Source organism: Sphingobium phenoxybenzoativorans, assembly GCF_001757355.1.
GTDB lineage: Bacteria > Pseudomonadota > Alphaproteobacteria > Sphingomonadales > Sphingomonadaceae > Sphingobium > Sphingobium phenoxybenzoativorans.
In genome coordinates this window covers 56,231-111,483 of record NZ_MINO01000003.1, presented here as the reverse complement: position 1 = coordinate 111,483, position 55,253 = coordinate 56,231, and the positions used below count along the sequence as shown (strand labels likewise).

The following is a 55,253-nucleotide window of genomic DNA, read 5'->3' as shown; positions in this document are numbered from 1 at the left end:
CGTGCTTGGGCAAAGACCGGAATTGCCAATTTCCGATTGCGGCAATGCGCCCAGATAGCCGCATCTGCCGCGTCGAAAAAGGCACATGGGTGTTAGTCCCATGATCGAGAAAGCGAGACTGCCCTTCGTCACGGCGCTGAGTCCCACGGCCTGTAACGCTCGATCATTCCGTTCGAGCCATTAAAGGACGCGTGAACATGCAACAGCAAATCTCTGTCATCACCTTGGGTATCGACGATCTCGCACGATCGAAGCGCTTTTATTCAGAGGGATTTGGGTGGGCTCCTGTGTTCGAGAATGCGGAAATCGCATTCTATCAGATGAACGGTTTTGTGCTGGGGACGTGGCTTCGTCCGGAGCTGGAAAAGGACATGATGCCAAACAGTCTCATGCGGCCAGGCGCTTTTGCTCTGGCTCATAATGTTGGCGCGCGGGAGGATGTATTCGCTGTCATATCTGCCTTGGAAAGCGCCGGTGGCAGGGTCCTGCGTCCGGCCGATGCGCCCGATCATGGTGGTTTTCGCGGCTATGTCGCCGATCCTGACAACAATGCCTGGGAAATCGCATGGAACCCGGCCTGGTCGATCGATGCGCGGGGGCTCGTCACTTTTGGCCTCTAGCGGAATGTGCACAAAGCGGTCGCGCAGGCGAGGCCGCTCCGCCATCCTGCAGGCTCGAACACCGGCCGCTTGTGGGACAGATGACAGAATGAGCCCCGACGTCGCGGGTCTGTTCGGTTCACTTCGAGGATGAAGCGCCTCGACACGCGCGCGAGGCTTCAGGCTGAGCCGCAGGCCATGGCCGGGTAGCTCGGACTGGCGAATGTTTTTCGGCCGGAAAAGCACTGCCGCTGTTTTGGCCAAGAACCGGCCTATCGTATAAGCAACGGGTAGGGATTGACCGGCTCTCCCTCAAACCATCGCTGCCGTGGAAGCATGCGATTGACGGCGAAGTGCAGATGCGGAGCGCTTGCGAGCGCGTTGCCCGTCGCGCCGACCGTGCCGATGGGATCGCCGGAATGGATGCGCTGCCCTTCTTTCAGCGCCGGATCGTAGCGATCCAGATGGGCATAGTAATAGGTCCACCGCCGGTCCGGCGAGCGCACATAAACAGTGTTTCCGCCCTTGGCGCTGACAAACAGCTTCTCGACGACTCCATCGGCGGCTGCCACGACCGGCGTACCGCGCGCCGCCAAGATGTCGATCGCATCGTGAACCCGCTGCCCCACTTCGCGGCTCTGGCCAAACGTGTCGACCAACTGCGCGCGTTGAACGCCAGCGACCGGGATATGGAGGTTGGAAACAGAGTCTGCATGTTGTTCGCGGCTGCCGTCCGCAATCGTAGAGGGTGCTTCGGGCGCGTCGGCTGGACCGATCACCACGCAATAGCGCAGCATCAATACCCCGATCCCCAAGAGCAGCATGAGGAGGATCCAGCGACGCGCGCTCAATGGCTCATTTCTGGAACACCGCCGGCGTTCCGACCTTAACCATTTGCGCCAGGCGGGCTGCATCCCAATTGGTGAGGCGCACGCAGCCATGGCTTTCCGCCCTGCCGATGGTCTGCGGCTCACTGGTGCCATGGATGCCGTAATGCGGTTTCGAGAGGTCGATCCATGCGACACCCACTGGTCCATTTGGACCGGGTTTTAGCATGACATCGTCCTTTGCGTTGCTGACATCCCAGAAGAGTTTGGGATTATAATGAAAGTCGGGATTGCGGCTGACGCCCTGGATTTTCCATGTTCCGATCGGCAGTGGGTCGTGGCTGCTCCCCATGGTTGCGGGAAACTGGGCGATGAGTTTTCCCGTTTCGTCGAAGGCGCGCAGCACGCCATCCGATTTGTCGACGATCACTTTTGCCGCCTGCGGCTGGTCGGGAGCAACAGCCAATAATTGCAATGTGCGGTTCCATCCGCGCTCATCCTTGCCGAGTGTCTTGGGATCGACATCGCGTACATTGGGCACGGTAATCACCGTACCCGCGGCGAAGGTCACATTCGGGTTCAGTTTGGCAAGCAATTCGGGCGTTGTATGGAAGCGTTCGGCGAGCGCTTCGGTGAGATCGCGATATCCGAGAAATGCCAGCTTCGCCTGCTGCTCGGCATCGCCCGGAAAATTCGGGACGAACGGGCCTTTGGCGAATGCCGCAGGTATCGCCGTTCTGCGCAGTGCGGGAATATCGCGCCAGCGCGCGAGCGCTTTCTTTGTTGCATCGTCGAGCGCTCCGGTTTCTGGCAGCCCTAGGGCCTGCTGGAAGCCGCGAAGCGCAAGCTTGAGCGACTGCCCGTCCTGCCCATCGATGACGCCTGGCGAGAAGCGCAACTGGTCGAGCACCAACTGGACTTTGAGGAGCGGCATGTCCGCCGGTGTGGCTGCCGGCTGGGCGTCGGAAAAACTCAATGACTGATTGTTGTTGGCGGGGGCTGCCTTGGCTTCCTTGCCTTTGGCTTCATTGGTCGCCGCTTCGTCCGAGACAATATGGCAGCCGGCGAGCAGCACGACGCCGGCGAGGAAGGGATAGAATTTCAAAGACATGCTCCTCTCGACTTATCCGACAGGAAACGTGCTTAGAGCCAAAAGGCTGCGAGAAGGGTGAGGGCGGGTCGATCAGGCCTTAGCGGCAAAGAGAAGACGGCCCTTACCGAGATGATCGAAGAGCGGCGCTAGATCCTTTTCTCCAACCGCGAAGCATCCCTGACTGCGCCCGAGCTTACCGTGGGTCGCGATCATGTCCGCGTTTGCATACCAGGCGCCATGAATGACGATGGCCCGATCAAAGGCATTGCTATTGGTCGGATCAAGGCCGACCAGACGCTGCGACGCCCCATGTTTCCCAACATAATAGTCGGATGTCGCGAAAGCCCCGCGCGAAGAGGCGTTGGAATCAAACGCATTGGAGAAGCGCTTGAGCCATCCGGTATGATCAGGGTCCGAACCGCTGCCATGCGCGACAAACAGGTTTTGGACGCGGCCGTCGCTCAGATTAACGATGTGGAGCCGAGATTTGCTGGATGCGAGGCTGAAATCTGCGATCGCGATCCGATCATGCCTTTTGATCGCAGCGCCATGTTGGTCCAGCGCGATCATGGCTGCCGCAAACAATTCCGGCCGAACCCCGGCGGGGGCCGTGATCTTCGCTGAGCCCAACGTCGCGCGCAGGCGCGGCTTCACTCGCTGCGACATGGCAGGGAGCGAGGATGGAACCATTAAGGTTGCGGCTGTCGCGACCCCGAAACCGATCAGGCTTCGACGGCTGACAGAGGCGATCGCGCTATCGCGATCATCAGCTTTCTCTTGCATGTGCAGGGCTTTAGCAGATTATTCTAGACAGAGCATGAATAAATTTCTGGGCATCGCGATGGCTGCGCTTTTCGGCTTCGCAGCAGTTATTGCCTGCCCATGGTGCGGGTCAGCGCGCACGCTCAGAACGTCTTGGTCTCATGTCCTCCGGTGACTGCTTCATCCGCTATGTACCCTGTTGTCTGGGTGCGCAAGAAGGTCAAAGATCTCAGAGATGCTCTGAATTTCTATGACAAAAGTCACAACTGACTTGCATCCGGACCTTAATCTAGTTGTATCAGCCAAGCTTTGACTCAATTGCTTTTGAAAGTCATGATCCTGCCCATCGACCCGATACGCACGAGCAAAGAGTCGACCGACAGTAAATGGAATGCTGCCGCTTGATGAGGGAGCTTTGTCATGACTTCCAATGATCGCGAATATTATTCCAAGCGCCGCGCACAGTGTTTGGCTCGCGCAGAAAATTGTGTCGATCCTTATATCGCGAAAATCCACCGGGCATTGGCAGACCATTATGCGACTGTTTTGAAGACCGGAAACAATAGCGCTCGCGACCCTCGAAGTGTCCATTGATGGGCGACGTTGGCGCGGTGGAAATAGGGATCGCCGCAGCGGTGGTTGGCTCGGCTTACCCCGTGGCATGGCTTGGTACCAAGCTGCGACAACTCCGGGCGGCGCTTCGTTTTGAGGATCAGAGCACGAACTAAACCCAGCGGCGTCGGCAGTCATGCATATATTCGATGATGGAGGGTATTGTGACGATACCTTGGCGCGCGGCTGCGGCGTTGCAGTGGCGAATGGACCCACATGTTTATTTTGGTTCGCTGGATCAGTGCTGCGTGAAACTTGAAGCTGTCGGTAATCAGGAGCGCGATGGCGCCCGGATTATTTGCAATTCCGCCATTAAGATTGGTGGGGAGAGCTGGGCCTCTCATAATGTGTCGGGACCGAGGTTGCAGCTGCTCATAGACACACATCAGCGCCGTCTGCAACTGATCGAGATGGAAAAGGCCGTCGACCAGTGATGGAGGACATCGGCTTTCTCAAGGCGATCGTTCGCGAGATCATAAACGCAGCCCTGTCGCCTTCTGCCCAACTGTGCTGTCGTTTCAACAGGAGCATGGGCTAGTTGGCCAGCGATCAAAAAGCCCCGCACCATTCAAAACCGCAGAGCAGGGGGCGGCTGCGTGAAATCCGTAGAAATAGCGCCACCGGCAGCGATTGGCTCTTTTCGAGGTTCATATAGCCAGCCGGTTCAAATCCTCTCCCGGTGTGTTAAGGTGGGTCAGGGACAAGGGGCGGCAGAATATGATCAGCCGAGACTATAGCGATGAAGACGGGATCATACTGGTAACTGCCGCTGGCGCATGGAGCGAGCAGGACGTCGATCAACATTATGAGGCGTTACGACTGGAGATCGCCGCTCGCCGCGAAACAGGCCTTCCCATTTTGTTGCTGTCCGATGTGACGCAGGCTAAGCGGCAGGCGCCTGCGGTCGAGCGGCGAACGATGTGGCAAATTGAACAGACGTTCGCACCCGGAGATCGTTTAGCTGTGCTTGTTACAGACGCAGATGACAAGGCGCATGTCCGTGGATTGTTGGGAAAGGCGGACATGGCCGCTTTCAGCTCAAAAATCGCCGCGCAGATGTGGCTGCTATATGAAGGGTTGGAAGCGCCACGCTGAATTGCGATGCTGGGCGTCCAATGATGGCGATCAGGCCGAATTACGCTATTGTGAAGTTGGCTTGCAATTCGGGCCAAAAGTCGTTCGCTACCTCAAAGACAGCACCGATCCGTTGGGGCAGTTCCCCATCATCATTTGCAGGCCCGCTTCGGCTTCGATGAGTCGATAGGCATGCTTGGGTAATCGGAGGATTGCGGCATCCAACGGTCCGTCACCTTCACGGATTGCCTTGGACCATAGTCTGCGGGGAACGCGCAATTCGATGGGTACGCATCCCACAACCGCCGAAAATGTCACCTCGCAATCGGTGGCGGCTTGGCCGCGGAAGCGTTGGATGGTTACTATATTGTTAGCCATATGCGCACTACGCGCGAGCGGCGAAATCGTTCACATGCCCAAATAGCCCGGATCTGTGAGAAGCGGGCCAAGTGGAGGAAATGCGCGGATTTGACTGAGCCTATACAGCGTTGCTGCGCGAGGATTGACACCAAACCGGCTTATTTTCGCCATCGCAGTCGCGGCCACCCTCATCTTTTGGCGGGGATCCACAACGCCTGATCCGCGGCGGCTCCGATTTCGCAGTTAAATGGCCGTTAGGCTGCGCATTTGTTGGAATTACAAGCCGAATTGAAGGTGATTGCAGTCTTTGCAATCTGCAGGCGGCTTTAAAGCGATATTGTCGGCCAAGGGGGGGATCGCGGAGATATCTATGCATGAAGACAAGCTGAAACAGTGGCGCTACATCCAAGCACTGGAGCATATCCGCCGCCGAATGGTTCAGGAAAGGACTGAAAAAGTCGATGCTGCCTGGGACTATGGAGTCGCTGGGTCAAGTGCAGCGGCCGGAACTACCCTTTCAGCGAGGTCATCTAGGCTCGATGCTTGCTGAAGCCTCTGCCCTGAGTGCTTTGGCTGTGTAAAGTCGGACCGATTTATAGTGTATTTTCGCGACTTTTATCGTCGCGGCGCTTTTTGCCAATCTCACCTGCTCCCGTGCCCGAATAGAAAAGTAACGAAAATCGTCAACATTCATATCGGCATTCTCGTTGAATTGCGGCCGAAATTCACCATCGGCTGAGACCGGTCACATTCGTATATCTCTCCGTTCTCGCTGGCGATTATCTAACTGGAGGTGACCTCTCCAGATATTCTATCAGAGTACGGTAATTTGCTATGTGCCGTGCATCTCCAAAGCTATGGAGTGCTCAGCGGGAATATCCAACTGCCAACGGACATCAGTGGATATGAGTGAGCGGGGATGAAGCAAGGATGCTTGGCCCTGTTGCATGGATGTGCGGTCTCATGCAGTTAAAATATTCGGAAACGCGGCGAATTTTGCGCAAAAGAGCTGCGCTGCCTGTTTACCGCATCGGTAGTTGTGTGCGACGTCGATGCCACGCTGCCGTGCTGATCGAAACTGTATAGCGCATTATTCAAAATTTTCCCGGTTTGCAGAAATACTCGCCCAACATCGACGTTGGAACTCGAATTCTCTCATTTTGGCAAAAGGCACATAATTGGCCCGAAATGGTTGTAATACTGCCCCTATCTTATGGTCTTGCTATTTCTTTTATCCCTATTACTTTGGCTGGGCGTCGCAGCTTTGCGGCGTCGAGGGTTGAGCACCTCGTTTGAGAAAATTGGATCCGACAGATAGTGGCCGGGTGGCCGATGCGCATGTCCAGGCTGCTTGCAGCTAAAGGCATTGGCCATGTTCTCAAGCATGCTCAACACCCGGCTTGGGCCGGAAGCCTCGATATTTTGGCGAGGCAGGCATGTTCGATCCAATATTCAATTTTTGCACCTACCCATATGCCGATCAGCGATCGCACCGAGGCGTCGGATGCGCCTGAATTTCGGAGATTTGGGCAATTATTCGCCAGAGCCGCTTGCCGAGGATAGTCCTTTACCGCCCGAAGACCGAGTAGTGCTGGGTTCTTTGGCTGCCTTGGAAGGCCTCTATCATGAAAAGGGGCCGAAGCTCCGCCGCTTTTTCGGGCGCCGGGTTGATCGTCAGGATACAAATGATCTTGTCCAGGAAAGCTTCGCGAGGATGGCATCCGCGGTCCGCAGGTCGAGCGCCGTCATCGAAAATCCGGAGGCCTATCTCCAGCAAATCGCAACAAATATCCTGCGCGATCGCGCCAACTCAGCTCTGCAGCGCTCGCTTTCATTGCATGTGCCGATTGATGAGACGGAAGTTGCCGCTCCCGACCCTATCGCTGCGCTTGAAGCGCGCGACACGCTTAACCGCCTGCAATCCGCGCTATTGCGGCTCAAGCCAAAGACGCGCGAGGTGTTTCTTGCGCACAGGGTTGACGGCCAAAGCTATCGGGATATCGCGGATCGGCAAGGTTTGAGCATGAAGGGGGTCGAGTGGCATATGCGCAAGGCGATCGCCCATCTCGACCGCGTCTTGAGGTCGCGCTAATGTCCGACCCACAAGGGTCTCCCCGCACTGATGCGATGATACGGGAGGAGGCTGTAGCATGGCTGGCGCTGTTGCGAACAAGCCCCGCTGCGCAGGAACAGGAGAAATTTACGCGCTGGTATACGGCCGATAGCCGGCACGCGGATATCTATGACGCGCTTTTGGACGGATGGGACGTCATGGCGCGGATGAAGCGCCCTGAAATCAATCGATCCGAAGCTCATGTTGGAGGCAATCCATCCGGGAGAGGGGGGAGCAAACTGCTGGCCCTCGCGGCGACTATTTGTCTGCTTTTGGCAGCGTTTGGATTCTATCGTGCCGGTTTCCTTGGGTTGGGATCTCCGCGACCTGCGGAAATGGCAAGCCAGGTTGGAGAAATCCGGACGTTCACATTGCCCGATGGTTCGAAGGTCATTTTGGATACAAACAGCCTTGTCGCCATCCAATATAGCGGATCGGCGCGGCGTCTTATCCTTGAGCGGGGCCGGGCGCGGTTCGACGTCGCGCATGATGCCGACCGGCCGTTCATCGTCGGCACCCGTGCTGGCGAGGTCATTGCCCATGGCACGGTTTTCGATGTGACGGTTGAGGGCCTGCGCACCTCGGTTGCGCTCCTGCGGGGTTCTATCGAAGTGCGGCATATCGGACGAGAGGGGAAGGGCCGATTCCTCAAGCCTGGTCAATGGACCGCTATCGCGCCTTCGGAGCCGGCGAAGCCGCCATTGTCATCCTCCGGAGAAGAAAGCCGCTGGCCGTCGGGCATGCTATCCTATGAAAATGCAAGGCTTTCCGACGTGATCGCAGACGCCAATCGTTATGCGCTGCATCCCATCCGTCTTGCCGATGCCTCGACCGGCGCGCTGCGCTTTACCGGCACGTTTAAGGCGCAGGACACGGCGCGCTTGGCGCGCCTCTTGGCGGAAAGCCTGTCCCTCACCCTGACACAGGATCCGGACGGGGGATTTGTCCTCGGCATGCGCTGAGCGAAAGATGAGAAAAAAGCGCCAGGGTAAATCGCCCCTGGCCTGTCCAACCCCTCAAGCGATGCCGCGTCGGCAAATCGCCAAAAGGGGAAAATTTTGTGAGCATCATCCGTAGCGCCGTTTTTGCGGCTTCCGTGTCAGTCGTGGCGATTGCCAATGTCGCGCTTGCTCCCAGCGCCATGGCGCAAACATCTGCCGAGCAGGATTATCGTCTGCCGGCCCAGCCGCTCGATGCATCCTTGCGCGCTGTGGCGCTGGCGTCAGGACGCAATATCGGCGCGCCGGCGCCGCTTATCACCGGGAAAGTTGCGCCTGAGCTCATCGGGCGCTTCACTCCCGAGGAAGCCGTTGCGCACCTGCTCAGAGGATCCGGGCTTCGGTCGCGCGTGGTCGATGGCGACCTTATCATCGCGCGCGATGTTCAATCACTTGGTGACGAGAGTGTCGGCGACCAGAGCGAGGCCATCATTGTCACCGGCAGCCGCATTCGTGGCGCGCGAATTGCTTCTCCCGTCATTCGCTTCGACCGCGAGGATCTTTTGCGGAGCGGTCAGACAAGCATGGCGCAGGTGGTCCAGAATTTGCCGCAGGCCTTTGGCGGCGGGCAGAATCCGGGGGTGGGCGCTAATGTTCCAGCCGCCAGCGGCATCAATGTCGGCGGCGCCACGACCATCAATCTGCGCGGGCTTGGCAGTGACGCAACGCTCACGCTGCTGAACGGTCGTCGCCTTGCCTATAATGGCTCGCGTCAGGGTATTGATGTATCTGCCATCCCGCTTGGCGCTGTTGATCGCCTGGAGGTCGTCGCAGATGGCGCATCGGCGCTTTACGGGTCCGATGCTGTCGCTGGCGTCGCCAACATCATCCTGCGACCCGACTTCGACGGCCTGCGCCTCGACGCGGAAGGCGCACTGGCCACGCAGGGCGACTGGTCCAACCAGCGCTATGGTCTTACCACCGGCACGCGATGGGCTTCGGGCGGCATCATCGCCTCCTATGAATTTGCGCGCAGCCCAGCGCTTCGCTCCAATGACCGCAGTTTCACCAGCGCCAATCCAGGGCTGACCATCTTTCCGCCGCTCAAGCGCCATGCGCTCGTTGTTTCCGGACATCAGGCGCTAAGCGACAGCCTCAATTTTGCTGTCGATCTGCTCTATAATCATCGCCGGTCGCAGATCGACTATCCGCTGAATAGCGAAGGCGATCTGGCGCTCAGCCATATCGAACAGCCCTCAACCAGCCGTTCCATCGCGATTGCGCCGAGCCTTAGCCTGACCCTGCCTGGCGATTGGAATGCCAGTCTATCCGGCGTCTATGGCAATGAGCGCTCATTCCTGCGTTCACGGGTCTTTGAAGGCGCCGAGCAAATCGCCACCCAATTTGTCTGCTATTGCAACAGTGGGCAGTCGGTCGAGCTGGGCGCCGATGGCGGTCTGTTTCGCTTGCCAGCCGGCAGGGTGCGCATCGCTATTGGCGCCGGCTATCGGCGCAATCTTCTCAATGCCGATCGCGGCGCCGACAATGTCGCCAGCGTGCGCCGGGATCAGGACAGCTATTATGGCTATGGCGAACTCAGCGTGCCGCTCGTCTCGCCGGACATGGAGCTTGGCCTCATCCATCGCCTCGATCTGAGCGGTGCCGTGCGATATGAGCGCTATCCCGGCATTGATAGCGTGGCCACGCCCAAATTCGGGATCATCTATGCGCCGTCGCGCGACGTTGATCTCAAGGCGAGCTGGGGCCGGTCCTTCCGTGCGCCATCGCTCCTGCAACAAAATCAGGTGCCGTCCGTCTCGCTCTATCCCGTAGCGAGCCTGGGCGGCACGGGTTACGCACCTGACGCGAGTGCGCTGCTCATATCCGGCGGCAATCCCGGCCTTACGCCAGAGCGCGCAGAGACATGGACAGCCTCGATCGATATCCATCCCGCGGTGATCGAGGGCACCCGCTTGCAGCGAAGCTATTTCCACACCCGCTATACTGACCGCATCGTCTCGCCCATCTCCTTCTCCACCCAATCGCTGTCCAATCCGATCTATGCCGGATTGGTAACGCTCAATCCGTCCCAAGCTATGGCTGCCGGAATCATCAATTCAGCGCTGCAATTTACAGATCTCACCGATGATGGCGCCGATCCGTCCAATGTCGTGGCGATCGTCGACAACCGTAACCGGAACAGCAGCCGCCAGACGATCAAGGGTGTGGACATTCTGTTGGACTACCGTTTCCCATTTCAGCAAGGGGAACTGACCGCAAGCGCCAATGTCAGCTATCTCCATGTCGTCCAGCAACTGATTGCAGGGCAGGCGGAAGCGCCTCGCACGGGCGTGCTGTTCACGCCGCCGCATTGGCGGGGCAGGGGATCGCTCAATTGGCGGCGCGGCTCGCTCAACCTCAATGGCGCGCTCAACTATATTGGCGGCGTCGATGACGATCGGGTTGGCGACGATGTCCGAGTCCGCGGCATGACGACGGTCGATCTCACCGCGCAAGTCCATCTCGATCAGCTTTGGGGGGCTGTGAAGAATATCGATCTCAGCCTGTCAGCACTCAATGCCTTCGATGCGAAGCCGCGGCGGATCGCCAATTATGACATGTATGACAGCACCTATGACTCCACCAACTATTCTCCCATCGGGAGGGTGTTGAGCCTCGGCATCAGCACCACATGGTGACCCGACAGCGCCATGCCGCCGGCCGCGCTCATCCCTTGCGCGCGATCGTCCTCCTGATGGCGATGGCCGGCTCCCAGCCGGCCATCGCACATTGTTCCGACCTGCTTCCGTCTCAAATCGCGGCCGTGGAGCATAAACGCTTGATCACGGCTGATGATCTGATTGGACTGCGGGATATCGGCGAGCCGGACCCGGCGCAGGTCGATCAGCCCAGTCCCCTGGCGCTGTCTCCGGATGGAAGGAGGATCGCCTTTCTCATCCGCAGGGCCGAGCCTGCCACAAACAGCTATTGTATCGGGCTTGTCGTAATGGGCCTTGATCGACGTAGCGATCCACGGCTGATCGATAGTGGGGGCGAACTGATGATCGCCACCACTGTCATGCGAGGCATGCGGATGCCGGTCGGCGTCGCAGAGCCGTCAATCCCACAATGGTCGCCAGATGGGCAATCCATCGCCTATCTTCGTCGGGATAAGGGCCGCACCCAACTTTGGCGCGCCCGACTTGATGGCTCCGGCGCGAAGGCAGTCACCGATGCCCCGGTGGATGTCGAGGCTTTTCTCTGGAGCAGGAATGGCCACAACCTCCTTTTTGCAACGCGCCCAGCTACCCGCGCCCTGGAATCCGCGATCGATAAGGAGGGAGAAGGAGGCTGGCATTATGACGGGCGAACAGCGCCCCATCTTGGCTTAAGACCGCAAATCGCTGGCGCTGTGCCATTGCAGATAGAGAGCATCGATCCGGATAGGGGTGGGGTTGGGCGTGCCAGTGCGGAGGAGACATCTTTCTTTGGAGCCTTCGGGCAGAGTAGCGATTTTCCCCAAGCAAGAATGCCCAATGGCAGGCGCGCCTGGGTCGAGCCTGAAGGCGATACGCCCCTTTCTCCCCTCAACCTCCATGCTCAGGACAGCGAGGGCAGAGATATCGTCTGTCGTGACAGCGCGTGCCAAGGCGGCATGATCGGGCTGTGGTGGGAGAAGGTTGGCGGCACGATCTTGTTTCTGCGTCGTGAAGGCTGGGCGCGGGACACTGTTGCGCTGTATCGCTGGACACCGGGCGGGCAGCCGCGCCTGCTGTTTCGGACGTCGGACCTGCTGACCGGCTGCGCGCTACGTGGCGACGCTTTGCTCTGCCTTCGGGAAAATAGCGTGACGCCGCGCCATATCGTTTCGGTCGACGTGAAAAATGGGAAATCGCGTACGCTTTTTGATCCCAATCCTGAATTTCGGGCCATAAGGCTGGGGTCTGTCGAGCGGCTCCGGTGGAAAAATGATCGCGGACTGGCGGCGCGCGGCGACCTCGTCCTGCCGCCTGGCCACAAAAAAGGAGAGCGGCTGCCGCTCATCATCGTCCAATATAATAGCAATGGCTTTCTGCGCGGCGGCACCGGCGACGAATATCCTGTCCATCTTTTCGCTGCCCAAGGATTTGCCGTCCTGAGTTTCGAGCGCCCTGCAAGTGCTGCGATCCTGGCGCCTGGGATCAAGAGCTGGGCTGATTTTGCGACGGCCAATCAGAAGGACTGGGCTGATCGGCGCAGCCTGCTTTCCGCGCTGACCGTCGGCGCGGAAATGGTGATCGCGCGCGGCATCGCCGACCCAGAAAGGATCGGCCTTACCGGTCTCAGCGATGGGGCCTCCTCCACCCGTTTCGCGCTCATCAACAGCAGGCTGTTCGCTGCCGCCGCGGTCAGTAGCTGCTGTACCGATACCCATACGGCGATGACCTATGCAGGTCTTGCTTTTGCTGATGACCAGCATGAGGCCGGAGCGCCTTTTGCATCGGAAGGGCGGGACGATTATTGGCGGCCCTATTCGCTTGCCCTCAACGCAAAGACCATGAACCGTCCCTTGCTCATGCAGTTGGCGAACGAGGAGGCATTGCTGGGCCTTGAAAGCTTCACCGCCCTCCATGAGCAGCAGCAGCCGGTAGATCTTTATATCTTTCCCGACGAACATCATATGAAATGGCAGCCTGCCCATCGCAAAGCCATTTATGTGCGCAATCTCGACTGGTTTTCCTTCTGGTTTCAGAAGCGGATCGATCCGGATCCTGCCAAGGCAGAGCAATATCAGCGCTGGATTCAAATGCGCGAGAAGCGGGATGAAACTGCTCAGCCCTAGTGAGGTCGCGCATTTCCTCCAGCCAGATTCCGGCAGCTATTTACCATGGTTCAGCCCGGAATTAGGCGATTCTGCTCGACGTCGCGCTCTGGGCTTGCCATCTGCTCGCCATCGATTCTGACGATGGAGATACTGTATGAACCAGGCTGAACTTGTTGATGCTCTTGCGGCTGACCAAGGTATCGCGAAAAGCGATGCCAAGAAATTTCTCGATGCTGCATTCGGCGTGATTGCGTCCGCCGCCGCTAAGGGTGAGGAAATCTCGATCAACGGCTTTGGCAAGTTCAAGGTCAAGGACAGCCCCGCCCGTGACGGCCGCAATCCGGCCACTGGCGAGACGATCAGCATTGCAGCCTCGCGCAAGCTGGCCTTCTCTCCCGCAAAGGCTCTTAAGGATAAGCTGAACGGTTGAGCCTGTTCGGTCTCAAGCCGCCGGCACTCCCGGCGGCCTGAGAACCACTTAGGCTATGTCGCCTGGGGCATTGGCGCCATTGGGCCGCAGCGAGGCGGCAATCATGGCGGCGACCGCTTCTTCCGCGCGCAAGCGGACGAGATCATCCTTCACATTGAGATCATGTCGTATCCATTGCGGCAGGCGCGTGAGCACATGCGTGAACTGTTGAGCAAGCTGTGGCTGGGTCATGACACATCCTGTTCCGCCGCGGATTGTTAGGGCAACAGCCTCCTGCGGACTATGGATTGATGATAGCGCCCGGAGCTGCTGTCCGCCATGACAATCGCGGACCTCCGCGTCCCTTAAGTGGACAAGTCAACCATTCGTCGCAGTTATACCTGCGCCACCGCCGTGCCAGGCCCGCGCCCATGTCTCTACGTCGATGAGCCGAAGCAGGCGTCCTGTGTCGGGCGGCGCGACCGTGCCGGTTGAGCGAAAGCTGCCCTCGATCGCGTTCCGGTCGAGAATGCCCTGCGCAGCGAGCAGCCCGTCCATCAATATCTCCCGCAAGCGGGCATGGTGACGTTCGAAAATCTCGCCGGTAAAACTGTCCGTCGTGCCCTTGGATCTGCGTTCGGCGATTTGCGGCGGCAGTTCGCGCGCAAAAGCGCGCCTTGCAACCATGCGATTCTTGCCGTCTTCAAACCAGCGCCAGGTGGGTATGGAGAGACAAGCCTCGACCAAGGGCTGACCAAGAAGCGGCGCGATCATCGGCATCGGCATTTGCGGGTCCAGCCCATCGATATAGCTTTGCGCATAGGAGAGAAGCTTGATGTGCCGCATCTTGCCTGGAAGGCCTTGGCGAGGACGGACAAACCAGGGATGGGCTGGAGTGGCTGATGCCAAAGCGGCGGCATCACGAGAGAGATAGCTTAAATCTGGTTTGAAGGCGCCAGTCCTATTCCACGGCAGTGAAAGTTTGAGGGCCGAGCGGACGACGGCCGCAATGCTGACCCCTGCCATATCGCTAAGGTGTCGAGCGGCGCGGAACATCTCCCGTCCAACGCCGCCAGTCAGCAGCCTGTCGGCAACCGGCGCTGCAGAATGCAGGCCGCAATAGACATTGTCGCCGCCTCCGCCCGAAAAGATCGCCTGAGCGCCAACGCTGCGCGCCTGCTCGATCGCGATCCGGGCTGATTCCTGTTCGAACATCCGCTTGGCCGGCCTTGGCAGGCGCGCCGCATCCGTATGGTCTGGATCTATGCGGCGTACATCGCGCAGAGCTTCATGCAGCGGCTGGCCGACGGCCTGCGCCATCAGTCGCCCGAAATCCCGCTCATCCCCGTGGCGGTCGCGGGTGACCAGCGTTACAAGGCGATAGTCATTGCCTGAGGCGTGCAGGCCTGCAGCGACGATGGAGGAGTCTATGCCGCCGGACAGCATCAGCAGGACCCGATCATAGTGGCTGGCCCTGGCGCCGATGCAATGGCCCGTGCTTTGTCTTATGCGTTCGCTCTCCTCAGCTGCGCTGCCATGCCGATCCATCACATGGTCCCAGGGCGACCATAGCTGTTCCACCCGTCCAAGACCCTCGCCGATGGTCAGCCGGTGCCCCATTTGCAAAGCGCTGATGCCCTCAAGGCAGGTCTCATCTGTTCTTATGTCCTGCCAGGCGAGTTCGTGCGCGACGGCGCTCCAGGCGACCGGAGGCCGGGCAATGCCCGCCAGGACGAGCATATCCATGTCAGAAGCGAGCAACGTCGCCTGCCCATATCGCTTATGATAGCATGGTAGTTCGCCGAAGGGCGCGCGCACAATATCGACCGACTTGCCATCGGCGCTACCGATTATGGCGACATATCCGCCCCAATAAGAGGAGATGAGATGCAGGCCGCGCGATTGCCTTATGGCCTGCTTCTCCCTTTCTGGAAGGCTTGAAAGGGTCTGCGGATAGCGGCGATCGACAAGCGCGCCGATGATGATGCCCTGTTCCAGCGGGATGACAGGGCTGCCCGCGACCGCGACCATAGTCGATCCCCAGACATGGATCTGCATGCCCGGGTCAATGCTTCGCATGCGCGCTGCAATGTCAGGTCCGAGCGACGGAAAGACGTCCGTTCCGTTTGCCAGGACAAGAAAACGCGGCAGCATTAGATGACCAGGATAGGCGTGTAGCTGCGGATATTTTCATAGCGATCGTTGAGGAGCAGCGCATCCTGCTGGACCCAACTATGGGCGGCAAAGGGACGCATTTGCACCGCGAGAACCAAGTCAGCCGCGATGCCATGCCGCGCAAGACAGGAAGCCAGCGCCATGGAGCGAGAGAGGCATTGATCATGCGTGCGGATAAAGCGGGCGCTTTTGGCAAAGGCGGCGGCTATTGGCGGAAGCGCGGCATGATCGGCTATTGGTTCGATCATTCTCGCTTTGCGCGCCGCAATCGCTGCGATGCCTGCCGATAGCCCGCGGTAGCGGATCGTCATGCGCGCGCTGAGCAGCATCGCCAGCGCGGCAAGCAGTCGAAGCGGACTTGCCCGGCCGGGCTGACGGTCCAAAATGCTCCGCTGCGGAATGTGGGAGGGACAGGGTAAAGGATGTGTCGAGGCGTTGCTGTCGAGAAGGCTGATCGGCAGGGAAGGCGGAAGGTCCGCGTCAGGGTCATGGCGGGATTTTGCGTGCCACAGCATCCTGAAGGCTTCCTGCGCGGCAGGCGCTAGGGCGAAATAGCGATCGGCCTCCAGGTCAAGAAAGATCAGTTGATCGTCAATGTCGCAGAAGCTGACGCCAGGGCGCAAACCGAGGACCATGTGCAGTGCCTTTCAGCTACAGGCCATCACCGGAAACGCGCGGCCTTCTCGCCGCGCGTCCCTTGATTTTAGTCCTCGGAAAGACCCATGCGCTTTTGGCCGAGCACTTCGTCGCCAGTGCCATTGATGCCCTTGGTCTCAACGCTCGCGGCGCCCAAATCGATCAGAGCCTTCTCATGGTCAATGTCGCGTTCCATAACTTCACTCCTCATCATGTCGTCACATATCGTGACTGGAGAAGTGTAGAGCCGTGGCCTGACTATCCGAATTTTATACGGAATTTATAATGAGAATGTTTTCCTTAGCGCCGCTTGAAGCGGCGTTCGGCATCGCTGGCGCCGTTGAAGATGGGCCATTTGCTTGCCGATCTTGCGTTTGATATGATGCGTGATGTTTGATGCGTGGACGGATGGAAGATGAGAACGACGCTTGCAATCGACGATGACGTGCTGCTCGCTGCCAAGGCGATTGCGCACCAGCAAAACCGCACATTGGGGGAGGTGGTTTCCGAACTTGCCCGCAAGTCCCTGCGTCGCCCGGCCTCAGCAAAATCGCGTAATGGCATCCCGCTGCTCCGCGCGGATGCCGGGAAATTGGTGACGTTGGAGATGGTCAACGCATTGCGAGACGAGGCGCCGTGACATTTTTGCTGGACGTTAATGTCCTGATCGCGTTGATCGACCCCTCCCATGTTGGGCATGAAGCGGCCCATCATTGGTTCGAGGCTGAAGGTTCGGCGTCCTGGGCAAGCTGTCCGATCACCCAAAATGGCCTGATCCGCATTGTTGGGCATCCTAAATATCCCAACTCTCCCGGTTCGCCAGCAAGCATTGCGCCCATATTGCGCAGCCTGTGCGCTCTTCCCGGCCATATATTCTGGCCGGATGCCATCGATATCACTGCGAGCGGCACGATCGACATGGCGAAGATCCTGACCCATGCGCAGGTCACAGATACATATCTCCTGGCATTGGCCGCGCATCATGGCGGCCAACTCGCCACCTTTGACCGGAGGCTGGCGACCGCTGCTGTCAGTGGAGGAAGGAAAGCGTTGCGAATAATAGAGGGCCTGACGCCGGCTTGACCTTTGGAAGATGTGGCCAAGCTCCTGGTCGTCTTGGACTATCCGGTTGCGCCGGAAGGGACCGGCATAAATGGCATATCATAATCCGGACGGCATAGACTGAGATCATTCTTCCGTGCTTATCCGAACCGTCACCACCTTTTTATCGCAAAAAGTAAAACTGACGGCTGCGAAATGAGCCGCCAAATATGCGCTGTTTCTGCGGTTGCACAATGCGGATGGAAGCACACAAGAATGGTTATTTTCATAGGGTTGCACCCGTAATGAATTCGATAGTTTTTCCGTTCGCCGCATGCGGACTTTTTTCGCAATGCAGAAACATTAACCTCCGCTCAGGTCAGATGGGTCTATGGTCGGGGGCGAAATCCCAATGATGTGCTGGTGCGGCCGAAGCAAAGCTCCGGCTTGATCGCGTACGCGGATCGCGCCCGCGCAGCCCATTGCAGTTTACAAAGATGATCCCGCTCAACACCGGGCGATCGTCAACCCGGAGCTTACCGTGGATCTTCGGAAAATACCGCTCAAGCCGCGCCATCTGCTCATCCGTCAGTCAATATAGGTCGCTCAAATCCAGTCTCCTCACTGAGCCTGAATGACATCGCAACGCTCATTTCAATGGGTCCTGACCCTTAGGGCCGTTGGTTGACCGGGGCGCTGGGCCCAGAAACCTATAATGAGCGGTTGAGCCGGATGCGCGCGGAAAGCGTCGCCCGCCGCCTGCTCGCCATGGGCGTGCCCGTGTCGGATCTCCAGATTGCCGGCGTGGGCGAACGATCGGTGGCGCGCCAGACAAAAGATGGCGTGCGCGAACCCCAGAGCCGTCGGGTCGTGGTCCAACTCGCGCCCGGCAATTAGGCTCAGCCCATCGATGGGCGTGATGACGCAATAATGGCTCTCAGGCCTGCGCTCGCAGTCCAGCGGCGGCGATACCCGCCAGTGCGCAAGCTTCGTCATTATCCGACGTGTCGCCGGTAATCCCGACCGCGCCTATGGGCATGCCGGCATCGTCCACCACGATCACGCCGCCTGCCGCTGGCACCACGCCATGCGGCGCGATAGCGCCCAGCGATGCGACGAAGGTCGGACGCTCCGCCGCCATGTCGCCAATCCGCCGGGATGAAATACCCACACCCAGCGCGGCGCTCGCTTTCGCGCAGGCGATTTGCGGCCGCAGCAGCGAGGCGCCATCCTGACGCTGGAACGCAAGGAGATGGCCGCCGCCATCCAATACGGCGATGCTCAGTGGCTTCAGCTTCAATGCAACGCCCTGGGCAAAGGCGGCGGCGATAATGGCATTGGCCTGATCTAATGTGATGCGATTCAACTGACACTTCTTCCTTGGGCTATAGAGGCCTGAAGCCACCCGCGCGTGGCTACGAGCGACAGGTCGTCGGAATGAAGGGCGGCTTTGATCCGGCGTCCAATATAATTTGAGCCGGCATTGATAGGGATGCAGGACTAATCGTGCCCCTGTGCCGCCGTAATTCGTCGGACCACATGGCGGACGCGGCCTGGGCGAATATGAAATTCTGTCGCAAACAGCGCCACATTGTTCAGATTGCCAGAATAATCGTGCCCGAAAATGTATTGGAGCAGAATGAGCGTGACCGCCTAGGTTTCACCCTGACATGATGGACCGAACGATTGCTGGCCGACGCCGGCCTGCCAGTGCTAGAGCGGAGTGAGAGGGATGCCATTAGCTTCGATCAATGGCGCGGAGATTTATTATGAGGTCCGTGGTGACGGGCCACCGGTCGTGCTCGCCCATGGCGGTGGATCAAACCACCTGACCTGGTGGAAACAGGTCCATGCGCTCATGGACCGGTATCGGGTCATTACCTTCGACCATCGCGGTTTCGGCCTGTCGACCGGGCGCGAGGGTTCGCCCGCGATGTTCGTCGATGACCTGATCGGCCTGCTCGATCATCTCCAGATCAAAAAAACTGCTCTGCTCGGCCAGTCCATGGGCGGCTATACTGTGGCCGGATATGCATCCAGATTTCCTGAGCGCGTGTCCGCCCTGATCCTGACCTCCGGCTCCGCGGGATTGCTTCCCGCGCCGGAGGGTGGCCATTCGCGCAACGCCGCGAACCGGGCCGGAGCCGCAGCGGATTACATGACCTTTCTTGATTCCGACCGGACTGCCGACGGCTTCTATCAGCGCGACCCGAAGGACTATTTCCTATTCCACGCGATCGGATCGCTCAATTTCCGGATCGATCCGCGCTGGATGCTGGATGTCATTAACACGAAGACCGATGTGAAGGCCATCGCTGCCGCGCATATTCCCTGCCTGATGATCGCCGGGAGCGAGGACGGCACCAACCTGGCGATCATGCGCGAAGTGGCCGAACTGATCCCTGGCACCATTGTCGAAAGCATCCCGGACGCCGGTCATCACGTCATGTTCGAGCGCGCAAACGAGACCAATGCGATCCTCAGGGACTTCCTTTCCAAGCATCTGTGAGGCCGCCGCAAGCGGGCTTCCCTGAACATGACGGACCAAATTCATGAACGCTATGCCCTGGGCCTGTGAACCCGTACGCCCGATAGACGGGATCACCGCGCCCACCTTCCTTATTCCGGACAATATGTGCGACACCCACATGCATGTATTTGGGCCGATTTCCCAATATCCGCCAGTGACGGATGCGCGTTACGACTGGCCGGGCGGTACGCTGAACCAATATCTGGGCATTGCCGACAGGTTGTCGATCGCGCGCATGGTATTCGTTCAGCCCAGCTATTACGGCCTGGACAATAGTTGCATGTTCGATCTCATGCAGAAAGTGACACAGCCATATCGCGCCGTAGTCTTCATGCCCGATGCACTTGACGCCGGCGAGCTCGATGCCATGCACGAAATTGGCGTTAGGGGCCTGCGGCTGGATTTCTTCAAGGCCGTGGACGACGGCATGGACCAACAGGATATGGAGGACATGCTGGTTCGCGCGGCCAGAGCCGCCCAGCCGCTGGGCTGGCATGTCGAACTTTATTCGCCCGGTTACATCACCTATCGGCTGTTTGCCGCAATCAGCCGCGCGCCCGTGCCGGTCAGTATCAACCATTTCGGCTATATGTCGCAGATCGAAGGGATAGAGGATCGGCATTTCCAGGAATTCGTCGCCTTCGTCGGCACGTCGAATTGCTGGGTCAAGCTGACCGCGCCCTACAGGGTGAAACCCGTCTCGCCGGAACGCACGATCGACATGGCCCGACAGCTTGTCGACATCGCGCCCGACCGCATCCTGTGGGGAACAGACTGGCCCCATATCCCGCAGGGTAGCATCGATACCGGCACGCTTTTCAACAACCTGCTGGCATGGTGCCCCGATGAGAGCAGGCGCAACGCTATCCTCGTCGACAATCCCGCCCGCCTTTATCAGTTCGACTGAAATCATGGCGGACGAGAATAAATTGCGCCAGATGCTCGCCAGCGGCCGGACGGCGCTGGGGTGCATCCACCTCCTGCCATCGGCGGACGTCACAGAATTGCTCGCGCTGTCCGGCTTCGACTATATCTTCATCGACCATGAACATGGACCGGCGGGGCTTGGTGAATTGTCCGACCAGCTTCGCGCTGCGAAGGCGGGGGGGGCCGCCGCTCTTGTACGCATGCCCAGCCTGGACCCGCATCATGCGCGGCGCCTTCTGGATAGCGGCGTGGAGGTCATCTATTGCCCGATGATAGAGAGCGCGGATCAGGCCGAAGCTTTTGTGAAGGCGTGCCGCTATCCGCCGGATGGCGAGCGCGGGGCAGGGGGCGGAACTCGCGCAGCCCATCTGGGCCTGGGTCCGGACCAGGGCGACCGCATAGCGGACCGGGTCATGCTCATCATCGCCATCGAAACGCTGCAGGCCGTGCGCAATCTTCGCGAGATCGCGGCCGTTCCGGGGATCGATGCCATATTCATCGGCGCCAGGGACCTTTCGGCTTCCATGGGCAGGCTGGGCCAGTTCCAGGACGCCGAACTGCTTGGGGCGGTGGCAGAATGCGAAGCGATTATCAAGGCGTCGGGCAAATATATGGGAGCACCCGTCTATCCCGGCCTGACAATCGCGCAGATGGTTGGCAAGGGCTATGCGATGTTGCTCACGGGCATCGATACGCTGTTCCTGACCTCCGCCGCGCGGGCATCATTGATCTGAATATCAGATCAATGACTGCGTAATTTATATTGGTTTCCTCGCGGCGGTAGAGTCACATTGCTGTGAAGAAAATGTCGGGCGGACTCAACCGGCCGTCGCGGGACAGGATCTGGCCTGAGCCGGGACAGCAATGATCCCGGCTTGGCGGGGCGGACCTTCCCTCAGGGATGTGGAAGGTCAGCAATGAGTGCAATCGACATTGCCAATAATTTCTTCGCGGCGGTCCGGGCGAACGATGTCGCACGGCTGGAAGTGCTCTACCATGACGATCTTTCCGTCTGGCAGAGTTGCGTCCCCGGCACGATGGACAAGGCAAAGACGCTCGAACAGCTGCGTCTATTGTCTGCGCTCGGCGGCATAGATCATGAAATTGAAGAGCAGTTCGGCGACGGCGATCGCTGTTATCAGCGGTGCCATGTACGAATCGCCGTGCCCGATGGCATCGCCATCGAATTCCATTCCGGCATGTCGATCGCGGTTCGTGACGGCCGGATTTACCGGATTCACGAATTTGTCGACAGCAGCGTCGCTGCGGCGATCGGCGCGCTGCTCGCCGACTAGCAAACCTTGCCCCGGCACCTGTTTGACGGGTGGGAAACGATTTGGAGAAGATGATGAAGCGTGAGGACGTGGATGTATTGATCGTCGGCGGCGGGCCTACCGGCATGGCCGCGTCGTTGATGCTGTCCGACCTAGGCATCCCCAATATCCTCGTCGAAAGGCGCGAGAAGATTTCTGCCATTCCCAAGGCCCATTATCTCAACCAGCAGACGATGGAACTGTTGCGGCAGCATGGCATAGACCGCGATGTCTATCGCGTCGCCATGCCGGCGGCGAACACCACGGTCCGCTACGTGACCAGCCTGGGCGGCGACGGACCGCTGGATCGCAAGGACCTGATCACCTTCGACGCCTTTGGCGGCGGCACGCAGCGCGCGGTTTCCGACCGGGCATCGCCCGGACCGACAGCGCATATTCCCCAGACCATGCTTGAACCGATCCTGGAACGGCATGCGCGCGCGCGCGAGCAGGGATCGATCCGCCGCCTGCATGAACTGACGCGCTTTACCCAGGACCAGGATGGCGTCGTCGCCACGATCAAGGATATGGAGGGGGATAGCGTCTATCAGGTCGCCGCGCGCTACATGATCGCGGCCGATGGCGGCCGGTCAATCATTTCCGAACTGGGCATCGCCATGGAGGGGCCGCGCAACATGGCGACCCTGTGCAGCATCCACATGACCGCCGACCTGTCGGCCTATCTGCCCGGCGATGCCATGATCACCCATGTGATCGATTTCGACGGGCCGTTCCAATGGGGCGCGTTGCTGCCCATGGGACCGAGCTGGGGTCCAAAATGCGAAAACTGGGCCTTTTTCTTCGCTTATCGGCCCGACGACCCCTTCCGCCTGTCGGAGGAAGGGATCGTCCCTGCCCTGCGCTCCATTCTCAATATTCCCGATCTCGATCCCGTCATTCATCCGTTGACCAGCACGGGATCGATCAGTGAGTGGAGCGCGCAAAGGATTGTCGCCGAGCGTTTTAGCGAGGGACGTATCTTGCTGGTCGGCGATGCCGCACATCAGCATGTGCCGACCGCTGGCCTGGGCCTCAATTCAGGTCTTCAGGACGTACACAATCTCTGCTGGAAGCTGGCGGCGGTGCTGCAGGAGAAAGCCGGACCGGCGCTGCTCGACAGCTATGGAGAGGAAAGGCGCGCCGCCGATCTGCGGACAGCCGACTGGGCGCTCTTCACCTTCCTCACCCATGCCGTGATCGACCTCAGCTTCGGCTTTCCGCCTGCAGCGACGAGCGCGCAGAAGCGGGCCGCGCTCGCCGAATATCTGGCCGACACGCCGTTCGGGCGCACGTTGCGTGCCCGTGGCCGCGAACTGATGGGCACGCTTCGCACCGAATTCGGCGCGCTCGATATCGAACTGGGCACCTATTATCCCGAAGGCGCCTTTGTACCGGACGGCACGCCGATGCCGGAAACCGACCCGATGGCTTGCGAATACAGGCCGGTCACGCGGCCCGGCCATCGCCTGCCCCATGCATGGCTCAACGGCACCGGCGGGCGAGTCTCCACGCTCGACCTGACCGGATCGTCCCGGCAATTCTGTCTGATCGCCGGGCAGGACGGATCGGCCTGGGCCGATGCGGCGCAGGTGGTCGCCCAGGATATCGGCATCGAAATCCGGGTGGTGCAGGTCGGGGTCGGTTGTCCCTTCGCGGACCCCAATGGGCATTGGGATGCCGTAAAAGGGATTTCGGAAACCGGGGCAATCCTGGTCAGGCCTGACAATTTCGTGGCGCTGCGGGTGCATGCGCTGGACGGCGACGCCGTCGCGATCCTGCGCGATGCCATGGGCGACATAGTCGACATGCCGGACAGCGGCGTGCAGGCGGCTTCCTTCATCGACGCGGCCTGAGGAAATGCGCATGAACACCGCAGACGTCATCAATGCCTTTTATTCACGTATAGCGGCGCGGGACTTTGTCGGCGTGATTGACCTTTATGACGATGACATCCGTATCTGGCAGAGCCACAACGAGCATGTCCAGTCGAAGAGCGAGAACATTCCCCATCTCGAATATGTGGCCGGGCGGACGAATATACGCCACGAAATCGTCGACCGTGTCATAGCCGAAGACAAGGGCAGCGTGCGCTGCCGCGTGCATATGGACCTGCCTGACGGACAGCATTTCGAATTTCCGGTCGCCATTTTCTTCACCGTGCGGGCAGGGCATATTCTGAGCATCCACGAATATGTCGACAACAGCGTGGTCGCGCGCCTGACGGAGGCACTTTCGCCGCCTGCGGAAGCAGGGGCATGACGGTGAAGACTGATATGCAACTCGACCATTGCCTCAGCATCGAACAGGTTCGTCGTCTGGCCGAACGACGATTGCCGCCGCCATTGTTCGATTCCATGTCGGATGGCGTGGGTGACGGCATTACCTACCGACACAATATCGACGATTTCGAAAAGGTCCCGCTGGTCCCGCGCGCGCTGCGTAATGTCGACGTCCACAGCACGGCGGTGCGCGTGCTGGGGCGCGAGATCAGCTTCCCCTTGATCCTGTCGCCAACGGGCTGGCAGGGCATATTGTGGCCAGACGGGGAATTGGCTGCCGCCCGCGCGGCGGCGCGGGGCGGCATCATCTACGGACTTTCCTGCTTCGCCAACGCCTCTATCGAGGATGTCGCCTCCGTTGGCGAAGGCGCGCGGCTGTTCCAGCTCTACGGGCTGATCGACGATTATATCATGCACGACCTGGTCGATCGGGCGGCCGCCGCTGGCTATGCGGCATTGTGCGTGACGGTCGACACGCCGGTCTTTTCGCCGCTGGAAAAGCTGGAGCGCTGGCGGATGACGCTGGATCGCCGCCCGCCGCTCGGCACCACCTGCCATTTACTTCGGCGCCCGGCCTGGCTCTGGCGCCAGCGGAACATGGGCGCGAAGAAAATACCCCCGATCGTACGGCAGTTTGCGGAACGCGGCCACGCCTTCGGCGAAGATGGCCTCAATCGCGTGATCCGCAAGGATTTTACCTGGGACGATCTGGCGCGTCTGCGTCAGCGCTGGAACGGCCCGTTCGTGGTCAAGGGCATCCTCAATCCAGAAGATGCGCGCCGCGCCGTCGAGGCAGGCGCGACCGCCATCGTCGTGTGCAATCATGGCGGCCTATCTCTCGATGGCTCTGCTTCTTCCATATCCATGTTGCCGGCAATCATCGACGCGGTCGGGGACAAGGCCGAAATATTGCTGGGCAGCGGCATCCGGCGCGGCGGCGCGATGGTTAAGGCGCTCGCTCTGGGCGCGCGGGCCACGCTGTCGGGTCGCGGCTATCTCTTCGGGCTTGCGGCAAGTGGCGAAGCCGGGGTCGACAAGGTGATAGAGATACTGCGCCGCGAGTTCACCACCGCCATGCGCGTCGCGGGCGCGGCCGACCCGGCGCAGTTGGTACGCGACATGGTCCGGCCGTGCTGAAGCCGGGCAACAGCATCGCGGGGGCAAGGGGGGGCGTCGCGCGCCGATTGACTCCGCCCTCCCGATGCCAGAGTCCGGCAGCATGAATCTGCTGCAGATACGCTATTTCGTCGCGGTCGCGGAGGAACTGAATTTCCGCAAGGCGTCGGAGCGCCTGCATGTCAGCCAACCGCCCCTCAGCTTTCACATCAAATCGCTGGAGGAAGAACTCGGACTTCCGCTGTTCAATCGGTCCACGCGCCATGTGGCCCTGACCGAAGCGGGATCGGCGCTTCTCGAACGGGCGCGCCAGATACTCGACCTGTTCGACCGCACCCAAGTCGACATGCATGACATGGCGGCAGGCGCTGCGGGAACTTTGCGGGTCGCGTTCACCATCTCCACCTCCTTCCATTCCTTCTTCCATCGGATCGTGCACAGCTACCGTGAGACCTGGCCGAAGGTGAACCTGCTCCTTTCCAGCCTGCCCAGCGGCCCACAGATTGCGGCGCTGACGAAGGGCGATCTCGATATCGGCCTGCTCCGCTGGCCTTTCGAGGTTGCGCCCGGCCTCATCACCACGCGCCTCCACTCCGCTTCCCTGGTGCTGGCGATGCACCGGACGCACGAACTTGCCGATGCCGACAAGGTTAATCTGGCGCATCTCAGGGGCAATCCCTTCATCACTTATCCGCAGAGCATGGATCGGGAGGTGGGCATCTACACGCAGATTTTCTCGCTCTGCGAAAAGGCGGGTTTCGCGCCTAGGGTCGCACACGAAGCCTATGAACCCTCGCTGATGATAGGTCTGGTCGCCGCTGGCGCGGGCGTCGCCATCGTCCCATCCTCGCTGCAATGCATGCAGATTCCCGGCGTCGTCTACAAGCCGATCGACGATCCCATGGCGGCGACCGAACTGCATCTTGTCAGAAGGGAAGGCGGCAATAGTCCACGCATCGACAATTTCTGGAATGCGGCCTTGGAAATCGTCGCTCTGGAAGAATGGTCGGGCTTAGGGCAGGCAACCAGGCTTCAAGCTTCTCAATGACCCGTTCGGGCAGGAGGATCGGATGAACGAGATCAGGCGCGACAGCTATACGCCCTTTTTCGATGGCATCATCTCCGACATCGTTTCGATTCCCATCGCCGAGGGGCGAAAATTGCTGATGCTTTCGGGGGTCGCCGCCCAGAACCCCGAAGGCAAGCCGTTCCAGTCGAATGTCGTCAGCGCTGATTGCGAGGAGCAGGTCCGCCACATCTGGAAACGGATCGCCTTCATCCTGGAACAGCATGGCGCCACGGTCGCCGATGTCGTGAAGATCGTGACCTATGTGACGGATGCCCGCTATCTGGTGCATCCGACATCCAAGGTTCTCCGCGAGGTCTTTGCCGGAAAACCGGTACCCGTTAGCACCGGTCTGGTGGTGAGCGGGCTGGCTTATCCGGAAATGCTCATCGAAGTAGACGTCACGGCCGTTACCGGCTGATTCCGGCATCCGACCGTCAGGTCAACGACGACGCAGCTCCCTTGTCATCCCCCCCCTGCAATCATGGCCGGTCATGGCGACCTTAATTCTGCCTGCGCCTCAACGAAGTACCACCGCGTGCTTGGCGAGAATTGATCCGGTTTACAGAATAATAGGCTGAAATATTGTATTAGACTAGAATTATCCCTTTTCTATCCTCTCCGCGAAAAGAAAAGAAAAATCATAATATTGGGGGAGAAATTGATCGCAGACAGGGGGAAATCGTGGAAAATCTTCTTAAATTCGGCTGTGCCGGAATGGCGCTCCTTGCCGGAACGATGGGAACGGTGGCATCGGCACAGGAACTCGGTGAGATTGTGGTGACGGCCCTGCGGCGCGAGACGGCTTTGCAGGCCACCCCCATCGCCATTACGGCGGTCACGAACGACGAATTGCGAAAACTGGGCTCCACATCGGCGGAAGATATGGTCCGGAGCGTGCCTGGCCTCAATTTCACCAATGTCGGGCCGCCGGGGCATCGGCGCATCACCATTCGCGGCATTCAGGGCGCGGGCGAAAATACTGCGGGCTTCTATGTCGGAGAGACCCCGCTGACTGGTCCAGGCGGCGCCGGGTCGGACCCCAGCGGAATGCTGCCCGACATTCAGCTATACGATGTCCAGCGCGTTGAAGTGCTGCGCGGGCCGCAAGGCACGCTTTATGGCGCCGGCTCGATGAGCGGTGCCTTCAAGGTGATCTTCGCAAGCCCGGACCTGACGGATTATGCCGGTTCGGTCGACGGCTCTGTCTCAGATGTCCGCCATGGCGGCATGGGCTATTCCACCCGCGCCATGGTCAACGTCCCGCTCGTAGCGGATCGTCTCGCGGTTCGTGCCGTTGCCTATAATGAGCGGCGCGCCGGATATGTCGACAACAGCATCCTCGACCAGCGCGACATCAACAGCGCGCGCGTCTATGGTGGCAGGGTTGCGGTCACGTTCAAGCCTGTCGACAATCTGAAAATCGATTTCATGGCACTTGTGCAGAACCAGCGCGTGGCCGACGGTGGCTTCTGGTATCCTGCCAATGGCAGATATATTGTCGACGTCGCGGTGAAGACGCCATTCCCCAATAATTTTCAGCTTTATAACGCCAAGGCGACATGGGACCTGCCCTTTGCGACCCTGATCGCGACCTCGTCACGATGGGTCTGGAAGGGCACGCGCTATCTCGACATGACGCGCACCATTCCGCTGGTGATTGGCCCCGCCACCTATTGCGCGCGCTATCTCAACATCACCGGCCCCTGCTCACCCGCCCAGCAAGAAAGCTATCGCGGCTTTGTCCGCTCGCTGCTGCCATTGGTCAACATGCAGCCGCTTTCGGCCGAGGCATGGATTCACGAGGCGCGTCTGACATCCATCGGCGAAGAGCCACTTAGCTGGGCGCTCGGCGGATATTGGGAAGATCGGAAGGACAAGACCGACATCATGGGTATTAGCGCCGATGCGGCGTCGGGCCTGCCGCTCTTTCCGATAGCGGTGGAATATCGGCGCAATTCAAAGACCGACATCAACCAGAAGGCGGTTTTCGGCGAAGTCAGTTATCGCCCCGTGCCGACATTGACGGCGACCGTCGGACTGCGGCGCTATTGGTATGACAAGGGCTCGGTCGCGCAGGTCACCGATACCAGCTTCATCAACGCTACCGTCGCCGGTCCGCCTATTTCCATCAACGCAGATGCCAAGGGATGGGTGACGAAGGCTAATCTCAGTTGGGAAGCAACGCCCGACCTGATGCTGTTCGCGCAGCGATCGGAAGGTTTTCGCCCCGGCGGCGTCAACAGCGCGCCCGATCTGCCGCCCGGTTTCGAAGCCTATGAAGCGGACAGCCTGGTCAATTATGAAATCGGCGTGAAATCGTCTTGGCTCGGCAAGAAACTGACCCTCAATGCCTCGGCCTATCAGATCGAGTGGGACAATATGCAGGTGTCCGCCCGCACCGCATTGACGGGATTTGTCACCAATGTCGGCAAGGCCCGTATACGCGGCCTGGAAGTCGAGATGGCAAGCCGCCCCGTCGAAAGGCTGACCCTGCGCGGCAATATCAACCTCAATGAAAGCAAGCTGCGCGCCGACCAGATTGCCGGTCCCGCGCAAGCCCCCGGCCGCAATGGCGATCCCATTCCGTTTGAACCGGGTTTCACGGCCTTTGGGACCGCTGAATATGCGGCACCTGTCGGCGATGCGCTCTCGGCCTATGGACGGGTCGACTACAGCTATACGGGCCGCTCCCATTCGCAATATCGGGTGGGCAGCGCGCTGGATGACGTGATGGGCGGCTTCAGCCAGGTCAATCTTCGCCTGGGGATCGAAGGCGACGATTGGGGCGCATCGGTCTTCGTCCAGAATCTGTTCGACACGGTCGGGCGCGTCCGGGTGCAGACCACCAGCGCCCTGTCGCAGAAGCAGACGCTCAGCATCGCGCCACGGATGGTCGGGCTGGAATTGCGCAAGAATTTCTGACCGTCACCGTACCTGGCCAGCAAATGATGACGAATATTCGTAAGAAGGATCAGCCATGGCCGGGGTCGTGCACCGTCGAATGGCTACAGGGCGCCTGCGGGTGCAAGACAGGAGTATATGCCGGTGTCAGAGCTAACGCGTCAAAACTTCCTCAAGATGATGGCCGCGGGGGTGGCGGGATTGGGCCTGGATACGAGCGTCGCGGCCCGCGCCGCCCGTGCGGCCGACCCTAAGCTGACCAAGCCTCGGACGCTGATCCGCGAAGCCGACATCCTGTCGATGGACCCGAAGATCGGCGAGATGTCGAGCGCCGATGTCCTGATCGAGAATGGCAAGATTGCGGCTATTGGAAAAGGTCTCAGTGCCGACATGGCAGAGGTCGTCGACGCACAGGGCATGATCCTGATGCCCGGCATGGTCGACGGGCATCGGCATGTCTGGCAAACGCCGATTGCGGGCGCCATGGTCAAGACGTCGCAGCGTTACGGGAAGGATTATATTTTCTGGTCCATGCGGATCCGCATGGCCGTCACGCCCGAATATATGCACTTCCTGAACTATTATGGCAGCCTGCTGGCGATCAATTCCGGCGTCACTTCGGTGGTCGACAATGTCCACCTGCTCTATACGCCAGAACTGGGTGACGCGGCGGCGCGTGGTTCGATCGACGCCGGGGTAGGCGGCATATTCGGCTTCCAGCTTTCGGGATCGCGCGCCTATGGGCTTGGCGATACCGTCACGCGGAAGCAGATCATCAGCGAGATTTTCTCCCCGCCGATGGAATGGCACTTCAAGGCCGCAGAGACGATCCGCAACAAATATTTCTCCGATGCCGACGCGCCGATGCAGTTCGGTGTTCATCTCAGCAATTTCGTCGGCTTCGGCCAGGCCGCGCAGGTTCGCGAGGAAATGGCACGCATCCGGGCGATGAAGCCCGCCCTTATCCTGGAGGATGTGCAGGCCATCAAGGGGCCGCGCCATCCCGGCGTGCTCTATTCCATCGCCGACATGAATGCGGAGGGTCTGCTTGGCCCCGACCTGCTGATTTCGCACGGGAACGAGATCACAGACGCGGAACTGGCCATGATGGCCGCATCGGGCACCAAGGTGGCATCCTCCGCTTGGGGCGAGTTCCCCTATCCCGCGCCCTCCATCCACGGCCGCGCGCTGAAGGCAGGCGTCGACAGTTGCGTCGGCACCGACGGTGGATTTGCGCCGCTCGACTTTTTTGAACTGGTCCGCGCCACCTATTTGTCCCTTTTCCGTTATCCCGAAGGCATGGCGCAGGCGCGCGGCGTGGAATCCGCCGATATACTCGCATTTTCAACGTCGCGCGGCGCCGCGGCGATTGGCATGGGAGACCAGTTGGGTTCCATCAGCGTGGGCAAGCGCGCGGATATGGTCCTGCTTTCGACCGATCGTCCGGGCTTCCCGCTATTGGGCAATCTGGCCGACCGGGTGGTCAATTATGGCCAGCTTTCCGACATCGACAGCGTGTGGATCGCGGGGCGCCTGCGAAAAAGCGGAGGCCGGATGATCGGCGTCGACTGGAAAGCGCTCGCGGATCGCAATCGTGTCATCCAGGCCGCCCTGGCACGGGGCGAGGCTTCCATCAAAATGGAATCCTGAACAATCGACAGGCGTCAAGGGAAGGGGCCCCTAGCCCCTTTTTTTGTCGGCCCCGTGCTCCGGACTCAGGGCGCTTCATTATGCCGACCTTCGGAAGAAAATCCCGTGAAATTGTATTGGATCAAAGGAGAATAGGGGGCGAATATGAAGGAGAAGCATCAATAAGATCATAATCCACATCAGGGAGAGGTGGCTATGCACCTAGTAAAACGTCTCGCATGGGGCGCGTCCGCGCTCGTTCTTGCGTCGGTCGGCGCGGCGGCAAGCGCGCAGAGTGCCTCCGAGACCGCGCCTCAGGCCGATCGCGCCAATGTGCCGACCGACGGAATTCAGGACATCATCGTGACCGCCCAGAAGCGTGCCGAAAGCGTTAACGACGTGGGCATGTCGATTGCCGCGCTGGGGCAGGAAAAGCTGCTGCAAGCCGGCATTTCCAAGGTCGACGACCTCGCGCGGCTCGTGCCCGGCTTCACCAGCAACATGACCCCGTTCGGCACCTCCGTCTATACCATTCGCGGCATCGGCTTCCAGGATTCGACCTTGGGCGCGAGTCCGACGGTCAGCACCTATATCGACGAAATTCCGGTCCCATTCTCCCAGCAAGCGCTTGGCATGATGCTGGATGTCGAGCGCGTCGAAGTTCTCAAGGGACCGCAGGGGACGCTTTACGGACAGAATTCGACCGGTGGCGCGATCAACTTCATCGCCGCCAAGCCCACCGACGATTTCCAGGCAGGCTTCAATGCCGATTATGGGCGTTTCAACGATGCCGACCTTCAAGGCTTCCTGAGCGGAGCCGTGGGCAACAGGTTGAGCGCGCGCATTGCCGTGCGGGTCAATCAGGGCGACGATTGGCAGCGCAGCTACACACGCGACGACAGCATGGGCCGGAAAAGGTTCATTCAGGGACGCTTCCTGGTCGACTGGAGGCCAATCGACGATCTTGCCATCTCGATCAATCTGAACGGCTGGCGCGACCGGTCCGATACCGCCGCGGCGCAGCTTGTCATGATAGTGCCGCAGACATCCAATCCGCTGTTGCCCGGGCTTGCCGCTTATCCGCCCGCGCCGCACGACAATCGCGCCGCGGATTGGACCCCCGGCATCAGCTATGCGCGGGATAATCATTTCTACCAGGGCTCTCTGCGCGCCGATTATGAATTGGGCGGCGGACTGACTCTGACGTCGCTGTCCTCCTACCAGCGTTTCAAGCGCAACCAGCCGGTCGATGGTGATGGGACGACATTCGAGGATAATCTGCAATATAATTTCGGGAATATCTCGACATTCTACCAGGAACTTCGCCTGGGCGGCGACCTGCCCTCCGGCGGCAACTGGCTGGTGGGCGCGAATTACGAGCGCGACAATGTCTTTGACGACGAACGGGTGCTGCTGCGCGACGCGGGCAATTCGGTGGTGTTCGGGCTTCCGCTCGACGGATCGAACAATACCAACCGCCAGATCATCAAGACCTATGCCGCCTATGCCAGCGTCAATCATCATCTGACCGACATGCTGAGTTTCACCGGAGGCATCCGCTATACCAAGGCGGACCGCTTCTTTACCGGATGCAACACCGACACCGGAACGGGGCAGACGGCCGCGGTCATCAACTTCCTGCAGGGGCTGCTGAAAGGTCCGGGCAATGTGGTGCCCGTCCAGCCCGGCGGCTGCATCAACCTGAATGCCGTCACTTTCACGCCGGAATATCTCAACCTGGCGCTCAAGGAGGACAATATTTCCTGGCGCGCGGGCCTGGACCTGAAACCTGGCGAGGATTTCCTTGTCTACGCCAATGTTAGCAAGGGCTACAAGGCAGGTGGCTTCCCCAATCTCGGCGCCACTGCCAGCTCGCAATTCACCCCGGCAACGCAGGAAAGCGTGCTGGCGTTTGAACTGGGTTCCAAGGCGACGCTTTTCGACCGGAAACTGCAACTGGATGCCGCCTTCTTCTACTATAAATATCGCGACAAGCAGATCCGGGGTGCCACGGTGGATCCCGTGTTCGGGCCGCTGTCCCGCCTAGTCAATGTGCCGCGTTCGCAGATCTACGGCGCTGAAATCTCGGCAACCTGGCTGCCGTTTCCGGGGCTGACGATCAGCCCGGCCGCAAGCTATGTCCATTCCAGGATCAAGGGCGATTTCTCGAACTTCACGCCGTTCGGCGCGTTCGAGAGATTCGTGGGAGAGGCCTTTCCCTACACGCCCCGATGGCAGGCGCGTGCCGATGTGGAATATCACTGGAACATTGGCGGCGATGCGCAGGCCTTCCTGGGCGGCGACATGAGTTACCAGAGCGGGACCAACGCCGGGTTCGGCAATGTTCCGCTGCTCGACATCCCGGCCTACACGCTGTTCAACCTGCGCGCGGGGATAGAGAAGGATGCCTGGCGGTTCTCTCTCTGGGGCCGCAACATTACCGATCATTATTATTGGACCACCGCTTATTATTCGACCGATACGGTGAATCGACTGGCCGGCATACCTGCGACATATGGCGTGTCCCTGTCCTATCGCTTTCGTTGACCGATCGGCTTTCGCGCAGAATAAGGGATATCCGGCCATGCTGAGTGGAAAAGTCGCGCTGTTGACCGCAGCAGGATCGGGCATCGGCCGTGCGGTCGGGCTGCTCATGGGCGGGCAGGGCGCACGCGTCGTTGTTACCGATATCGACCTGGCGGCGGCTGAAAAGGTCGCCACCGAAATCGAGGCCAATGGCGGCGAAGCCATCGCCCTGGCCTGCAATGTCGCGGCGGAAGCCGATGTCGCGGGTGCGGTTCAGGCGGCCGTCATGCGCTTCGGCCGCCTCGACATCCTGCACAATAATGCTGCCTATCAGGGGGCTGACCTGATGGAAAAGGATGCAGACATCGTCTCCATGGAGGCGGAATTCTGGGATCGCACCATGGCGATCAACCTTCGCGGCTCGATGTTCGGGTGCAAATACGCCATTCCGAAGATGCTGGGGGGCGGGGGCGGAGCCATCATCAATACCGCCTCGGTCAACGGCCTTGCCGGATTTCTCTCCATGCCCGCCTATGGCGTCTCGAAAGCGGCGGTGGCGATGCTGACGCGCAATGTCGCGGCTCGTTATGGCCGGGAAGGGATTCGCTGCAACGCGGTTGCGCCGTCACTCGTGCTGACGCCCGCGGCAGAACGCTTTCTGCCGGAAGAGGTCAAGCGGCTCCATCATGATGTGGCGCTTGTGCCGACGCTCTGTTCGCCCGCCGGTATCGCCTCGGTCGTGGGCTTTCTGGCTTCCGATGCGGCAGTGTTCATCAATGGCCATATTCTTTCGGTCGATGGTGGCGCGATGAGCCAGTTGGCGATCAACGGCCCGTTCCGCCGCTATCTCGAGCAGGCCGCTAGGACCTGATACCGAAAACGGAACGGATCACGCGCTTGCCGCCGGGTCGGAAAAGAGGAGAGCCGAAGCCATGACCCATGCCTATGAGGACGGCGAGACGCTGATATTCGGGCAGATCGCCCTCAATACGTCCGACATGTCCGGTTCGCTGCGCTTCTATTCCGAAGTGCTCGGCTTCGCGAACAGCGGTGCCAATTGCGCCTGGGGCCTGCCCATCCAGCTTCAGGGATTGCCACCCACCGCGCGGGCCGTGATGTGGTGGATGATGGGACGCGAACGCTTTTCGCAGCTTGAGCTTTTCGAGCATCGCGAACCTCGACAGCGGCCGCTGCCCGCGGACTGGCGCCCCAGCGACCATGGCTGGACACGCATGGGGGTGGCGGTTTCCGACTTCGACCGCGCGATCGCGGCGCTCAAGCCCTGGGGCGTCAGCCTGATCCATCCCCCTATGGTGGTGAAGGGCGGGCGTCGCGCGGCCTTTCGCGACCCCTTCGCCGGTATCGTGATAGAATTGATGGAGGATGGGCCGGGCATCCCCGGCGGCATTCGTCCGCATCATTTTGCCGACATCGATCCCGCCATCATCTACATGACCAGTTCGGTCGCCGACCTCGACGATGCACTGCATTTCTATCGGGACGCGCTGCGGCTAGAGATACTGCCGCTCAATGTACTGCACGACCCCGCCGACGAAGTGGTCTGGGGGTTGGAGGGAGCGGCGCGCGACGGCTTCGTGGCGCGTGCGGGGACCAGCTTTTTCGAGATCGTCCGCTACAGCGAGCCTTTGGGCCGTCCGCAGCCTGCTTATTATCTCGCCTGTGATCAGGGCGTGATGAATGTCGGCCTTTGCACGGCTAATAATCAGCTTGTGCGCGACGTGATCGCGCGGCTGGACGAAGAGGGGCGCGGGCCTGAGGCGGTCGTGGAAGGGCCAAACTTTATCGCCACCTATGTCCTCGACCCAGGCCGTGAGTTCGAACTGTTCTCAGGCCCGGTGGAGATGGAGGATGCCATCGGTTTCAAGCCGCAGGCGAACTTCTTCGGCGCGCAGTCGAATGCCCTGGCGGGACTTGCTTTCAAGCGCCGATCGAAAGGATGAAGCAAGGGGGCAGGGCACGCTTCATTGTTATGGATAGCCGAATAATGGCGGGGGAATTTATATTGGAAATATGACCCCGTGGCGCGCACATTTCCGGGGCCATGATAGCATTCTTCAAGGTTGGATCGCGCGGAGTGATGGCGTGCCGATGACCATCGCGGCGCCGTCCCCGCTCATGCCGTTCCCGCCGATATGAAGACCGAAAGGAGTCTAGTTGATGATCACCATTAAGCGTCAGGGTCATATCGCGTTTCGGGTTTCGAACCTCGATCTGTCCAAGGAATTTTATACCAGCCTGCTGGGCCTCCATGTGATGGAAGAGAATGAGGAGGAGGGGGTGGTATTCCTGGGCCTGCGCGACCTCAGCCACACTGTCGACCTTGTGCAAAGCTCCGATGTCGGCGCCAGCCAGCCGCATAATTCGATGCCGCCGGTCGGCATCGGTTTCCACCATGTCGGCTTCGAACTCGAAACCCAGGACCAGATGCGCGACGCCTATTTCCAATTCAAGGAAAGGGGGGTCAACATCATCGCCACCATGGACCATGGCAGCCAGCAGAGCATCTATTTCAACGATCCGGATGGCAACATCCTGGAGGTTTATTGGCAGCGGCCCGATGCGATAGAGATGTTCGCGAAAGGCCGTGGCGACGACGACCGCCCGCTCGTCTTTGAATGACGGGGCAGGGTGCCCGTGGAGTAAATGGACATGGCGCGCCGCCCCGGCCTGCCATGCCATCCCCGCCGCTATATCAGCGGTAAGGCGGTCGTCGAATTGATTTTCTGCATGGCGAAGGATGGACTGACATCATGCAGGTCCGCCACATTGGTCAGCTTGCGACAGATGCGGTCATAATCGGATGTCGCGGGCAACGATCTTCAGCAGATGGTCGATCTCGCCGCTCATGCGATAGAATTTCACGACCTCCGGCATGCGCGACACCCCCTCGGCAAAGGATTATGGAGGAAACGGACGCGATCGCCCGGGAAGAGGCTGACTTGCTGTTCGCGAGCACCAAGTAATGGCTGGAGGTCAAGCGCAGGCGCGACCTGGAGGCTGGACGGCGCATGGGCATACCGCTGTCGGAATCCCGCATCCAGGTCGTCGCCGACGACAGCTTCTGGACGCGTGGTGTCGTTTGCGGCGGGCCTGAAACCATCGAACGGCATGTGCGGGAATTCGCGGACATCGGCGTTGGACTGTTCCAGGTCGCGTCGCTGGGGCAATTCGACGCCGAAGCCCGTGCCATCGCCGCAAAGTCGACGCGCCTGTTCGCGGAAAGGATCATTCCCGAATTTCGCGGCCATAATCCTAGGGAATAGGCCAGGAATTGAAACCGGCACTTCATTCGACGAGAAGCCGGCCGGGAAAAAGCGGGAGAATTCGCATTTCCACCGGGATGTCACGCTGTGCTTGCGCCCGTAGCGGAAATAGCAGATCGGGTGCGAGGATGAGTTTGGCACTTCCGAAGTCCGCTCTAAGGGGTTGAGAGGATGCCATGTCGACGCCTTTCGGACTGTGACCCCCTAAGGCTGCCATCTCGTCGGCATGAGATTTGCCCGTCAGTCAGCACGATACAGCGCGCGCAGGATCGCTGCCGCAGCACGGCGCCGGCGCCTATGATAGGTGCCATTGATCCGGCGCAGAGCGCTGCGCTCACGATTATGCAGTGCCTCGCGCCACGACTGGAGTTCGCTTTCGCATTGGGCAATGGCTTGGTTTTCCACCGTCCGCACCGCGTGCAGGCGCATATTGAGCATATGCATAGCGCGGTCATGCTCGCTGTTGCAGGAAAGCCGCGCGATCCGGAGGAAGATGCCAGCGACGTTGTCGGCCATGTTCGAGCGAGATAAGTTCTGCATGTTTGGACGCTCCGGAGCGAGCTGCGGCGGCCAGGATGCAATCGCTGCAGCAACAAGGTCGGCTGACCAGGCGTACAGATCCTTGAGGCCGGGTTCGTCGAGATGCGGGACATGAAAGCCTGTGCCGGCGCGCGCTTCGACCAAACCCTCGCCGGTCAGAATATGGAGCGCCTCGCGCACCGGGGTCGCGCTCGATGCGAGGTTTTTGGCGAGCAGGGCCGGGTCGAGCCGTTCGCCGGGCCGGAAAATCCGCTCCATAATCTGCCGCCTGAGCGCTTCATGCACGCGGCCGGTCGTTGCGCCCGCGTTCATTCCTTCCCTCGTTGCTCGGCATGGTGCTTATCCACCATGTCCTTCTGGTCCGGGCGCAGCGCATCGATGGCGCCAAGTCGTTCATTGGCGTCGCCTGTCAGCAGGATGGATGGGCATTGCCCCTCGAAATTTCCTAGATTGGGCCGATGCTGGCGATAGCCAATAAGCGCAGCCAGGTCGGACGGGAAATGGCGCGCGATATCGGGGGGATAGGCGAGCCAGGGATTTTCATAGGGTTTAAGCCAGCCCAGGCAATAGCCAATGGCGATCCCGCGCCTGATGTCCTTGCTGTGATTGGCGCCGGCACCGTGCAGAACCGACCCAAGCAGGACAAGTGCTGATCCCGGCGTCATCTCGGCGGCAAGGGGCGGGGTGCCCGGCAGCGGATCGCGCGCTGCCACGCCATGGCTGCCTGGCCAGACCAATGTCGCGCCATTATCGGCATCGAAGGGCGTCAGCGGCCAGATGACATTCACCAGATATTCGATTTTCCCGACCGGCCCCCGCCACATATCCTGGTCGCGATGCGGCGCCTGTGCGGGCGCGCCTGGATGAATGGCGATCGCCTGGGCAACATTGAGCTGGATAGTGTCGCAATGGGGGCCAAGGATCGCCTCGACAATGTCCAGGATCAGCCGCTGCTGGACAAGGGCGGCCGCGTGCGGCGACCGGCTGAGCAAACGCCCGAAGCGCTGCGTCTTCTCCCCGTAAAAATGGCCCTGGCAAAAGGGCGTGAGGGCAAAATCCTCCTCAAGATTATGCGCCAAAGCTGTGATAGTCTCCGACGGAAGCAAGGCAGGGATGATGCATGCGCCCTTGGCCTGGAGCATGTCGATCCATGGCCGCGCCTGGACCGATGCCTGCACCAACGGGCCCTGCAACGAAAGGGGGCGTGTCATCATAGGCCTCCTTTCACGCGGCGGCGCGGGATTGCGGCATCGCAATCGACGCTTCGCCGATGATGCCAGCGTCCGCCAGCAGGTGCGGCGTCTGCTCGGATATCTCGATGCAGAGCGCGGCGAGCAGACCGCCGTCGCAATATTGGGGACGCCCAAGCGGAAGGCAGCGCCAGCCGAAAGCGATAATCTGCTGAGACCAGCCTTTCTCCGCGACCGCGCTATAATGGGTGATCCCGGCCGCCAGCGCATGATCGACAAGCGCTATGATCAACGCATCGCGGACCTGCCGCCGTTCTGCGGCGCGTAGCCGCCGGTCGAGGCAAAAGCGGGTGATTTCGAAGATTTCGGGGCCGCGGGGCGGCGGCCCCGCGCACAGATCGGCGTAGAAGCTGTCGAGGATATGCGGCCGGCATGTCGGCAGCAGCCTTGCCGAGCCGAGATGTTGGCCATCGGGATCAGTCAATATGAGATAATGGCAGTGTTCGCCGTCAAACTGATCAAGCTCATAAAGGCCGGCAAGGGCAGGCAGATCCCATTTAAGGAGATCGATAAAGACCGATTTTCGCGCGGCAAACATGTTCCTCAAGACCGCGTCCGCTATCGGACCGCCCAGATGCTTTTCTATCTGCAACATGATCGTGTTTCCCTTAACCATGATTGGCCAAGGGTCGCAGCGCAGGCATTGCGGCGCTATTCCCAGAAAGGGGTATAGCGCCGTCTGTTGATATCCGTGATCGTCAGTGTCCCGTCTTCAAGCGTCAGCCCCACCAGGGAAATGCGCTTGCTGATACCATAGCGCTCGCAGGCATGTCTGATATGACGCGACACGGTCTCCTCGCTGATCTTGACGATCTGGCTGATTTCCCAGTCGCTCTTGCCGCGCGTCGCCCAGAGCACGCATTCGCGCTGCCGGTCGGTGAGGATCGCCTTGCGCTCGCCAAAACTTTCGCCGCGCCCGGTCCACAGACGCCGGGCCGCCTCAAAGGCAAATCCGCCCACGATTTGCGCGAGCAGCAACCGCTCCTGCGGCACGGCCTTCCCGGCGATAGTGGCGAAGGAACAGGAGCCGAACAACTCTCCTGGGATATTGGACGGCACCGTGAAGCCGTCGCTGATGCCCTGCTCGCGCCCAAGACTGAAGACGCGGCGGTCCTGAACCGTCAGGGGAATGAGATGCGGGATGCGCGCCCATTGGAAGCCGATCCCCGTCATATGGCTCGCCCTGTGCACCGGGTCCGATACCCCCAGCGCGCTCGACGCGTAGAAATCAGCCCATTGCGCAGGATAATTGTGGAGATGGATCGCCGCATCATCCTCATAGGCCAGGATGTCGACATGATGGGTCATGGCGAAATAGTCAAAGCCAAGGCGCGGAGTGACGATGGCCATGGCATCGGCCAGGTCTTCCTTGGTGCGCGCCGCTTCGATCAACAGCAGCAATTCCAGCGCAAGCGGATACAGGTCCATAAAAATGCAACCTGGCCACGGGCGGCATCTCAAGCTACCGGCAGTCCCGCTGCCGGCCCTTCCGGCATCTTAGCGCCGGACGGCGGGTCCTCAGGCCGGCGTCCGGAAATTTCCTCGTTGTCACAAAACTATCATTGGAAAGCGCTCAGCAAAAGTTTTGCATTGCAAAATAAAATCCATTCTGACCTGAAAATTGCGAACCCTTATAGAAGCTGGGGCCCAGCCGGCGGACGCCGATTTGAGTGAAGCGGCCAGTTCTTGAGCGTTTTCGGCCCGAAATTCTGGACTGATCCAGACGGCTATGAGGTGCTGCGCGAGGTCGATCGCGCCGGAATCATGTGGGAGTGGCTTCGCCGCGATCCTGACTATATCCGCTGGTATGTGGAAGCCAGCCGGGCGACGCGGGGCGCAGCCGACCCTGCAGACTGGGGGTTGCATTTTCGCCGAGGCGCCGGATCGCAGCGCAAGACAGGCCCGGATCTTCTGGATCGCTGATCTCGACCCGGCGGTTCTCCCGGTCGACATAAGCGCGGCCCAGGCATCTGGCCCTGACAGCATTGATCTGTCTGTTCTTGCGCCCTGGCTTTCCCTTGTCCGGAGCGCCACTGGCCAGGAACATGCGCTTTTGTCTGACGGCGCGCGCCATATCCGGATCGATGTCGAGCAGGGCAGTTTTGCGCAGGCCGGACCTGTCACGATCCGCTTTCATGTTACTGGTTATGCCACGGCGCGCGCGCGGGTGGCGCCGCTGCGCCGGTTCCTCGATCTGGTCCGGCGCGGCAGATTTTCCCGTTCCCTCTATCCGCCCGATCCGCGTTTACAACGGCATGCCGCGCTCTTGCGCGTCCATGATGCGATCAGCGCGGGCGCCACCCAGCGGGAGATCGGCGTGGCGCTGTTCGGGGCTGGCCGCATCGAGAAGGAATGGGACGGCGCGTCCGACTCGCTGCGGCTGCGCGTGCGCCGCCTGGCGCGCGACGCCAGGGCCATGGCCCGTGGCGGCTATCGCCTGCTGCTGCGCAAATCCGGCCACTATCCAGACTAGCTGAAGGACAAACCGGACCCCCCTGTGTTTGGGCTGTCCGGCGCTTTGGCTCTGGCGGCTTTCCGCCCCGCGCTGCCTGTTGGTCCGCGCGGCCGCGCTCTCTTATGCGGGCGGCGCCTTGCTGAGCCGCCCGCGTCACCGAGCCGCCTATTGGCGTCTCGGCCGGCCGGTATCGATCGCATGGCGGGGCGGCGCCGCTGCGCTGCTGCCGTCAGGCGGACGCCGCTGGCGCGGCGGCGCTTTGGTCGGGCCTCTCCCGGTGGCGCGGGCGCGGTCGGCGCGTCCTCCTAGGCCCGCCGCTGCCGGCGGCAACCCCGGCGCTTTGCTTGGGGTGCTCCGCTGCGCTGCGCCCGTCCTGTTCGGCTGCTGAAGCAGCCGGGCCGGTGCCTTCGGCCGCTGTTGCGGGCCTTTCCGGTCGCTCGTGCCGACCACCCCCGCTTCCGGGAGCGGCCTGTTGTTTTGGGAGCATCAGGAGGACAGCCATGTCTGCGAAGGGCACGGGCACGCACGGGGGCAGCGCCAAGCGGCGCGGGGAACAAGGGAGAAAGAGGAAGGAGAAGAACAGAGGCGGAGGGAGGAGCAGGGGCGGTGCGGGCGATGACGTCCTTCTGTCCGGGAGCGCCCATGCCCGCTATGCCCTCTATGACGAAATCACCGCACAGATAATAAGCGAGCTTGAACAGGGGCATATCCCATGGGTGCGGCCTTGGGCCAGCCATGGGGGCGGGGAGGCGCGCACGGTTGCGCCAGCCCTGCCGCGCAACGCGCTTTCGGGGCGGCCCTATTCGGGGATCAATATCCTCATCCTCTGGAGGGCCATGATCGAGCATGGTTATGCCTCGCATGGCTGGCTGACCTTTAAACAGGCTCTCGAAGCAGGGGGCTGCGTCCGCAAGGGAGAACGCGGCACCAGCATCGTCTATGCCGACCGCTTCATCCCGAAAGGCGAAGCGGAGCGGGCCGCACAGGAAGGAGGCGACATCAGGGTCGTGCCGTTCCTCAAACGCTTCACCATCTTCAACCTCGCGCAATGCGAGGGATTGGACGTCGATCTTGGCGCGGACCCGATCCCCTTGCCGCGCGACAAGATCGCGCCGGTCGCCGAGGAGCTGATCCTCGCCAGCGGCGCGGATTTCCGGATCGGCGGCGACAAGGCCCATTTTGTCCACGACCTCGACTATATCGCAGTCCCGCATCAGAGCGCCTTTTACGATCCGATCAACTATTATCGGACCGCGCTCCATGAACTTACCCATTGGACCGGCCATGTGTCCCGCCTTGGCCGCGACTTCAGCGGCGCTTATGGGTCTGCGCTCTATGCCCGCGAGGAATTATGCGCGGAAATGGGCAGCGCCTTCCTCTGCGCTTTGCTCGGCATAATTCCGACCGTGCGCCATGCCGACTATATCGCCTCATGGCTTGGCCTGCTCCGCGCTGACAATCGCGCCATTTTCCGGGCGGCCAGCGCTGCCAGCAAGGCTGCCGACTATCTCCTGGCCTGCCGCCCGCCAGAGCCGGGCAGCAGCGCCTATTCGGCAGAAGGGCTGACCGCAGCGATGCGGCTGCGGCACGCGGCATGACGCTGCTCACCGCCGCTCTGCGCTATGGGCTGCGCGCCAATGCGATCAGCGCCGAAATCGCCCGCGAACAGGGCAGGGCCTTTGATCCCTGCCCGCTCGTCAAACTCTATTCGCCCCTCAGCACGGCGACATGGCTTGTCACTGAACTCGCCAGGGACGGCGATAGCTTGTTCGGCCTTGCCGACCTTGGCTTGGGCTATGCGGAGCTTGGCACATTCTCGCTGCGCCACTTATGCGCCATGCGCCTCCCTCATGGTCATGGGATCGAATGCGAGGCCGGTTTTGCGACCATCCATCCCCTGTCGGTCTGGACGCAATGGGCGCGCTGTTCCGGCTCGGTCCTCTGGACGGAAATCCTCCTAACCCGCGCCGCCGCCGCGATCACGGCATCGGACCCCGAAATCCCCGGATAAGGCCGATCCGCCTTGCCGGGATATGCGCGGCACGTCCTGCCGCACCCAATGCCGGTCCCGCTTGCCAGTCATCTCAAAGCATCGCGGCACCGGCCTTACGAGGAGTAGCATCATGCAACTGGACTATATCGCCCTCGACAGGCTTGCCGTCAGCAAGACCAATATGCGCCATGGCGCAAAAGCCCCGGACGTCTCCGATATCCTGCCGACGATCAGGAAACGCGGCGTCATCCAGCCCCTTCTCGTGCGCCCCGGCAGCGAGAGCGGCCAATATGAGATTATCGCGGGACGCCGCCGCTTCACTACCGCCTGCCTCGTCGCGCAGGACCTGCGCGAAGCGGGCGGAGAGCGGGGCGATGCGCTGGACAGTCTCCATATCGACCCGCTGCCCTGCGCCATCCTTGACGCAGACGATGACGCTATCGCCATCGAAGCCTCGACGATCGAGAATATGGCCCGTCTCGACGCCGATGAAGTCACGCAATGGGAGAGTTTTGTGCGCCTCGTCAAACAGGGGCGGGATGTCGCTGATATCGCCGCCACCAATCGCGTGCCGGTTCCGCCCGCGCCTTCAGCCACGGCCTTATGCTTTCAGCGAGCGGGAGGGTGCCTTTCCTGCATCGAGAAGAGGCCTGGACGCTGGAACACGTGCGGCGTGAGCCTAAGCGCGTGCATCACAGAAGGGGTGCCCTGATAATCGTCAATTTGCTTGGAGTAGCGCTCCTATTGCGATCGAACCAGTGATCGCCGGAAAGTGCTTAATCCGGGGTGTGGTCAAGGCACCGATGAGATGTTGCGCCGGATCGCGGTTCGCGCGCGCCATAGCCACAGCATATCTAAAAGCCGGGCTTGCACACGCGCGAAGCAGCTTAGCTGTTTCGAGGCGACCCCGCCTCTTGTGCTTCCTCAGCTCATACAGCAACTCCTGTGGCGCCACTTCCGACACTGGCGGTCGTCAAAAATCGGAGCCGAGCAGTGTTACAAACCAGCGCATCTTTGAGAGTGGGCCCAACCAGACCTTAGCGCTCTTTCTTCTCGATCAATTTCTCCGCGACGCTGGCGAAACTGTTCCCCGCGCGAATGCCCGCTTCAATCTTCGCCAGTCGCTTCGCGACATGGGACGCGCGGCGGCGAAGGCCGCGCGCATGGATGCGCAGGACTTTCATGGTCCTGATGATGGATTAAATCGGCCCTGAGAAAATGGCCCGGCGCTGGGAATAGCACCGGGCTAGGATAAGCGTTGGTTTAACGCTCGGTCGCGCGGCGGCACTGCACCAGTAACGGCCCGGGCACGAACGAAATCACCTTAACCTGGGTATCGAACCGCGACTTCCGAAGCACCCCGAATCTGCTGTTAGGTCTATAATGGCGGAAATCCTTCGGTCAAAAAGATGGGAAATCGGTCACCAATCCAGGTTAGGGATAGTTCTGTAACGATATACAATGCCGCGCTAGGCAGACGTCTCGGCGCGCATTCTGGATAATATCGCGCTCGGACGGCACATGGCCCACGCCAAAAGCGAGGACGTCTTATCTTCGATTTGGTCTCGAAATCATTTCGCGACGCTGCGAGGGGCAATGGTTGCGGAACCTTTGTATGATAGGTCAGTTTTGATGGCTCCCGGCTGGCTCGCAAGACCCCGCGCTAGGCTTTCGGCCGGGATGTAAGGTCCCGTCAGTCCCCTGGCGGGGCCTTATTTTAAACGCTTCTTATCGCAGCGGAACTTAGCCCCGCTACGTCTCGTTACAGTGGACCAATATTCAGAGGAGGTTGCTGTGGTGGACACGAGACACAATCCAAATGATGTCTATGTGGAACGCAAGTCGAACGCGGGGAAGGTGATACTGATTGCTGCTGTCGTAATTGCCGCAGTCGTGGGACTTCTGTTCGCTACCGGCTTCTGGAGCGCCGATGTTAAAGAGGGCGCTTTGCCAGAAGTCAGCGTGAAGGGCGGAGAAATGCCTGATGTAGACGTTAAGTCCAAGGAAGTCGTGGTCGGAACCAAGGAGACGACCGTTGACGTCCCCACAGTTGATACCGAGAAAAAGGAAATTGACGTGCCCGTCGTGGGCGTGAAGGACTAAACGCCGATAGGCGTGTAAAGCCAAGTCTTCGGCCCCAAACGCCCTGGCGCGTTTTGGGGCCGATCGCGCCCTCTTGATACGAATCATCCCGCTTTGGTATTTTCCCTGTCCCTTCTCTCCCTTATGAAGGGCGGGCAGGCGCAGTAGCTCGTGCCTGCCCATTGCGCTATCTAATGGAGGACCCCGTGTTTGATACTATCGATCGTGCGTATTATGAGCGTCGTGCGAGAGACGAAATTAAAAAGGTGGAGAACTGCCTAGATCCCTGCGCCAAGCGCGCACACCTGGCTATGGCAGAGAAGTATCGCCAGAAGGCTGCCGCCTTGGAAGATTCCGTTCCTGCCGCTGAAGACGCCTGATATTCCGAAATAGAGCAACTTGTCGGTGACCAATGTGGCCCCGGTCCCACCATAGGCCGGGGCTTTCCTATGTAGGCATGATGGCAGGCAACATAGCCGATCGCTCAGCAACTCACTACGGCGCTTCCGGACTGTCGTACACCAGCCACATTTGGGCAGCGATTTTCGAATTGAACACGGCCAGGTCCGCAGCGCCTAATAATTCGCGGACGTGGACTTTGTCGTCCGCGTCGGCAACAAGCACGGCTACGCGATCGCATGGCTAAAACCTCTGTCCAATTTGCCACATCGTTCGCTGCTCGACCGCCGTCGATTGTCGCTCGGCTCGCGGGACGTCCGACAGCAGCAGGATGGGGAGGCCTTTTGCCCAACGAGCGGCGATCTCCTGCCTCAACTCCTTATAGGATCCACCGCGCATTCGGTCCAAGTCCCGGTGGCGCTCACCAGGATGACGCCGTCTTCACCGCTATAGTCTCGGCAGATTATAGGTACCCCTTCCTTATTTCCGAAACGGGATATAATCCGCAAAAGGCGTCTGCACCGCCCAGTTATTCTGATGTGGATAGGAACTAACTTCCAAACCCCGCGCTATTTCCCCACGGGCATCATGCGGCCCGTTCCTCCCTTGCCCCGCTGCCTGAACTGGCGCGGGGCTTTTTCCCCCGTCTTGCATAGCCACCTTCACGCCGGAGCAGTAGGCCATCTTTGAAAAAACTAAGTGGGCAATAGCTCACTGTCGATGGACGGTCCTGATGAGATGACCATGCGTTTTATCGATGCGCCTGGAAATAAAACCAGACCAACGGCCCCACTACTGACGCCAGCGCTGACAAGACAATAAAAGCGATCAATGCTGATGCGAGCGTCATTACCATTACTCGTGTGAGCGGACACAATTCGGCCCAGCAGGACTTGCGGGTGCCTGCCGGGCCTAGCCATATGCTCATCTGAAGGGACTGAGTGGCTGTTGCCAGCCTGACTCAAGTATCGAATGCGCGCCCTAATCTACGTTAACGGCGGCTCGATCGTATTATCATGGGACAGGTCGGCCCCCCCCACGATCAGAAGCCGCCGCCCTTTTTCGGATCCACGATTATATCCTCCGCAGATGGGTGCCGCTCTGCTGGTGGGCGGTAGTTCGGTCTCTCTCCGCCGCCCGCCGCATCAGTGTCGTAATCCTCATCGCTGGTGGAAGTGCCTCCGGCATCCGCCCCGCTACCATAAACAGGCCCTGTGCCTTCGCTGGGGCGCTGACCGCGACTGGAACCCTCATCGTCCTCGCTAAATCCGGAAGACGGTACAGGGTCGCCATGATCGCCCGGTTTCGTTACAGAGGGGGGATCGGAAGCATCCATGGAATCATGCAAGCCCTCCTCCAATTTCTCCTCATCTGTCAGGGCATGATCCTGATCGTCGGCTGGCTTGGGGGCCAAATTTTCATTCTCGAGCGGCTGGTCTGGCATGTCCGTCTCCATACTGGCTGAGCCAATCCAACCATTCGCCTTCCGCGCTGTTCCGCAAGTTGATGCCGATCAATCGCTAAGCGATGCATCTTCCGGCTGCATCGACCTGAAATGCGATATCTTTGCCTCCGGCAGCACGGGCACCAGCTCAATCATGGTGATGCGATCTTCGGCACAATACTCCGGTCTTGGCACTGCCACCGACGCTGCCCGGCTGATTGGTTGTGCGGACACTAAGGCGATCTTGTACGGGGCAAACCGCATGTTCCGCTCCTCCAGTGCTTCAAGCCGTTTTCCGATATTTCCAATTTCAAGCCTCCATTGCGTTGGGAAGGCCGCGCGACAGGCGGTCTACTGCGGGCAGGATTTGCGCCTAGACGGAGGCGCGCTCTGCTGGTTCACCGCTGTCGGAACGGAGCCAGGCCGTGACGTCAGGTTGGCGTCGCCGATGAGCGGTTCCGACGCTTCTTACCCACTTTGGTCGAGAGATCGGGGGCGCTGTTCTCGCACAAGTCGTAGGGCAGCAGATTGATATATATCCGGGAGCCGGCTGCTTTGTTGAGGCGCGGACAATTTCAGCCAGTCGTTCCTGCAATAGGCGATCCGCAAATACATAACAGAAACTCAGGTACAGGTCGGAGAAGGCGTTGATGATCGGTGATTGCCTCGTGGCCAGCATGGGCAGCCGCAGTCGCCGACAACCTCGATCCGGTAGCCAATGGCTCTTTTGTTTCAGCGTTGACTGATATTGGCTGACATTGGTCGACATGGCCTCGATCAGGGATGTGCTCGGCCTGTCGGTCGATGGATGCCTTAGGCATCATCCTTCAAGCGGCGGCGAATCCTAGCCAATCGGAAACGCGCTGCTGGCGACATCCCTAGCGGGAAACTGTGTTGCAGTTGCGTTCGACGAAATTTCTTAGGGCTGCTGCCTATTGGAAGAAGATCCTTATGTTCAAGGTCGAGGAGGTGTCGCAGCCGCTTCAATCGCGTGCTTCGGTTCATTGGCATATTATCGCCTATCCGCTGCATTGGATCGTAACGACCATATCGAAACGCCGCGGCATGTGTGCGAATGCCACACAAAAGCAGAAATAAATTTTGTCACCGCCCTGGGCTTCATGCCCCAGGATCAAAGTCGTCCTCGGTCAGCGTTATATCAGTTGGTGCCGTCATCGCGTTCGCCAGCTTCATCTGAATTGCCGCATAAATAGCCGGTCGGTGTAGCTCCACGATCTCAGGACCGGTCTGAGGGCCGCCGTCTCCATCCCACAGCATTTCAACGACTTCGCCCACAATATGGACGGCAATCTGCCCTGCTTGGGCTTGATAGATAATTTCCACGGGGTCAAAGTTCACGGCGTCCTCCATCAGGCGCCAAACGCTGCCGATTGCCCTTCGGTGCCATTGGCTGGCCTTTTCTTCCACGGCCAGCGCCTGTTAAACCTCCGCAATGGCCGACTCGGACCCGATATTTTTTGCGGCGAAATGCGCCGCCATGACTGACGCTGAGTTGATCATGGAGTACGGGAAAATCCAAGACCTTCATCGCTTAAGTGTCTGGGAGCAAGCCGTGATCGATGAGCTAATGGAGCGAGAGGTGGACGTGTAGGGGTCACGAGGAATGTCCCGACGCATCTTCAAAGCGAGATCACAATATTGTAGCCAATATGGTTGGAAGGTCGTTAACCATGAGAAGTTCGTGATATAAGCTTAGCGGCGGTACCCCTTGGTATCCGTCCCTCCCAGCCATCCTGCCCCCTCGAACATTCTTGTGAGGGGGCCGTTTGCCTTGAGCTGATCGCCCACTCTTAAGCGATCTTTAGCCTCAATTATGCAACTATCGGTGCGGTTGTCCGGAACAACCCAAGCCCCTCGTCCGGGCGCCACCAGCGACAACGAAAGGTGGCCGGGAACGGAACCTAGAGCCTCGTCGCTAGCGACCGATTATATGACAGCAAAAGAATAGTGGGCTTTAAACGGGTCGACCAAGCTGAGGTTAATGCACCCTTTTTAGCTGCACGGTATGCTCAGCGGAGTGTGCACCCATCCTGGAGCGTGAAGGGACGCGAGCATTTGTCCGATAGTCTGACGATCATGTGGGATACTGCGGTATCGATAGAAGGCGACGTTCGGGTCATGGCCGACGACGGGGCGCCCTTCCTCATAGTGATATCTGGGGACGCACTCATCGCCGCTGGCGAGACCAAAGCTGATGATCTGCTCGAAAAAGAGAAAGGACTGATGGCTCTATGGGAAATCGGCATTCGCCGCCGTTATGAGACGGAAAGCCGCAGCGGAATGTTACATTCCAGTCCCGCTGGCATACCTTATGTCATGTCAATTATGGCTCGCGATCTTATCCAAAGTTGATCGCTCACTCATCCTGCCCCTTGATCGCCAGGAACAGCAACGAGGCTGCAAGCATAGGGATGGGAGCGTGAACAGTAGCTTGCCTCATGACAGCCAAAACCACCTCGCCCATGACGCCAGCCCTGCGACCTTTACACAGGACCGGCCTGCTGAGGAGTAAATGGGAGGCTGTCACCAGGCGATGGGTCATCCGTGCTGAAATCCCGCATTGATCGCTGGCTCCAGGCTTAGCTCGCTCATCCGCTAGCCTTTCTTCGCCAGGTCGTCTCCGGCCCGATGGAAGGCATCGCCTGCGGTTTCAAGGCCCTGCGAGGTTGCCTCAGCCAGATCGTTGAATATCGATCCCGCCTTCTGAATGAGCGGATCAAGTTCACCCTGGTCATACAGGATTTTTCCAACGACCCCAAGCACGACGCCACCGAGAATTGCTCTGATCATAATATCTCCTATGATCTGGGCGAACGTAGCGTCAGGCGGTCCGTTCCGACGAAATCGATCGGGCTAATCCAGGTTGGTCAATAAGCTGGGCGGGTAGATTGAAGATGGCCGCCAGCAGATTCCGCAACCCGGCCGGGGTGTCCCGAACCGCGCGTCAGCGCTTCTTGGGTGCGTCAGAGTGCGAACCATCATTCGATCCGGTTTTACCTCCAGCAGCTGTGGGCGACTGATCTTCAGAGATCGCCCCTTGGCTGCTAGCTTCTCCAGTTGAGATGCTTGCTTGTCCGGTCGGGTCGGTCGAACCGCTTGGAACGACTCCCATGCCAGCGCTATTGTTGGCCTCAGACGCTATGTTGCCCGAATCTGCCTGTTGCGACGGACTGCAAGCAGCAAGCCCAACAAGAGCCGCCGCGCTCACAATATATTTTGTCATGATCAGCTCCATTCTGTCGCAGCCGTTTGCGCTTCAACTGAAACAAAAATTGTGCGGCTGCGTTCCAGATTCTGGTCAACCACTGATTTAAGTTGTCCTGATTTCTTGCAACCCGGTTCGCGCGCGACGGTTTGGGCATAGAGGAGACGATCATGCCCATCTCAACAACCATCATTGTCGAGCGAATTGCCAGAGTGCTTGCAGGCCAGCAGTTGAGCCTCAACGGCTCAGGAAGTGATGAACATGCCGCCGCCGCTGTGGAAATGGAATGGGAGGATCGGATAGAGGACGCGCTTGCCGTATTGCGCACGATGCGGGAGCCGGACCAGGACATGGCTGCTGTTGGCAACGCTGCCGTGTGGGAGAGGATGATCGCCGCAGCCATTGGTCAGCCAATGGAAACCGCAGAGAGCTCTGATCCCGCGCCTGCCGGGGCTGACCCTCTGTATGAAGGACCATGACCTAACCGCCGCTACCCCTCGATAACGAACGCGGAACCTTCGCAACGAGAGCAATTTTGCACGATGCCTGCGCGGATATATTGGTCCTGAGGCCGCAATAGCCTGATGATGACCGGCCAGCTTGTCCGATACGCGCCAAACTAGCCACCGGGTGAGGGCATGCCGCTGCTGACCCGGGCGCAGCCTCGGCTTGTTGTCCGGCGAGCCTCTTTCTATCCTTGCAAGGCTTTCCGCGCGGGAGTTGCGCTGCTGAATGGCGGCCAATCTTTCCTTTGGGGATCTTTCCCGCACCTATTTCCGGTGCCTTGGACGTGTGACCTGGGCTGGCCGCAGTCCTTCAAAACCATCGCGCCGGACTTATTTCCCCGACCCGCTTTGCGGCTCTCCTCGCGGGCGCTTCGCGCGCAAATAACACCGTCGCTCCGGTCCTGCGCGTGCCGCTCCGGCCTCCCGGTTCGAAGCCCTGCTAAAGCCATCCCTTCCGGTCCGCCCATCGCCCGGAAATGGTTCGGGGCGAGCATCCAAGGAGAAATATCATGCCCGCAATCGGTTATGTCACCCGCGAGGGAAAAGGCTTCAAAGGCCAGCTCAAGACCCTCTCCATCCGCACCGAGATCGAGATCATGCCCAATGTCCGCAAGTCCGGCGACAGCCAGCCCGACTACAGGGTTTCGGCTGCCGGTATCGAGGTCGGCGCGGGCTGGGTCCGCCGGGGCGAGATGAGCGGCAAGGATTATCTCTCGCTCTCGTTTGCAGCCCCGGAATTTGGTCCGCGCCGCCTCTATGCCAATCTTGGCCGCGCCGCCGGACAGGATGACGAGGACACCTTCGCGATCATCTGGAATCCCGCCGATTGATCGCCTTAGGCCCCGCATCCGGCACGGATGCGGGGCCTTTTTTCTCTCCGGCTTCTCTCCGGTCATGAGGGGGACGCAAACGCCTATGGCTATTTACGACCCTGCCAAAGCAGGCCGGAGCGATCCATTCCCGCCCTGGCCGGAACATGGGGTTCCGGTGACTATGGATCGCTCTTACATGGATGACACAGGACGCCGCGCGCAGGCCGCGCGCGAAGGCAGCCCCTTTCTTACCGCCAAGCAGACTGCCTATCATCTCGGCATCGCCTATACGACGCTGAAAGACCTGCGGACGCGGGGCACAGGCCCTAAATGCCGCAAGCATGGCCGCACCTGGCGCTATCATATCGACGATATCGAAGCCTGGTCGGCGGGGCGGTCCATCGGCGGCGATCAGGGCCGCGGCAATCATAGCGGCGACAAGAGCGGCGCGGCTGCCAAGCGGCCTGGCGGCCGCCATGGTTGACCCGCGCGACAGGCCGCTGTTCGCCTGGGGTCAGGCGCTGCGCGCCGCGAGGGCGCGGCGCAGGAGGCTCACCCGCCGCGCGGCCTATGTCGGCGCTGGCATAAGCGCTTTGGCGCTCACCGTCGCCTTCCCGCCACGGCCCTGGTTGGTCTGGAATGCAAGCGCCAGCGCGCCGCTGGGTCTTTACGCTGTGCTGCCCGTCGCGCAGATCAAGCGTGGGGACATGATCCTTGCCTGGCCACCGCCACAGGCCCGGCGGCTTGCCGCGCAGCGCCACTATCTGCCCGCCACCATTCCGCTGATCAAGCGCGTCGCAGCACGTAATGGCGATTTGGTGTGCGCCTCTGGGGACGTGGTTTTCGTCAATGGGAAGGTGCTGGTCAATCGCTTGAAATTCGACAGCGCAGGCCGCCCGCTGCCGCAATGGCGGGGCTGTGTCCGGCTTGATCGGGACATGATCTTTCTGGCGATGCCGGAGGTCTCCGGCTCCTTTGACGGGCGCTATTTCGGGCCGACCGCACGGCGCGAGATGATCGGCCGGGAGGTGCTCCTGTGGCCGCGCTGAAGCACGGCATCGCCGCCACTGTCCTCTTTCTCTCATCGCCCGCGCTAGCCGATAGTGCGACGCGCTGGCGCGCCGAAATCGCAGAATCTTCGGCGCGTTTTGCGATACCTCAAGCCTGGATCGAGAAGGTCATAAGCGCTGAAAGCGGCGGGCGCACATTATGGCAGGGGCGTCCGATCACCAGCCGGGCAGGCGCGATGGGACTGATGCAATTGATGCCGGGGACCTGGGCAAGCCTGCGCAAAATCCATGGGCTGGGGTTCGATCCGCATGATCCGCGCGACAATATTCTGGCAGGCACAGCCTATCTGCGCGCCATGTATGACCGCTTCGGCTATCCCGGTGTGTTCGCTGCCTATAATGCCGGGCCGGCCCGTTATGCCGCCCATCTCAAGACGGGCAGGGCCCTGCCGCGCGAGACGCAGGCCTATCTGGCGCAACTGACGGACGCTGCCGCCACGGGAGAAGCGAAGCAGGCGGCGGCCCGCGCTGTCGCGGCTGCGCCGCCCGCGCTCTTTGTCCTTGGCGAAACGGCCAATGGCTCACCGCATCGGGACGACGCAATCCCGGACAAAGCATCCAAGCCTGATCCTCTGTTCGTAATCCGCTACCGGGACTAGCGGCGGGGTTTGGGGCGCCCAGCCTCTGGCGGCGCATGGCCAGGCGAGGGGGGAGGCTCGTCTCGGCAAGGCCCAGCATGGCGGCTGGCGGAGCGGCTGTGCAAGGCCGGCGGCGCCTCCAATTTTTCTGGAAATATGGGCGTGCTGCGCACGCGCGTTCTTGTGCTGCCGGTCCAGAAAAATCGGTTCCTCCACCGCCGCTGACGCGGCACTCGCGCTGCGCCGCTCGCGGCCCTGACAGCCGCTCCGCCAGCCGCCGGTCGAGATCTGTCCTCAATTTCGGGGACAGGTTTCTTTGGAGGTTCTCATGGCACTGGCTCAGACAATCGCGGCGACAAATGGCGTCATGGCGGCACTGGTCGCAGGGCTTGAACGGGAGTTTGGACGAGGGGCCGGCGAGGCGCTGGCGTACCGCTTTCTGGCGGCGGAAGAATGCGATTTGCTCTGGGATATGCGGATCGAGCAACGCTGGCTGGGGCGCTGGGAGGCGCTGGAACAGGCTTATGGAGAGGAGGAGATCGATCTTGACCGGGTGGCGATTACCGGGCGCTGCAACGGCGCCTGGTTCGTGGCGGTGATGCTCGTGGACGGAGAGGGAGAGGCGCATGGCGTGATCGGACGGCGCAGCTTCAAAAAGGGCGCGAAAGCGCATCGCGCGCTGGCATTGGCGCATTGAACAAAAGCGCCATCAAGGCCGGGATCAGCTGTCGCGCAGGCATCGGATCCCGGCTTTTCTTGCTTCGGCGCGAGAGAGGACGACGGGCCGGAAAGCACATGATCAAGTGGTAAAGGGAGTGAAAACGGGGCGGGCGGCGGAAAGGCGGCGTAAGGCAAGATAAAGCTATAGCACCTGCGTCGCCATAACCCATTGTCTGCACATCTTTTTTTAGGATATGAGGTGGCACTGCTGCACCTTGACCAGTGCCATGTTCAGGCGAAGCGACCCAGTTACGCGCTTTTCGCCGGCACCGGTTCCCTAAACTGCGAAATAGCGCAATCTTTGCGCCATAACCCGCATTTCTAGGTAGGCGGCGATGGCTGACGAAAATGACTTCACGCCCCGACTTGGCCGGCAACGCGCTGGCGGCAGCGGAAAAGGGCGGCGCTATTTGGGGCGGGTGCTTGCGGCCGCCAATCTCGCGCGCGGCGGAGCGATCGGCGCGCGCTCTTCGATAAGCAACTTTACCGGAAACCGCATTGGGCGCGGGGCAGGGGTTGGGCGGATGCTTGCGCGCCGCGGTGGGTTCCATGCCAATTCAGCGCGCCGCGTCATCGTCAAAGCGAGAATTGTCAGACTGACCGGCAAGGGCGCTTCGGCAGCTGCCGCGCATCTGCGGTATCTGGCGAGAGACGGGACTACCAAGGAAGGCGAGCGCGGTACGCTTTATGGCCGCGATGATGACAGCATGGAGGCAGCCGAATTTCACAAGCGGAGCGCCAGCGACCGCAACCAGTTCCGTTTCATCGTTTCAGCCGAAGACGGCGCGCATTATGAGGATCTCAAACCCCTGACCCGGCGGCTCATGCAGCGGGTCGAGGAAGACCTTGGCACGAAGCTGGATTGGGTGGCTGTCAATCATCATAATACAGGCCATCCGCACAGCCATATCGTGCTGCGCGGCGTCGATGACCGGGGCGCCGATCTGATCATCGCCCGAGACTATCTGACGACCGGCATACGTGAGCGCGCCGCCGAACTTGTCGACCTGGATCTTGGCCCACGAACGGGGCGGGAAATTGCTGCCGCTCTGCGCCTGGAAATCGAGCAGGAAAGGCTGACGTCCATCGACCGGAATCTGCTCCGCAGCGCAGATGCCGACCTGATCGTCGCCGCGCAAGGCCGTGACAGCTTCGACCAGA

General features: G+C 60.2%; 63 protein-coding genes and 2 pseudogenes (1 of these 65 cut by a window edge). 44 read left to right on the top strand and 21 right to left on the bottom strand.

The features are described 5' to 3' along the window. The first annotated feature begins 197 nt into the window (after positions 1–197). Positions 198–620: a VOC family protein gene (locus tag BHQ40_RS02950; RefSeq protein ID WP_070152062.1), complete on the top strand. Its 423-nt coding sequence runs from the start codon at positions 198–200 to the stop codon at positions 618–620. 251 nt (positions 621–871) lie between these two features. Here the strand turns inward: BHQ40_RS02950 and BHQ40_RS02945 are convergent, their stop codons facing one another. The 3 genes from BHQ40_RS02945 to BHQ40_RS02935 form a co-directional block, all read right to left on the bottom strand. Beyond that, positions 872–1,450, bottom strand: a complete 579-nt coding sequence (locus BHQ40_RS02945; protein WP_354320704.1) for a M23 family metallopeptidase — start codon at positions 1,448–1,450, stop codon at positions 872–874. Between the two features lie 4 nt (positions 1,451–1,454). Then, positions 1,455–2,537 (bottom strand): L,D-transpeptidase family protein, encoded by a 1,083-nt coding sequence (locus BHQ40_RS02940; protein ID WP_070152057.1) that lies wholly within the window; start codon positions 2,535–2,537, stop codon positions 1,455–1,457. 72 nt (positions 2,538–2,609) lie between these two features. After that, on the bottom strand, positions 2,610–3,302 hold the full coding sequence (locus BHQ40_RS02935; RefSeq protein WP_070152054.1) for a murein L,D-transpeptidase catalytic domain family protein: 693 nt from the start codon (positions 3,300–3,302) through the stop codon (positions 2,610–2,612). A gap of 740 nt (positions 3,303–4,042) precedes the next feature. Between BHQ40_RS02935 and BHQ40_RS02930 the strand changes: the two genes are divergently transcribed. The 8 genes and pseudogenes from BHQ40_RS02930 (at position 4,043) to BHQ40_RS02900 (ending at position 13,612) form a co-directional block, all read left to right on the top strand. Then, complete coding sequence (locus BHQ40_RS02930) at positions 4,043–4,327, top strand: hypothetical protein (RefSeq protein ID WP_070152051.1); 285 nt, start codon at positions 4,043–4,045, stop codon at positions 4,325–4,327. Positions 4,328–4,610: 283 nt separating this feature from the next. Further along, positions 4,611–4,988 (top strand): hypothetical protein, encoded by a 378-nt coding sequence (locus BHQ40_RS02925; RefSeq protein ID WP_139139157.1) that lies wholly within the window; start codon positions 4,611–4,613, stop codon positions 4,986–4,988. A 1,843-nt stretch (positions 4,989–6,831) separates the two neighbouring features. Further along, on the top strand, positions 6,832–7,419 hold the full coding sequence (locus tag BHQ40_RS02920) for an RNA polymerase sigma factor (protein WP_070152045.1): 588 nt from the start codon (positions 6,832–6,834) through the stop codon (positions 7,417–7,419). Then, positions 7,419–7,565: pseudogene (locus BHQ40_RS26920) on the top strand (FecR/PupR family sigma factor regulator); the annotation flags it as partial. The gene BHQ40_RS02920 and the pseudogene BHQ40_RS26920, both read left to right, overlap by 1 nt. Positions 7,566–7,775: 210 nt before the next feature. Further along, the gene (locus BHQ40_RS26645) at positions 7,776–8,402 is read left to right on the top strand and encodes a FecR family protein (RefSeq protein WP_253183233.1); all 627 of its coding nucleotides are present in this window, start codon (positions 7,776–7,778) and stop codon (positions 8,400–8,402) included. A 98-nt stretch (positions 8,403–8,500) separates the two neighbouring features. Continuing rightward, positions 8,501–11,077 carry a TonB-dependent receptor gene (locus tag BHQ40_RS02910; RefSeq protein ID WP_070152038.1) on the top strand — a complete coding sequence of 859 codons (2,577 nt, stop codon included), beginning with the start codon at positions 8,501–8,503 and terminating at the stop codon, positions 11,075–11,077. Further along, complete coding sequence (locus tag BHQ40_RS02905; RefSeq protein ID WP_070152035.1) at positions 11,071–13,200, top strand: Atxe2 family lasso peptide isopeptidase; 2,130 nt, start codon at positions 11,071–11,073, stop codon at positions 13,198–13,200. The genes BHQ40_RS02910 and BHQ40_RS02905 overlap by 7 nt, the downstream gene beginning before the upstream one ends. A 136-nt stretch (positions 13,201–13,336) precedes the next feature. Continuing rightward, the gene (locus BHQ40_RS02900; protein ID WP_070152032.1) at positions 13,337–13,612 is read left to right on the top strand and encodes an HU family DNA-binding protein; all 276 of its coding nucleotides are present in this window, start codon (positions 13,337–13,339) and stop codon (positions 13,610–13,612) included. Positions 13,613–13,660: 48 nt separating this feature from the next. On the opposite strand, the gene BHQ40_RS02895 is transcribed toward BHQ40_RS02900, so the two are convergent. The 4 genes from BHQ40_RS02895 to BHQ40_RS26830 all read right to left on the bottom strand — a co-directional run bounded on the left by BHQ40_RS02895 (position 13,661) and on the right by BHQ40_RS26830 (position 16,598). After that, positions 13,661–13,843 (bottom strand): hypothetical protein, encoded by a 183-nt coding sequence (locus BHQ40_RS02895; protein WP_070152029.1) that lies wholly within the window; start codon positions 13,841–13,843, stop codon positions 13,661–13,663. A gap of 126 nt (positions 13,844–13,969) precedes the next feature. After that, complete coding sequence (locus BHQ40_RS02890; RefSeq protein ID WP_171905740.1) at positions 13,970–15,670, bottom strand: asparagine synthase-related protein; 1,701 nt, start codon at positions 15,668–15,670, stop codon at positions 13,970–13,972. Between the two features lie 74 nt (positions 15,671–15,744). After that, positions 15,745–16,401 carry a lasso peptide biosynthesis B2 protein gene (locus BHQ40_RS02885; protein ID WP_070152022.1) on the bottom strand — a complete coding sequence of 219 codons (657 nt, stop codon included), beginning with the start codon at positions 16,399–16,401 and terminating at the stop codon, positions 15,745–15,747. A 68-nt stretch (positions 16,402–16,469) separates the two neighbouring features. Next, complete coding sequence (locus BHQ40_RS26830) at positions 16,470–16,598, bottom strand: benenodin family lasso peptide (RefSeq protein ID WP_139139156.1); 129 nt, start codon at positions 16,596–16,598, stop codon at positions 16,470–16,472. 219 nt (positions 16,599–16,817) lie between these two features. Between BHQ40_RS26830 and BHQ40_RS25525 the strand changes: the two genes are divergently transcribed. Then, entirely contained in the window at positions 16,818–17,042 is a 225-nt protein-coding gene (locus tag BHQ40_RS25525) for a CopG family transcriptional regulator (protein ID WP_070152018.1), read from the top strand. After that, the gene (locus tag BHQ40_RS25520) at positions 17,039–17,485 is read left to right on the top strand and encodes a TA system VapC family ribonuclease toxin (RefSeq protein ID WP_070152015.1); all 447 of its coding nucleotides are present in this window, start codon (positions 17,039–17,041) and stop codon (positions 17,483–17,485) included. Before BHQ40_RS25525 ends, BHQ40_RS25520 begins: the two co-directional genes overlap by 4 nt. Before the next feature lie 421 nt (positions 17,486–17,906). Here BHQ40_RS25520 and BHQ40_RS24895 read toward each other — a convergent pair. Then, positions 17,907–18,020 (bottom strand): annotated as a pseudogene (locus BHQ40_RS24895) (IS5/IS1182 family transposase); the annotation flags it as partial. A 107-nt stretch (positions 18,021–18,127) separates the two neighbouring features. Between BHQ40_RS24895 and BHQ40_RS24890 the strand changes: the two are divergent. Beyond that, entirely contained in the window at positions 18,128–18,340 is a 213-nt protein-coding gene (locus BHQ40_RS24890; RefSeq protein WP_139139155.1) for an OmpA family protein, read from the top strand. A gap of 40 nt (positions 18,341–18,380) precedes the next feature. On the opposite strand, the gene BHQ40_RS02870 is transcribed toward BHQ40_RS24890, so the two are convergent. Beyond that, on the bottom strand, positions 18,381–18,809 hold the full coding sequence (locus BHQ40_RS02870; RefSeq protein WP_070152012.1) for a GlcG/HbpS family heme-binding protein: 429 nt from the start codon (positions 18,807–18,809) through the stop codon (positions 18,381–18,383). A gap of 366 nt (positions 18,810–19,175) precedes the next feature. Here BHQ40_RS02870 and BHQ40_RS02865 point away from each other — a divergent pair, with 366 nt between their 5' ends. From BHQ40_RS02865 to BHQ40_RS02795, 15 genes are all read left to right on the top strand, one after another. Next, positions 19,176–19,952 (top strand): alpha/beta fold hydrolase, encoded by a 777-nt coding sequence (locus tag BHQ40_RS02865; RefSeq protein ID WP_070152010.1) that lies wholly within the window; start codon positions 19,176–19,178, stop codon positions 19,950–19,952. A gap of 43 nt (positions 19,953–19,995) precedes the next feature. Continuing rightward, complete coding sequence (locus BHQ40_RS02860; protein WP_083276657.1) at positions 19,996–20,880, top strand: amidohydrolase family protein; 885 nt, start codon at positions 19,996–19,998, stop codon at positions 20,878–20,880. A gap of 4 nt (positions 20,881–20,884) precedes the next feature. Continuing rightward, positions 20,885–21,634 carry an HpcH/HpaI aldolase family protein gene (locus BHQ40_RS02855; RefSeq protein ID WP_070152007.1) on the top strand — a complete coding sequence of 250 codons (750 nt, stop codon included), beginning with the start codon at positions 20,885–20,887 and terminating at the stop codon, positions 21,632–21,634. Positions 21,635–21,817: 183 nt separating this feature from the next. After that, positions 21,818–22,195 carry a nuclear transport factor 2 family protein gene (locus tag BHQ40_RS02850; protein ID WP_070152004.1) on the top strand — a complete coding sequence of 126 codons (378 nt, stop codon included), beginning with the start codon at positions 21,818–21,820 and terminating at the stop codon, positions 22,193–22,195. A gap of 50 nt (positions 22,196–22,245) precedes the next feature. Beyond that, positions 22,246–24,066 carry an FAD-dependent monooxygenase gene (locus BHQ40_RS02845; protein WP_083276655.1) on the top strand — a complete coding sequence of 607 codons (1,821 nt, stop codon included), beginning with the start codon at positions 22,246–22,248 and terminating at the stop codon, positions 24,064–24,066. Between the two features lie 10 nt (positions 24,067–24,076). Further along, positions 24,077–24,472 carry a nuclear transport factor 2 family protein gene (locus BHQ40_RS02840; protein WP_070151998.1) on the top strand — a complete coding sequence of 132 codons (396 nt, stop codon included), beginning with the start codon at positions 24,077–24,079 and terminating at the stop codon, positions 24,470–24,472. Beyond that, positions 24,469–25,629, top strand: coding sequence for an alpha-hydroxy acid oxidase (locus tag BHQ40_RS02835; protein WP_070151994.1), 1,161 nt, complete (start codon positions 24,469–24,471; stop codon positions 25,627–25,629). The genes BHQ40_RS02840 and BHQ40_RS02835 overlap by 4 nt, the downstream gene beginning before the upstream one ends. An 82-nt stretch (positions 25,630–25,711) precedes the next feature. Next, the gene (locus tag BHQ40_RS02830) at positions 25,712–26,656 is read left to right on the top strand and encodes a LysR substrate-binding domain-containing protein (protein ID WP_070152234.1); all 945 of its coding nucleotides are present in this window, start codon (positions 25,712–25,714) and stop codon (positions 26,654–26,656) included. A gap of 22 nt (positions 26,657–26,678) precedes the next feature. Beyond that, entirely contained in the window at positions 26,679–27,095 is a 417-nt protein-coding gene (locus BHQ40_RS02825) for a Rid family hydrolase (RefSeq protein WP_070151991.1), read from the top strand. Positions 27,096–27,358: 263 nt separating this feature from the next. Next, a complete protein-coding gene (locus tag BHQ40_RS02820; RefSeq protein ID WP_139139154.1) occupies positions 27,359–29,599 on the top strand; it encodes a TonB-dependent receptor in 2,241 nt (746 codons plus the stop codon). A gap of 123 nt (positions 29,600–29,722) precedes the next feature. Continuing rightward, a complete protein-coding gene (locus BHQ40_RS02815) occupies positions 29,723–31,228 on the top strand; it encodes an amidohydrolase family protein (RefSeq protein WP_171905739.1) in 1,506 nt (501 codons plus the stop codon). Positions 31,229–31,423: 195 nt separating this feature from the next. Continuing rightward, the gene (locus BHQ40_RS02810; protein ID WP_070151987.1) at positions 31,424–33,754 is read left to right on the top strand and encodes a TonB-dependent receptor; all 2,331 of its coding nucleotides are present in this window, start codon (positions 31,424–31,426) and stop codon (positions 33,752–33,754) included. A 37-nt stretch (positions 33,755–33,791) separates the two neighbouring features. Next, entirely contained in the window at positions 33,792–34,604 is an 813-nt protein-coding gene (locus BHQ40_RS02805; protein ID WP_070151985.1) for an SDR family NAD(P)-dependent oxidoreductase, read from the top strand. Between the two features lie 61 nt (positions 34,605–34,665). Further along, on the top strand, positions 34,666–35,694 hold the full coding sequence (locus BHQ40_RS02800) for a VOC family protein (RefSeq protein WP_070151983.1): 1,029 nt from the start codon (positions 34,666–34,668) through the stop codon (positions 35,692–35,694). A gap of 217 nt (positions 35,695–35,911) precedes the next feature. After that, positions 35,912–36,373, top strand: coding sequence for a VOC family protein (locus BHQ40_RS02795; protein WP_070151980.1), 462 nt, complete (start codon positions 35,912–35,914; stop codon positions 36,371–36,373). 171 nt (positions 36,374–36,544) lie between these two features. On the opposite strand, the gene BHQ40_RS26635 is transcribed toward BHQ40_RS02795, so the two are convergent. Further along, positions 36,545–36,628 carry an Lrp/AsnC ligand binding domain-containing protein gene (locus tag BHQ40_RS26635; protein ID WP_253183240.1) on the bottom strand — a complete coding sequence of 28 codons (84 nt, stop codon included), beginning with the start codon at positions 36,626–36,628 and terminating at the stop codon, positions 36,545–36,547. Positions 36,629–36,762: 134 nt separating this feature from the next. On the opposite strand from BHQ40_RS26635, the gene BHQ40_RS02785 reads away from it, so the two are divergent. Then, a complete protein-coding gene (locus BHQ40_RS02785) occupies positions 36,763–37,017 on the top strand; it encodes a hypothetical protein (RefSeq protein ID WP_070151977.1) in 255 nt (84 codons plus the stop codon). A gap of 240 nt (positions 37,018–37,257) precedes the next feature. Here BHQ40_RS02785 and BHQ40_RS02780 read toward each other — a convergent pair whose 3' ends face one another. The 4 genes from BHQ40_RS02780 to BHQ40_RS02765 are packed head-to-tail and all read right to left on the bottom strand — an operon-like array spanning position 37,258 to position 40,235. Beyond that, positions 37,258–37,869, bottom strand: a complete 612-nt coding sequence (locus tag BHQ40_RS02780; protein WP_070151974.1) for a GntR family transcriptional regulator — start codon at positions 37,867–37,869, stop codon at positions 37,258–37,260. Further along, complete coding sequence (locus BHQ40_RS02775; protein WP_435593899.1) at positions 37,866–38,771, bottom strand: phytanoyl-CoA dioxygenase family protein; 906 nt, start codon at positions 38,769–38,771, stop codon at positions 37,866–37,868. Before BHQ40_RS02775 ends, BHQ40_RS02780 begins: the two co-directional genes overlap by 4 nt. A gap of 10 nt (positions 38,772–38,781) precedes the next feature. Then, positions 38,782–39,402, bottom strand: a complete 621-nt coding sequence (locus tag BHQ40_RS02770; protein ID WP_070151971.1) for an acyl-homoserine-lactone synthase — start codon at positions 39,400–39,402, stop codon at positions 38,782–38,784. A gap of 56 nt (positions 39,403–39,458) precedes the next feature. Further along, a complete protein-coding gene (locus BHQ40_RS02765) occupies positions 39,459–40,235 on the bottom strand; it encodes a LuxR family transcriptional regulator (RefSeq protein ID WP_070151969.1) in 777 nt (258 codons plus the stop codon). Between the two features lie 258 nt (positions 40,236–40,493). On the opposite strand from BHQ40_RS02765, the gene BHQ40_RS26040 reads away from it, so the two are divergent. The 6 genes from BHQ40_RS26040 to BHQ40_RS02740 all read left to right on the top strand — a co-directional run bounded on the left by BHQ40_RS26040 (position 40,494) and on the right by BHQ40_RS02740 (position 43,967). Beyond that, complete coding sequence (locus BHQ40_RS26040) at positions 40,494–40,730, top strand: transcriptional regulator domain-containing protein (protein WP_171905737.1); 237 nt, start codon at positions 40,494–40,496, stop codon at positions 40,728–40,730. Between the two features lie 130 nt (positions 40,731–40,860). Then, entirely contained in the window at positions 40,861–41,280 is a 420-nt protein-coding gene (locus tag BHQ40_RS26035; protein ID WP_171905736.1) for a DNA -binding domain-containing protein, read from the top strand. A gap of 79 nt (positions 41,281–41,359) precedes the next feature. Continuing rightward, a complete protein-coding gene (locus BHQ40_RS02755) occupies positions 41,360–41,650 on the top strand; it encodes a hypothetical protein (RefSeq protein WP_139139153.1) in 291 nt (96 codons plus the stop codon). Positions 41,651–41,762: 112 nt separating this feature from the next. Continuing rightward, positions 41,763–42,860: an ArdC family protein gene (locus BHQ40_RS02750; protein WP_070151955.1), complete on the top strand. Its 1,098-nt coding sequence runs from the start codon at positions 41,763–41,765 to the stop codon at positions 42,858–42,860. Further along, a complete protein-coding gene (locus BHQ40_RS02745; protein ID WP_070151953.1) occupies positions 42,857–43,273 on the top strand; it encodes a DUF2958 domain-containing protein in 417 nt (138 codons plus the stop codon). The genes BHQ40_RS02750 and BHQ40_RS02745 overlap by 4 nt, the downstream gene beginning before the upstream one ends. 112 nt (positions 43,274–43,385) lie before the next feature. Further along, positions 43,386–43,967: a ParB/RepB/Spo0J family partition protein gene (locus tag BHQ40_RS02740; protein WP_070151951.1), complete on the top strand. Its 582-nt coding sequence runs from the start codon at positions 43,386–43,388 to the stop codon at positions 43,965–43,967. Positions 43,968–43,973: 6 nt separating this feature from the next. Here BHQ40_RS02740 and BHQ40_RS27020 read toward each other — a convergent pair whose 3' ends face one another. Both BHQ40_RS27020 and BHQ40_RS26630 read right to left on the bottom strand, forming a co-directional pair. Continuing rightward, positions 43,974–44,210 carry a phage integrase central domain-containing protein gene (locus BHQ40_RS27020; RefSeq protein ID WP_435593900.1) on the bottom strand — a complete coding sequence of 79 codons (237 nt, stop codon included), beginning with the start codon at positions 44,208–44,210 and terminating at the stop codon, positions 43,974–43,976. Between the two features lie 82 nt (positions 44,211–44,292). Continuing rightward, positions 44,293–44,439, bottom strand: coding sequence for a hypothetical protein (locus tag BHQ40_RS26630; RefSeq protein WP_253183232.1), 147 nt, complete (start codon positions 44,437–44,439; stop codon positions 44,293–44,295). 610 nt (positions 44,440–45,049) lie between these two features. Here BHQ40_RS26630 and BHQ40_RS02735 point away from each other — a divergent pair. Then, complete coding sequence (locus BHQ40_RS02735; RefSeq protein ID WP_070152225.1) at positions 45,050–45,358, top strand: hypothetical protein; 309 nt, start codon at positions 45,050–45,052, stop codon at positions 45,356–45,358. Between the two features lie 185 nt (positions 45,359–45,543). Beyond that, positions 45,544–45,717 (top strand): hypothetical protein, encoded by a 174-nt coding sequence (locus BHQ40_RS02730; RefSeq protein ID WP_253183231.1) that lies wholly within the window; start codon positions 45,544–45,546, stop codon positions 45,715–45,717. 1,061 nt (positions 45,718–46,778) lie between these two features. Here the strand turns inward: BHQ40_RS02730 and BHQ40_RS26625 are convergent. The 3 genes from BHQ40_RS26625 to BHQ40_RS02720 all read right to left on the bottom strand — a co-directional run bounded on the left by BHQ40_RS26625 (position 46,779) and on the right by BHQ40_RS02720 (position 48,608). Beyond that, the gene (locus tag BHQ40_RS26625) at positions 46,779–47,180 is read right to left on the bottom strand and encodes a hypothetical protein (protein ID WP_253183230.1); all 402 of its coding nucleotides are present in this window, start codon (positions 47,178–47,180) and stop codon (positions 46,779–46,781) included. Positions 47,181–47,249: 69 nt separating this feature from the next. Further along, on the bottom strand, positions 47,250–47,444 hold the full coding sequence (locus BHQ40_RS25510; protein WP_139139152.1) for a hypothetical protein: 195 nt from the start codon (positions 47,442–47,444) through the stop codon (positions 47,250–47,252). A gap of 855 nt (positions 47,445–48,299) precedes the next feature. Then, positions 48,300–48,608 carry a hypothetical protein gene (locus BHQ40_RS02720; protein WP_139139151.1) on the bottom strand — a complete coding sequence of 103 codons (309 nt, stop codon included), beginning with the start codon at positions 48,606–48,608 and terminating at the stop codon, positions 48,300–48,302. A gap of 711 nt (positions 48,609–49,319) precedes the next feature. On the opposite strand from BHQ40_RS02720, the gene BHQ40_RS02715 reads away from it, so the two are divergent. Further along, positions 49,320–49,553 (top strand): hypothetical protein, encoded by a 234-nt coding sequence (locus BHQ40_RS02715; protein ID WP_139139150.1) that lies wholly within the window; start codon positions 49,320–49,322, stop codon positions 49,551–49,553. Between the two features lie 243 nt (positions 49,554–49,796). Here the strand turns inward: BHQ40_RS02715 and BHQ40_RS02705 are convergent, their stop codons facing one another. Together BHQ40_RS02705 and BHQ40_RS26030 are read right to left on the bottom strand one after the other, a co-directional pair. Next, a complete protein-coding gene (locus BHQ40_RS02705) occupies positions 49,797–49,991 on the bottom strand; it encodes a hypothetical protein (RefSeq protein WP_070151939.1) in 195 nt (64 codons plus the stop codon). A 154-nt stretch (positions 49,992–50,145) separates the two neighbouring features. Beyond that, positions 50,146–50,424, bottom strand: coding sequence for a hypothetical protein (locus BHQ40_RS26030; RefSeq protein WP_171905735.1), 279 nt, complete (start codon positions 50,422–50,424; stop codon positions 50,146–50,148). Between the two features lie 152 nt (positions 50,425–50,576). Between BHQ40_RS26030 and BHQ40_RS02700 the strand changes: the two genes are divergently transcribed. The 7 genes from BHQ40_RS02700 to rlxS all read left to right on the top strand — a co-directional run. Continuing rightward, positions 50,577–50,885, top strand: a complete 309-nt coding sequence (locus BHQ40_RS02700) for a hypothetical protein (RefSeq protein WP_070151937.1) — start codon at positions 50,577–50,579, stop codon at positions 50,883–50,885. A 536-nt stretch (positions 50,886–51,421) separates the two neighbouring features. Next, positions 51,422–51,742, top strand: a complete 321-nt coding sequence (locus BHQ40_RS02695; protein ID WP_070151935.1) for a DUF736 domain-containing protein — start codon at positions 51,422–51,424, stop codon at positions 51,740–51,742. 178 nt (positions 51,743–51,920) lie between these two features. Continuing rightward, on the top strand, positions 51,921–52,208 hold the full coding sequence (locus BHQ40_RS02690) for a helix-turn-helix transcriptional regulator (protein ID WP_070151933.1): 288 nt from the start codon (positions 51,921–51,923) through the stop codon (positions 52,206–52,208). Continuing rightward, on the top strand, positions 52,201–52,773 hold the full coding sequence (locus tag BHQ40_RS02685) for a S26 family signal peptidase (RefSeq protein ID WP_070151931.1): 573 nt from the start codon (positions 52,201–52,203) through the stop codon (positions 52,771–52,773). The genes BHQ40_RS02690 and BHQ40_RS02685 overlap by 8 nt, the downstream gene beginning before the upstream one ends. After that, positions 52,761–53,393, top strand: coding sequence for a lytic transglycosylase domain-containing protein (locus BHQ40_RS02680; RefSeq protein WP_070151929.1), 633 nt, complete (start codon positions 52,761–52,763; stop codon positions 53,391–53,393). The genes BHQ40_RS02685 and BHQ40_RS02680 overlap by 13 nt, the downstream gene beginning before the upstream one ends. Positions 53,394–53,700: 307 nt before the next feature. Continuing rightward, on the top strand, positions 53,701–54,069 hold the full coding sequence (locus tag BHQ40_RS02675; protein WP_070151927.1) for a hypothetical protein: 369 nt from the start codon (positions 53,701–53,703) through the stop codon (positions 54,067–54,069). A 358-nt stretch (positions 54,070–54,427) separates the two neighbouring features. Further along, a protein-coding gene (gene rlxS / locus BHQ40_RS02670) for a relaxase/mobilization nuclease RlxS (protein WP_070151925.1) crosses the window boundary here: on the top strand, positions 54,428–55,253 show its beginning. It continues 1,184 nt past the right edge of the window; only the first 826 of its 2,010 coding nucleotides appear in the window; its start codon is at positions 54,428–54,430; its stop codon lies beyond the right edge, outside the window.

Bases quoted from the DNA above. Each gene is read 5' to 3' on its own strand.
- BHQ40_RS02690 (WP_070151933.1), top strand. From the start codon at position 51,921: ATGGATGACACAGGACGCCGCGCGCAGGCCGCGCGCGAAGGCAGCCCC.
- BHQ40_RS02860 (WP_083276657.1), top strand. From the start codon at position 19,996: ATGAACGCTATGCCCTGGGCCTGTGAACCCGTACGCCCGATAGACGGG.
- BHQ40_RS26630 (WP_253183232.1), bottom strand. From the start codon at position 44,439: ATGAAAGTCCTGCGCATCCATGCGCGCGGCCTTCGCCGCCGCGCGTCC.
- BHQ40_RS02830 (WP_070152234.1), top strand. From the start codon at position 25,712: ATGAATCTGCTGCAGATACGCTATTTCGTCGCGGTCGCGGAGGAACTG.
- BHQ40_RS02705 (WP_070151939.1), bottom strand. From the start codon at position 49,991: ATGATCAGAGCAATTCTCGGTGGCGTCGTGCTTGGGGTCGTTGGAAAA.
- BHQ40_RS25525 (WP_070152018.1), top strand. From the start codon at position 16,818: ATGAGAACGACGCTTGCAATCGACGATGACGTGCTGCTCGCTGCCAAG.
- BHQ40_RS02795 (WP_070151980.1), top strand. From the start codon at position 35,912: ATGATCACCATTAAGCGTCAGGGTCATATCGCGTTTCGGGTTTCGAAC.
- BHQ40_RS02810 (WP_070151987.1), top strand. From the start codon at position 31,424: ATGCACCTAGTAAAACGTCTCGCATGGGGCGCGTCCGCGCTCGTTCTT.
- BHQ40_RS02740 (WP_070151951.1), top strand. From the start codon at position 43,386: ATGCAACTGGACTATATCGCCCTCGACAGGCTTGCCGTCAGCAAGACC.
- BHQ40_RS02835 (WP_070151994.1), top strand. From the start codon at position 24,469: ATGACGGTGAAGACTGATATGCAACTCGACCATTGCCTCAGCATCGAA.
- BHQ40_RS02700 (WP_070151937.1), top strand. From the start codon at position 50,577: ATGCCCATCTCAACAACCATCATTGTCGAGCGAATTGCCAGAGTGCTT.
- BHQ40_RS02745 (WP_070151953.1), top strand. From the start codon at position 42,857: ATGACGCTGCTCACCGCCGCTCTGCGCTATGGGCTGCGCGCCAATGCG.
- BHQ40_RS02900 (WP_070152032.1), top strand. From the start codon at position 13,337: ATGAACCAGGCTGAACTTGTTGATGCTCTTGCGGCTGACCAAGGTATC.
- BHQ40_RS02805 (WP_070151985.1), top strand. From the start codon at position 33,792: ATGCTGAGTGGAAAAGTCGCGCTGTTGACCGCAGCAGGATCGGGCATC.
- BHQ40_RS02935 (WP_070152054.1), bottom strand. From the start codon at position 3,302: ATGCAAGAGAAAGCTGATGATCGCGATAGCGCGATCGCCTCTGTCAGC.
- BHQ40_RS02845 (WP_083276655.1), top strand. From the start codon at position 22,246: ATGATGAAGCGTGAGGACGTGGATGTATTGATCGTCGGCGGCGGGCCT.
- BHQ40_RS02920 (WP_070152045.1), top strand. From the start codon at position 6,832: ATGCGCCTGAATTTCGGAGATTTGGGCAATTATTCGCCAGAGCCGCTT.
- BHQ40_RS26635 (WP_253183240.1), bottom strand. From the start codon at position 36,628: ATGCCGGAGGTCGTGAAATTCTATCGCATGAGCGGCGAGATCGACCAT.
- BHQ40_RS02950 (WP_070152062.1), top strand. From the start codon at position 198: ATGCAACAGCAAATCTCTGTCATCACCTTGGGTATCGACGATCTCGCA.
- BHQ40_RS02765 (WP_070151969.1), bottom strand. From the start codon at position 40,235: ATGGACCTGTATCCGCTTGCGCTGGAATTGCTGCTGTTGATCGAAGCG.
- BHQ40_RS26830 (WP_139139156.1), bottom strand. From the start codon at position 16,598: ATGGAACGCGACATTGACCATGAGAAGGCTCTGATCGATTTGGGCGCC.
- BHQ40_RS02890 (WP_171905740.1), bottom strand. From the start codon at position 15,670: ATGCGAAGCATTGACCCGGGCATGCAGATCCATGTCTGGGGATCGACT.
- BHQ40_RS02865 (WP_070152010.1), top strand. From the start codon at position 19,176: ATGCCATTAGCTTCGATCAATGGCGCGGAGATTTATTATGAGGTCCGT.
- BHQ40_RS02905 (WP_070152035.1), top strand. From the start codon at position 11,071: ATGGTGACCCGACAGCGCCATGCCGCCGGCCGCGCTCATCCCTTGCGC.
- BHQ40_RS02750 (WP_070151955.1), top strand. From the start codon at position 41,763: ATGTCTGCGAAGGGCACGGGCACGCACGGGGGCAGCGCCAAGCGGCGC.
- BHQ40_RS02695 (WP_070151935.1), top strand. From the start codon at position 51,422: ATGCCCGCAATCGGTTATGTCACCCGCGAGGGAAAAGGCTTCAAAGGC.
- BHQ40_RS02925 (WP_139139157.1), top strand. From the start codon at position 4,611: ATGATCAGCCGAGACTATAGCGATGAAGACGGGATCATACTGGTAACT.
- BHQ40_RS02675 (WP_070151927.1), top strand. From the start codon at position 53,701: ATGGCACTGGCTCAGACAATCGCGGCGACAAATGGCGTCATGGCGGCA.
- BHQ40_RS25510 (WP_139139152.1), bottom strand. From the start codon at position 47,444: ATGCGGTTTGCCCCGTACAAGATCGCCTTAGTGTCCGCACAACCAATC.
- BHQ40_RS02855 (WP_070152007.1), top strand. From the start codon at position 20,885: ATGGCGGACGAGAATAAATTGCGCCAGATGCTCGCCAGCGGCCGGACG.
- BHQ40_RS02780 (WP_070151974.1), bottom strand. From the start codon at position 37,869: ATGAACGCGGGCGCAACGACCGGCCGCGTGCATGAAGCGCTCAGGCGG.
- BHQ40_RS02895 (WP_070152029.1), bottom strand. From the start codon at position 13,843: ATGACCCAGCCACAGCTTGCTCAACAGTTCACGCATGTGCTCACGCGC.
- BHQ40_RS26030 (WP_171905735.1), bottom strand. From the start codon at position 50,424: ATGACAAAATATATTGTGAGCGCGGCGGCTCTTGTTGGGCTTGCTGCT.
- BHQ40_RS02775 (WP_435593899.1), bottom strand. From the start codon at position 38,771: ATGATGACACGCCCCCTTTCGTTGCAGGGCCCGTTGGTGCAGGCATCG.
- BHQ40_RS02800 (WP_070151983.1), top strand. From the start codon at position 34,666: ATGACCCATGCCTATGAGGACGGCGAGACGCTGATATTCGGGCAGATC.
- BHQ40_RS02850 (WP_070152004.1), top strand. From the start codon at position 21,818: ATGAGTGCAATCGACATTGCCAATAATTTCTTCGCGGCGGTCCGGGCG.
- BHQ40_RS02685 (WP_070151931.1), top strand. From the start codon at position 52,201: ATGGTTGACCCGCGCGACAGGCCGCTGTTCGCCTGGGGTCAGGCGCTG.
- BHQ40_RS26645 (WP_253183233.1), top strand. From the start codon at position 7,776: ATGGCAAGCCAGGTTGGAGAAATCCGGACGTTCACATTGCCCGATGGT.
- BHQ40_RS02940 (WP_070152057.1), bottom strand. From the start codon at position 2,537: ATGTCTTTGAAATTCTATCCCTTCCTCGCCGGCGTCGTGCTGCTCGCC.
- BHQ40_RS02785 (WP_070151977.1), top strand. From the start codon at position 36,763: ATGGGCATACCGCTGTCGGAATCCCGCATCCAGGTCGTCGCCGACGAC.
- BHQ40_RS02770 (WP_070151971.1), bottom strand. From the start codon at position 39,402: ATGTTGCAGATAGAAAAGCATCTGGGCGGTCCGATAGCGGACGCGGTC.
- BHQ40_RS02885 (WP_070152022.1), bottom strand. From the start codon at position 16,401: ATGGTCCTCGGTTTGCGCCCTGGCGTCAGCTTCTGCGACATTGACGAT.
- BHQ40_RS02715 (WP_139139150.1), top strand. From the start codon at position 49,320: ATGGCCGACGACGGGGCGCCCTTCCTCATAGTGATATCTGGGGACGCA.
- BHQ40_RS26625 (WP_253183230.1), bottom strand. From the start codon at position 47,180: ATGCCAGACCAGCCGCTCGAGAATGAAAATTTGGCCCCCAAGCCAGCC.
- BHQ40_RS02930 (WP_070152051.1), top strand. From the start codon at position 4,043: ATGATGGAGGGTATTGTGACGATACCTTGGCGCGCGGCTGCGGCGTTG.
- BHQ40_RS02825 (WP_070151991.1), top strand. From the start codon at position 26,679: ATGAACGAGATCAGGCGCGACAGCTATACGCCCTTTTTCGATGGCATC.
- BHQ40_RS02840 (WP_070151998.1), top strand. From the start codon at position 24,077: ATGAACACCGCAGACGTCATCAATGCCTTTTATTCACGTATAGCGGCG.